Genomic DNA, 57671 nt, shown 5'->3' on the forward strand with positions numbered 1-57671 from the left:
CTCGGAAAAAGACGCAAAAGCCCCAGAATGGGCCGATTTCTCGTCGCCATTCTGATTTCATTACTGCTTTTTACGCGCGCCAGGCATTTACCATTTGCTTCCCGTCCCGCACTATAAGTGACGGGCGTTGGAGATTTTGTGACCTTTTGAAGTGCGGTAATCGGTATGCCCTTGTTTCGTATAGTATTTTATTCCCCAATCGTAGCGGCAGCGCTGCTTGGATTGACGGGCTGTGGCGGCGGCGGAGGTGGAAGCCAAACCCCCTTTACCCCTGCCCCGGTCGCGACACCGGCCCCGACGCCCGCGCCCGAGCCTGAACCCACCCCAGCGCCAACCGAATTCGACACCGCAGAATATAACCGCCAGCCCAGTCTCGCCCAGATTTCCGCGCTAGACGCCTATGAGGCAGGTGCGACCGGCAACAATATTGTGGTGACGGTGATTGATTCAGGGATCGACCTCGACAATCCGGAATTTGAAAACCGCCTTCACCCGCAAAGTGCAGACCTTGTAATTGCGAGCGTGGTGGGAACCGATAACGCCCGCGACGGCGGCCCGAACCTTCAGGATAGTGACGACCACGGCACGCCAGTGGCGGGTATTGTGGCAGCCAACAAAGACGATTCCGGTATTCATGGGGTCGCGCCTTTTGCCACCTTGCTGATTTATCGCGCGGACGATGACGGCGAAGAGGATATTTTATATGGCAGCGCGATCCGCGAAGGCGTCAATCGCTCGGCCAATTTAGGCGTCGACGTAATCAATATGTCCTTCGGGTCGGATGAAGACGGCGCGCGAGGTGATTTCCGGCAATATCTAACCACTGCCAAGAATGCAGACATTGTCACAGTTCTCGCCGCTGGGAATGATAGTGATGCCAACCCCGATCTTTCAGCATTAGGGGCGCTCGATGTTCCCGGTGCGCCTGCGGCGATCGTTGCGGGTTCTGTTGATCGGTTTAACAATATTTCGTCTTTTTCAGATCGCGCTGGCGATGCTGCAGAAATTTATCTTGTCGCGCCCGGCGAACTCATCCGTGGTGTGACGATTGAAGGAACACCGGGTAGCACGCGCGCGTTCTCAGGAACCAGTGCCGCCACGCCACATATCGCAGGGGCCGCTGCATTATTACGCTCGCTCTGGCCGAATCTTTCCGCAACAGAGGTCGTCGATATATTGCTGACCAGCGCTACTGACCTGGGCTTGCCGGGTACGGACGCAATCTATGGTCGCGGACTTCTCAATTTAGAGGCTGCTGTTCAACCCATCGGCGGCGCTTCCACATCTAGTGTAGACGGCACGTCTGTCGATGCCGACGATATCGGCGGTGAACTGTCCGATGCATTCGGCACAAGCTTTGCGGGGTTAAGCGAAATCATCGTTTTTGATGCCTATAACCGTGATTTCAGAACACCATTGGGCGGTACAATTCGCCAATCCCTCCCAACGGCATTCAATGTTGAAAACAGCTTCAGTCCGTTCAACGACCATCGATTTGCATCGCGGCGGTTGAATGATCGAGTTTCGATGCACCTTCAAATGAGTGCACGAGATCGCAGCGCGCGCTCCTTCATGAACAATCAGATTGCCTTCGCCCATGATCGCGGTTCGAAGAACGGTCTGATCGAAGAAACCCTATCTGTTGCAACAATTGCCAATGTCACTGACACGCTTTCATTTTTTGTTGCGCAGGGCTTTAGCGGCAAAGCTGCCGATGAAATGACTCTCTCAACACGACAAACACCATTCCTGAGTCGCGCCGCTTTCACTGATTCATTCCTTCCCAAATCAGACAGCGCGTTAACGTCGCAAATGCGCTTAGCGCTTTCCAAGCGGCTGTCGCTCGACATCACCACAAGCGTTGGCGACGACGCACTATACGAAGCGACGGACGAGTTTTTTGACATAGACCCAACTGAAACCACCCCCACCATTACGGTAGCGCGGGCAGGGCTGAGTTATTCCAGCCCAAAAGCCACGTTGCGCATCGAACAAGGTCTGCGCTTTGAAGAAGGGGCCGTGCTCGGCGCAGATTTTACCGGCAATAACGAGGCTACGACGATTTATTCTGCAATTGATGGACGCTGGCGGATGTCGCCCCTTTGGCAATTGCATGGACGCGTTTCGGTTGGCCTGACCAAGTCTGACGCCACCTTGTTCGATCAGTTTACGAATGACCAGCTGTCGCTTGTCACGACCCAGGCGTCATTCGCCATTTCACGGGACAAGGTTTTTGGCGCGAATGATATCCTGTGGATAGGCATCAGCCAGCCAATGCAGGTCGAGGCAGGCGGCGTTGACTTATTGCTACCGACCGCTTTCGATCAGGCATCGCAGGTTTTGACCTTCACGCCAACGCGCGCTTCGCTAGCGGCAGATAGTCGAAGACTGGATTTTGAAGCAAGCTATCGCCTTTTGTCCTCGGAATTTGGCGCGATCGACCTGAACCTTATTCACCAGACCTTCGGCGCATTCGATTTACCGGACCAGACAACGGCGCTTGTGCGTAGCAAATTTTCCTTCTAGCGCCGCTAAAATACCCAGAACCGATTGATCAGATAGCTGACAATCGGCACTACTATCGCCGCGAGAATCAATTTGATTTGTCCGTCGATATCGACATAGCGCAATAGAAACAACAGCAAGGCACTGGCTGCGTAACCGGATACAGCCGCGATCGCGAATTTCGGAATCACCCGGATCATCGCTTGCTGGCTTTTGAACGTATAAAAATAGTGTCCCAGAAAGGAGACACAAAACGCGGTTAAAAAGGCGATCAAGTTAGCGATCTGAGCGGCAAATGAAAAAAAGCCCGCAAGGCTCAGGCTCACTGCCATATGCACAATGGTTGCTCCGCCGCCCACAATTGAGAAACGGACCAGTCGAAAGGCTTCTGTTCGGATATCAACGTCTCTCATAATTCAAGCCTGACATGCACCCGAAACCGAAAATTGCACCGATCGGAATATTCAGCGTTCTTCCTTTTCCAGTTCAAGACCGATGGCCTCGCGCACCAAATAAAGCGGGCGACGTTTCACTTCCATAAAAACGCGGCCGACATATTCGCCTAGAATTCCCAAGCCCAGCATATTCAAGCCGCTGAAGAACAGAATAAGCGTAATCGTTGAGGCGTAACCCGGAACATCATTCCCGAAAATCAATGTCCGAACGACGATAAATGATCCGTAGGCCGGTGCGATCACCGAAACCGCAAAGCCGATATAGGTCCAAATCCGAAGAGGAAGCGTGGTAAAGGAAAATATCCCCTCAAGTGCAAAATTCCATAACTTCCAGAATTTCCATTTCGTCGTACCAGCAGCGCGTTTAGGGCGCGCATAGGTGACTTCCGCTTGTTTAAAGCCCAGCCACGCAAAGATGCCCTTCATAAATCGGGTGCGTTCAGGCATCGCCCGCAAAGCTTCGATCACTTTGCGATCCATCAAACGGAAATCACCGGCATTATCGGGAATTCCGGTATCACTGAGGCGGCCCGCAACCCGATAAAACAGTTCTGCCGATTTTCGTTTGAACCACCCGTCATTGTCCCGATCTGACCGAACGGCAATCACCATATCCGCGCCGTCACGCCACTTTTGGACCATCTCTGTGATCAGTTCGGGCGGGTCTTGCAGATCCGCGTCAATCGGCACAACCGCATCCCCGGTCGCAAAATCAAGTCCTGCGGTCAGCGCCAATTCCTTGCCGAAATTTCGGCTTAGATCGACGATCTTAATTGCGGGATCATTATTGCGCGCAGCAATCAGCTTGGGCAGCGTCATGTCGGAACTGCCATCATTGACGCAAATGATTTCGTAATTATCCGTCAGCGAACGAAGAACCGGGGTGATCGCCTCGAAGAAGACGTCAATGACCTCTTCTTCGTTATACATCGGGACAACAACACTAATCATTGGGTTCTGAGCCATTGTCATTCCAGTTTTTTCTGATCCTGTCGCGAGACCTCAGGATCATGTTTTAGGCTTATCCTTGTGGAACGCCAATGCCTCTTTTATTTCGCCAAAGAACGCTGGTTTTCCCTGATGCAAGACTAAACCTTTATTGCACATCCGCTCCATCAACCCATCATTATGGCTGGCAAAAGCAAAAATCCCGGTTTTGTCGATTAGGCCGGTCAGCCGTGTTCGCGCTTTTTTCTGGAAATAGTCGTCACCGGCTGAGAGCCACTCATCCAAGATCAAAATTTCCGGGCTAAAGGCTGTCGCAATGGAAAAAGCGAGTCGCAGGCGCATGCCCGCCGAATAGGACCGGATTGGCAAGTCGAGATAATCACCAAGTTCCGAAAAGCTGGCGATATCGTCGAATTTCGCGTCGATTTCATCTTCGGAGAGGCCCATAAATCGCGCGCGACTACGGATATTTTCATATCCCGTGGAATAGGAATCCAGCCCAAGCTGAATTGACATGAGCGCAGAAATCCGTCCCTCGACCCTGATGCGCCCCGATGTCGGAGGTAAAATGCCCGCCAACACGCGCAACAAAGTTGATTTGCCTGCGCCATTATGGCCGATCAGCCCTAATCGATCACCATTCGCTAGCGATAGGCTAATATCGTCGAGCGCCGTGACACCAACGCGCCCGTGCTGCTTGCCGATCACGCCGCCCATCGCCAATGACCGTACAGCACCAACAAGACCCGCAGATTTCGCCTGCGGAATTAGATAGTGCACACCAACATTTTTGAGTTCAATTGAGGCCATGGGGTGTGGCTAACTCCAGTAACAAAGACGACGCGCAAAATATCCGAAAGTCACAACGCCAAATATCGTCGCCAGTGCAGAAAACCCGCTCGCCCAGATGACGCTCGTCATCACGCCGTCCAATCCCAACAATGGCCCACGTACAACATTCAGAAAGTGCGCCAACGGATTATAGTTCACGATAAACTGATATTCGCCCAGCCGTGAGGCCTGCCAGAAAACGGGCGTCACGAAAAACGCGAATGTAAGCCCCGCACTTGTGAGCTGTCCGATATCGCGAAAGCGCGTTCCAATGGTACCCAGTCCCAACGCGAACCAAAACCCTGTCCAAAAAACAAGCAAAAGCCCAAAAGTCGCAAGAGCAACATCACCGAGCGAGGGACGTAACCCTACGGCCAGGACGACCGCAGCGATCACGATCAATTTGTAGCAAAATCCAAGCGCGGCGATCCCGATTGCGCGAACGACAAATAAACTCTTCGGGATTGGCGATTGATTAAACGTCCCGGCAGCAGCCAGGAATACTGACGCGCCGTCGTTGATAATCGTAGAGATTAATCCCCAGACGACGATCCCGACAGCAACGTAAGGAAAATATTCCGTCAAATTTGCGCCGAATATCTGACCATAGAGCACCGCAAGACCACTGATGGTTATTCCGGTCGTCGCCGTCACCCAGAGCCCACCAAGGACGGTACCGTGATAGCGCGTAAAAAATCCTGTACGGATTAATGACCAAATGAGTTTAGGCCGCGCGAATGCCCGCTTAAGGTCCTCAAATGCATAGTCAAAACGACTACTCGACGCATCAAAATAGTAAATTGGCGTTTTTTCAGACGAAGCTGAATTCGATTCTGGCTCTGTTACGACACTATTCATTGATGGTGCAATTCATAAGTATAGGAAGATCGACCTAAATAGATAAAGAACGCCCCCGCAGCAGCAACACCTAATTGAAACGCCAGTTGGTGCCTACGCTCTAATTTCTGCGCTTTAAGCATTGGGAAACAAAAGCGTTTAGGGCTGATAAGGTTTCCACTTGCTGATGTCGAATCCATCCTTATACACACTAAGGTCGTACTCCTGGATGGTTTTGTGGCTTAAGAAAATGATATCTGCCTGAACAAAACGACCATTATAATAGCAAATATCGACAATATCGAAGATCTGGAATCCTGCTTTCTGCACCGCCTGAATCCGCTCAAGCATATTTGTGATGCCGACTTCGAGTATAACGACACTACAATCGGCAAGCGTTTTTTCGGCACCAGCGATAACTTGTAACTCAGCGCCGTCGATATCGACCTTTAACAGGAACGGTTTTTCGAGCGTCCGCTCTGCCACGATTGTATCGATCTTACGCATCGGGACAATTCGCTTGTCCGGTGTCGCTTCATCACTCATGCGCGCATGAGTAATCTTCTGGGTATCGCGAACGGTTGCGACCTCCATCGCGATTTCCCCGTCGCTATCGGAAACGGCCACATTGAGAAGTTCGTATTTTACCGCCGCAGAAGAATAATTCTTATTGATCGTGTCGTTCCATTCTTCGATGGGCTCCATGAGGAGCTGAAACTTGTCGCGATAATGCGACATTAGCTCCCCGGTGCATGTCAGAACGCCGACATCAAGAACTGTCTCGACGGGGACTCCCATATGTTTCAGCTGTTGCAATGCCGATGCCTTGGTCGGAACACGCCGGGATGGAGCGGGACCTTTGACGATGACCGGCTTTGGAGCCTTTGGCGGCTGGGTAGCGCTGGGTGCGTCGGCGGTTTTGGTTGACGGAGATGGTTTCGCCGGCTGCGACGGCATTAGCTCAGTCTTCATTCGTTTCAGGAAATCGCGCACAAAACTCTCCAAATTTCATTTCCGGCCCGCAACAAATTGATAGCGGGGATTTGCCCTCTAGCATTTGTCCGTCAAAAAGCACAATGCGAGCGTCAGAAAAGCGCGCGGGTGGACCTTTTGATCACTTTCGAATATTGATTCTGCTAGCATCAAGCGCTGATATAGTACAGGAATTAGCCACACATTTTCCCGTCAAATTAACCTCTTAGGACTGGTACATGCGCCTGGTAATTGGCCTCGCACAGAGCGAAACACAAAATGAAATTGCGTTTAGATTCACCTCGGCATCAGGGAATGCGCCAATTTCCGTGCATGATCTCGCCCCGGGAGGGCTGCCCACAGAGGGGAGATCGCTTGATACCAAGCTGGTCGTCAACGCGCAGGAGCGCTTTGAAAAATACGGCGATGACGCGATTTCTGTACTTGGCGGCCAATGTTGGCCGCTCTTTGACACGCTTCTCGACGATTCAAATGTTAGGGGGCTGATTCTTTTTGAAAGCGCGCTGTTTTTTGTGGCGCGCGCCATCGATCGGGGAGATCGCCCGGTGGAAGCGATCACGGCATGGAGCGAACTATCCGCCCCGGCTCTCGACGTCTTTCGGCATCACCGAAGCAAATCGGTGTTGATCGATATTGATTGCGCCCATCGCGATGCTGACCATTTCAAATTTGCCAGCAAAGACTATTTTGATATCGATGCTGACATTGCGCCATCCCGGGAACTCACCCCGCCCAACGCCTTGTCCCTGCTTTTGGCCGAAAAGCTAATTTCGGAATCATCAACCGTTGCGGAGATGGCTGCCGAATTCGACGTATCGGCCCTTCGCTTTCCGAGCAAATCCACCCCAATTGGAAATGCCGCCTATTTTGAATTCAATAAATTTCGTGGGCGATTGAACGAACTCCAACAATCACTTGATGCATCGAACGGCGAAATCGAAAAGCTGGCGCACAAAGCGGAAGAAAACAACCTTCTTCGGTCGCAACTTTTCGCGGTCCAAACCGAGCTGGAAAAGAAATATAAATCGACGGTCCTATCGGGTTCTGACGCGAACAAAATTAAAAAGCTGAATAAAGAAATCGCCCTTCTGAAAAATGACATTGCTAAAATTCGATCAAGCACGTCATGGCGGCTGACAGCACCCGTTCGGTGGGTACGCAAATCAATTGGCGGCTCAAACAAAATTACCGAAACGCTTCGCACCAAACGACAAGCCGCCTTGATCCGGCGCTCGCCCCTATTCGATCAGGCTTGGTACATTTCTAAATATGATGATGTCGCAAAGATGCGCGCAGATGCCGCCGAACATTATGTCCGTCACGGTTTCTCAGAGGGACGCTCCCCGGGCCCGAAATTCGATGGCGCGGCTTATTTAAGGGCGAACCCCGACATTGCCGCGACGGGTCAAAACCCACTTCTTCACTATTTGCGACACGGAAAAGCTGAGGGGCGTCCGCTGAAACCAGCGACCGGAAAATCGCGGTAAATAATTCAATTACGACTGCAAAAGGAACAGTCCATTGTCCGATTATACGGAAACGAAATTTGATACGATTGTGCATCTCGGTGCGGGACGCGGCGCGCAAGACGACCACGCGAACGCTACGGCGCGGCGTACTATTCTCGTCGAAGCCAATCCCGAAACTGCTGAATATCTCTCCGCGAAAAACAAGGACAATCCCAAAGTTACGGTTCACACAATGGCGATCGCCGGGAAAGCCGGCGAGCGGGTTCTGAATGTGTTTAACTTTCAGCGTGCGAATAGTTTAAACACACCATCCGGTTTGAAAAAGCTATTCCCCAATATCGAAATCATAAAATCGCTATCCTTGAACGCTGTCAGCGCGAGCGATTTTATTTCGGGGTTATCGCTGACCGAAAAAGAACGTCATTTGCTGATTGTTGATACGCCCGGAATTGAGCATGAAATTCTAAACGCTCTTGGCGAGGCGGATTTGCTGAGAAAATTCGCCGTCATCAAAGTCATGAGCACGAAAAATGCGCTCTACGAAAACAGTAAAACCGCGAAAGACCATATTGCCTATCTAACCGAGCGCGGCTTTGCCGTTTCGGTGAACAGTCGCGACCCTGACTTCCCCGCCATCGAGGCAAAATTATCGCAGCATTTTGTCGAACTCACACAGACTCGCAAAGCGCTAGAGGATGCCAAGGCCGAAATCGCACGGTTGGAGAAAATTGCGCAGGAAGCCCAATTCCGTAGTGAAAAGGTTGATCAGGAAATATTAAAAACTGAAGCGCAAATCGACCTTATCAAAGACCTCCTTTCTCGCAACAAAGCCTCCTGACATGTCTGAAGGTCACGATCTCACACAGTCAGAAAGCGTTGCGGAATTGTTTGCCAAAGCCGACTGGCGCGCAATTACGGCGCTCTCTGATGACCAACTTTCGGATGACCCAAGCGGAGCCCTTGCCTTTGCTTTTGCTGCCTGCGCCCATCAGCAATTGGGCGCTGCTGAAAGTGCGTCGAATTATGTGAAGCGCGCCCATTCCCTTGGATGCAGCATACCCGCAATCATCCGCATATTGATTGCTGGCGTGTATCAGACATTAGGGCGCTTATTATTACTTCGCGGATCGTTGGACGCCGCTAAAGACTACTTTGACAGAGCTCAACAAACGGTGGCCCTAAGAAATTCGGGTGGGCTATCGATCCATGAGATTGTCGTTCGTGAACAAATTTTTCTCGGACTGCTTCCCGATGCGGCCAATCGGATTAGCACTGAAACATGGCGATTGAAAGAAGTTCAATCGGCGAAAGAAATCGATGACCGCGTATCGATGCTACGTACCGAATTGGCAGTTTTGAACGAAGAATTATCACACGCGCTCAGACGGAACCAACTGTATAGATCGAAATCAAACGACGGTGAAAAAGATCAGAGCCTTGAAAGCAAGTCGATGTCCCAACTGGGACAAGACCTTTGGGCGCTCAAGATGTGTGGTAACAAACAAAATGGTTTTTTTGTCGAGTTCGGTGCAACTGACGGCATTGCGCTAAGTAATAGCTACCTGCTCGAAAAAGAGTTTAATTGGCAAGGCGTTCTGGCAGAGCCCAATCCGAAATTCCTTGAAGAGTTGCGGAAGAACCGCGACACAATCGTAACGGACGAATGCATTAGCGGAAAAACTGGCGAGAGCGTTGAGTTCATATTTGCCGACGTATTTGGCGGTATGGCGCGGCATGCAGACGAAGATAAGCATGGCGAACACCGCCGCGCATTTAAAGATTCCGGAAACACTACGACCCTAACGACTATCTCCCTGGATGACTTTCTAAAAAAATATAACGCACCCAAACAGATCGACTATATCAGTGTCGATACCGAAGGCAGCGAATTTGAGATCTTGAAAGAGTTTCCCTTCGACCAATGGGACGTTCGGTGCTGGACCGTCGAGCACAACTACGCGCCCATACGCGAAAAGCTATATGATCTTTTCTCCGCTCACGGATATACCCGCGTTGAAGCACAGTGGGATGATTGGTATTACCGCTAGAATGTGATGATCAAATAATGCAACAAGCGCCTGTTCCAAAAATATTTGTCGTTACCCCTAGTTTCAATGCTGCTGAAACTATTCAACGAACCTTGATGAGCGTTGCAACGCAATCCGGTAATATCGAGATCTATCACCATGTCTCTGACGGTGGCTCCGTCGATGATACGACCGAAAAGCTCCGTGCGTGGCAAGACCTTGCCAATTCTAGTGCCTTCCCGATTGTTGCGCGGAACTATAAGTTTTCATTTTCTTCTGAAAATGATGACGGCATGTATGACGCCATCACCAAAGGGTTTGATCAGTTCTCAATCAATTCAAATGATTGGATGTGCTGGATAAACGCTGACGATGTTTTCTTACCGGGGGCCTTTGCCTTAATCGGACAAATAGAGGTCAGCCCATCGGCGAAAGATATTACGTGGCTAACCGGGACCGCGGCGCTCGCGGCAGACGACATTTCGATGCTGCATACCAACCGCCCGGTCGGTTCGGTTATTGCTAAAAACGGACTTTGTGACGGTATTCATTGGGAGTTCATCCAATCCGAGGGAACATTCTTCCGCAACGCGTTATGGCGGAAAATTGATCCCGATGCAGATTTCCGCAGCTTTCGATTTGCCGGTGATTGGAATTTATGGCGAAAATTCGCCCAGCAAAATGAACTTTACCAAACTACCCACCCCTTAGCTGTTTTCTCTATTCGGTCTGGCCAATTAAGCAGTGCCAATCGCGACGAGTATGAGAGCGAAATCGATTCTCATCTATCGCTTGCGAAGCGACAATCGAATTTTGATGCCCTCAAAAAGGCCGAACTAAACGGTAAGCAAATCAAAGTTGCGGCACGGCCAAGCCGGATAAAGATTGATGACCGTACGCTGAAAAATCACTACGCCTATCGCGAAATTGAAATGGCTAAAGGCCAGAGCGAAGGCGGACACGGGCCGATCATTGCGTTTGATGATAAATGGCAGTTTCCGGCAATTACCGAAAAACATGCCTATGAAAAAATCCGGGAATGGATGCCGAAGAACGCGACGATAACCTATTTCGCTTTCCCTTGGGCGACCTTGATCGACAAAGCGAACAACAATGCTGACGACGCACCGGCGATTGAGAACGAAGCCCTGAAGCTCGCCAAAAAAATATCGCCGCCGGGTCGCACGGTCGTAACGGTTTGCCAGCATATTTTGATGAAAGACTTTCTCGATATATTCAAGAAATGCGGCATTACCGACATTTTCTGGACCCACGAAACAAAGGACGGATTACCGGAAAAAACCCGAAACGGCATTAATATACATCCCTTCCCGCTCTATCCTGTTCAAGTCGGCGACAATGAAGCATCAGAACGCGAGCGTGACTTTCTGTTCTCATTTATTGGTGCGAAATCCAATCAATGGTATCTGACCGACACGCGGCTTCATATTATTGATATGTTATCGGATGATCCGCGCGGCCTGGTGATTGGACGCGAGGATTGGCACTACAATAAGATTGTCTACAGCCATCAGGTAAAGTCCGAACATGCGGACCCGACTGGGCTGATCGACCTTGACCACAGCGAACTTTTTAAAGCCACACTGAACCGCAGTATTTTTTCTCTCTGCCCGTCAGGGTCGGGGCCAAATTCGATCCGCCTCTGGGAGTCAATCGCTTCCGGTGCCATCCCCGTTATCATGGCAGACACCTATCTGCCGCCCGGCAACATGGATCTTTGGAAAGAGGCCGCGATTGTTGTCGAGGAAACACCCGAAGCTATTGCGGCGCTTCCTGATCAACTCGCAGCGCTTTCAAAAGACGAGCATTTTATCGCCAATAAAAGAAAAGCAATGCGGCAGCTCCTGCTTTTGTACGGCGCTGATACATTTGTCTATGACGTTCAGGATTGCGTTTTAAAACACGAACAAAAGGTGGCATCGAAACGATATATTTCGGAACTACCGCTCGACTTAAAAAACCTGAACGAATGTGGCCGCCTCGGTTTTGAAAAAGGTGACAATGCCAGCAAACGCCTATTCCTTAGAGCGATTTCGACACGCGCGATGATCGACCCGGAAGCATTTACGCAAATGCTCTCGCGCTCGGAAACATTGCAAAGATATGTCAATCGTGCAGTGGCACAGGACGCCAATGATGCGCACCTGAAACATGTTGCCTCAGTTTTAAAAACCACCAGCATTCAAAGAACGAACCATCTCCCGGATAAAAAATCGCGGATAATTTTGCGCGGCAAACACGCTAATCGCACACCCCTTTCTTATCCGGCATATCAAAATCTATTCGAGCCATATATCGAGTTTGTCGATGAAATGACCGAGGGCAGTACACTCGTTACCGGCTTCGATATCGATTTCCGTGACGAGAAAATTGCGTCGCTCGCAATAGAAACACAATCAACGCCGATAATTATCTCCGAAGAACCGTTATGGGATACGGTCTGGGCAAGCGCCTATGATCAAGACATTGCGAATATCAATGCAAACGGACGAAATATCGAATATCGCGCCCTCAATCACATCACGTCCTCGATATTCGCCTTCGATAAAATTCCTTATTTTATCACCACTGAAGATCATTATTTTCTTCGATATTCCAATCTGTTTCAGAAAAATGCAGCCTTAAGTACTGACGAAATTCTGGACATTTGGAAGAACGCATCATGGAAGGCAGCCTTTTTTGCCGAGCGACGCGAAGACGACCGCTATGATTTTTCCTATCCGGAATCAGATTTATACGGACTATCTGGATATCGCACGCGTATTGCCGATGGGTTTGACGATGCTTTGCGCTGCGGCAAAGGCTGGAATGAAGCGGGGCCGCGCCAGGCATTACCCGACTGGCATCTCGACAAGCTGGCTTCGCTCAATCGGAATTGTTTGATTATCTCGGGTCTCGAGAATACGCATCAGCACCACTATATCACCGAGAAAATTTTTGATGCCTATGCCTGTCTTGGCATTCCGCTCTATTATGCCAGCGAGAACCACAAGGTACATAAGCTTGTCTCCGATGACACATTTATCAATTTATATGGCCTGAGCGCCGACGAGGCGATTTCAACGATCCGGGCATTTGAACCGGATCATGCCTTTGCTGAGCGGTACCTTGAAACGCAAAAGCGCCTAAGCAAATTGTTCGGCGACCCCCGAAACTTAATCAGGGAACGGATTCGCGTAGTCAATGAAACCGTTTCGGAATTGAAAAAATTGCAGGCTTAGCGATTTTTCATATCTTCGCGGTGCGCAAGTTGCGCGGCGCGCGTCGAAGAAACCCGAAGATAGATAGCGCGTACGAGATTTGCGACAGGGGTAGGTAGCTCGATTGTGCCGTCGCGTTTTATCTCATCGAGATATTCCTGTTGAAGCGTGATCGAACGATTTTCACCATGTCGCCGAAAACCACCCAACACGGTCGGGATTGTTTCCAGCTTGGCGTGAGCGGCAAATAATTTCCAAAGGATATAGTCGCCCGCGAGCTTCGCATCGGAAAATTTTTGCCGCTCCGCATCGGACAGTTTTTCAAATAAGCTGCGTTTAAAGAAGATACTTTCTTGCTGGATGAACCCTAAGAGGCCGCTGTGAAACCAGCCATCGCGGATCAGTTTTTGGGGCCGCCACCCCTCTGGCCGTAAAAAGCGCAGACTATCCGCCTCGTCCCAACAGGCCGGGAACCCAATCACCCAGACAACATCGTCTGCCTGTTCAGAAACCGTTTTTAATGCCCAACCGGTGTATAAATCATCGGCATTCAACCATGACAGCCACTTACCGCGGGCCGCGCGAAACCCTTCGAGAATTGACGCATATTGGCCCAAGCCCGGGTGCTCGATAATCCGTATGCGGGAATCGCGCTCTGCCGCGGCGTGCGCGATCGCCAGCGTGCCGTCAGTCGAGCCGCCATCAACAATCAGATATTCAAAATTCTCGAAGGATTGTTGACGAACGGAGGCGATGGTTTTTTCCAAAAACCGCTCACCATTTAAGACAGGCGTGACAACCGTAAAGGAACACGCATCGCGACGGTCGTCAGCTTCGGTGTAAGCATGATTGGATGCGCCGGTCATCATATCCTCTTCACTACCAAGGCATCACACAGGCCCCGATATAATGATTAGCCAATCAACATAGGATTAGCCGCTCGATCCCTTCTACACGCGTGTCGTCAGAAAAAAAAAGCCTCCGGCGCGGAACGCCAGAGGCTTTCATCAATAGATTTTGTTACCGCTTAGGCAGCAACAGCAGCTTTCTTTTTGCGTTTCGCGAAGAAACCACCAGCCAGCGCTGTACCGAAAAGCCATACGGCACCCGGCAGCGGGTTAACGATGACGTCGTCATTTGAAACAACATTCACAGCGTCGAAGTTAACTTGACCAACGGTGCCAGAGAAGAAAATGCCCAGCTCCTGACCAACATAACCGACAAGCGCTGTTGCCAGTACTGAAAACTCCTGCAGCCCCCAGAGGCCGTCGCCAGAAGACACAAGCGCTGTTGAAGCGATGATGTTTGAAGGATCACCGGCATAAAAACCGAAGACGCCGCCAAATGACAGATCGTTACGATCACCAATCAATGCGGACAGTGTGTAAGAGACATCCGTGCCGATGGTGATGCCCAAGTCCTGCGACAAGGTCGCGCCGGCGTTCGCAAAACCAATTTGGCTATCGACGCCCGCTGGCGATGAAGAAAAGAATGTGCCGAAATTCGGTGCCCATACACCGGCTGCGCCATCAGATTCCCATCCAGCGGCTGCATTTTCCCAAGAACCGTAAAAGGCGTGACTTCCTGGCGAAACCATCGCGGCTTCGAAATCCCCATTGTCAACGGCGACGGGCGCAGCATGGGCGATGCCGAATAGGGCACCAGCGGCTGCGATTAAACTCAATACTTTCATGGTCACACTTCCCAAAACTATTACCTGTCCGGCGAAAACATTTATACGCGGCTACAGTTCCCCAAAGCAATGTTCGTACCGCTGGTTTTTCTAAATAAACCGTTAATGTGGCACCTTTTTGTCAGTTTCGACAATCAGAGCGTGAATCGGCAAAAAACCCCGCAACTATGGGCTTTTTTGAACATTTGTACCTCATACGCCATCCGTCAAAAAATGCTCTCGACTTGCCAACAGGTGACCGCCTGTACCGTTCCGAGAAACAGTATTTTTTATCGCCCCGTCCCAATGTGACACCCCCTTCACTTGAACAGGCCAAGCGGCCCGGGATATAGGGCTTCTAATCACTCTTGCCACGAGCCCTCGGGGGCTCTTTTTTTAGTTCTAATCCGGATGCCAGACATGACCAGTTCGCCAAAACCAAACAAATCGGCCCTTATCACCGGGGTTACCGGCCAAGACGGAGCCTATCTGGCGCGGCTGCTGCTGGAAAAAGGATATGAAGTGCACGGTGTTAAGCGGCGCTCATCCTCGTTCAATACTGGCCGGATCGACGATATCTACTCCGATCCCCATGAAGGAAAAACTAATTTCCACTTACATTATGGGGACTTAACAGATTCCACGAACCTCATTCGCTTGATCCAGGAAACTCAGCCCGACGAGATTTACAATCTCGGCGCGCAAAGCCACGTTCAGGTCAGCTTCGAGACCCCGGAATATACCGCAAACTCGGACGCACTTGGGGTTCTTCGTCTTCTCGAAGGGATCCGGATTTTGAAGCTGGAGGATAAAGTCCGCTTCTATCAGGCATCGACATCAGAGCTATATGGGCTGGTTCAGGAAGTGCCTCAGCGCGAGACCACGCCCTTCTACCCGCGCTCACCTTATGCCGCGGCCAAGCTTTATGGATACTGGATCACCGTCAATTACCGCGAGGCCTATGGCATCCATGCGTCGAACGGCATTTTGTTTAACCATGAAAGCCCGCTTCGCGGCGAGACATTCGTTACCCGGAAGATTACGCGCGCGGTCACCGCAATTAAACGGAACGAACAAAGCTGTCTCTATCTCGGGAATCTTGATGCCCAGCGCGACTGGGGCCACGCCCGTGACTATGTCGAGGGCATGTGGATGATCCTCCAGCAGGAAACGCCTGACGATTATGTTCTCGGTACTGGCGAAATGCATTCGGTTCGCGAATTTACGGAACTCGCCTTCAAGGAAGTTGGCATCACCATCGAATGGCGCGGTGAAGGCGTCGAAGAAGAAGGTGTCGATACAGAAACCGGGCGGGTATTGGTTCGTATCGATCCCCGTTATTTCCGCCCAGCAGAGGTCGAAGAACTTTTGGCTGATCCGTCCAAAGCACACGAAAAATTGGGCTGGCAGCACAAAACGAAATTCCGCGAGCTGGTTTCAGAAATGGTCCGTGAAGATATGAACGACCCTAGCTTTCAAGTTCGCGGCGAGGAAAGTTAATGGCTGAGACCTATTCTCTTGACGGCAAACGCGTATTCGTTGCCGGCCATCGCGGCATGGTTGGCGCTGCAATTGTCAAGCGTTTGAAAAGCGAAAACTGCGCGGAAATCTTGACCGCCGGGCGCGCTGAACTGAACTTGATTAATCAGTCAGACGTTGATCGCTGGATGAACGATCAAAAACCCGATGCAGTTATTGTCGCTGCCGCTAAGGTCGGCGGCATCTTCGCCAATGATGCGTATCCTGCGGATTTTCTCTATGACAACCTCATGATTGAGGCCAACCTCATTCATGCGGCATACAAAACCAATGTCGAGAAATTGTTGTTCCTTGGGTCATCCTGCATCTATCCGAAATTTGCGGATCAACCCATCACCGAAGACGCATTACTAACCGGTGCGCTCGAGCCAACAAATGAATGGTACGCAATCGCCAAAATCGCCGGGATCAAGCTATGCCAAGCCTATCGACGGCAACATGACCTTGATTTCATTTCGGCAATGCCAACCAATCTTTACGGCCCGAATGATAATTTCGATCTGAAAAATTCTCATGTTATCCCCGCGCTAATCCGCAAAGCCCTCGCGGCGAAGGACGCAGGCGAAACCGGCATCGAAGTATGGGGTACAGGTACACCGCGACGCGAGTTCTTGCATGTCCATGATTGCGCCGATGCGCTGGTGTTTTTGCTAAAGAATTATTCCGGCCACGAACATGTTAATGTCGGCTATGGCGAAGACATTCCGATCGGGGAAATTGCTTCGCTTATTTGCGATATCGTAGGACTGCCGGGGCCGTTGAAATTCGATACGTCAAAACCCGACGGCACACCGCGCAAACTCATGTCCGCAGACAAATTGCGCGCCATGGGGTGGAAACCGAGCATATCCTTGCGTGACGGCCTCGAAGGAACGATTGACTGGTTTTTGAAAAATCAGGACGCCGCGCGCCTGAGCTAGGCCCATTGACAATATCGGAACCGCAATGGCTTACCGGCCTTTGCGGAAACGCGAACAGAAACCGCGTCTGCGGCGGATACCGGGGCGTCCATCGTCAGCGTCGCAATATTTCCAGATGTTTCTTGCGTAAAGGTTCTGCCCGGTATTTCGATGTCGGCTAATTGAGCACCATCATTGAACGCGACCAAGATTTTTACTTTGGGTTCCGGGTCATAATGAACGAGTGATAAGTCCGCCCGGTCCGCAATCGTTCCGTCTGCTGCCAGGCCGTAAACGACCTTGCGCCCACGGGTCAGCAATCGCGTAATTGCATCTTGCAGACTATCGGGGCGAATGCGCGACAATAAGTTTTGAATGGCGAAGGATCGAAAAATACGCGACTGCTTTTCTTCTGGCGCATATTTTTTGATAATCCGCTGCAGTTCCTCTCGCCGACGCGCATTAAAGGAAGCGGTTTTGGTTTCATCGCCCCATAGCACCATCGACAATGGCGCATCGATGAAATCAAATTTTGCACCACTTTTATATATGCGGATGAACAGATCCCAATCCATCGTATAATGTAGCGAAAGATCAATTCCGCCCGCAGCCTCGTAGGACGTCCGCCGAAAAAAACAGGAGGGCTGGGAAATGATACCCCCCTCAAGCAAACGCGGCCCCGGCGGCTCCACCGCCCAATGATAGCCGGTCATACGCGCCTGTTCATCGAGGATGGTCGAATGACCGTAAACCACATCAAGCGCAGGATTGCTGGCGAGTTTCTCGCTGACCTTTTTCAAGGTATCGGGAAACAAGATGTCATCCGCATTCAGCCAACCCAAAAACGGCGCGCCACTATGGTCCCAGCCTTCTTTAATGGCGTCTGATTGACCGCCATCCGGGCCATGTCGGCGATAGGTCAACGCGGCCTTGTAATGATCTGCCACCGCACTAACGCGTGGATCATCAGATGCATCAAGAAGACAGATCTCTACCAAATCCCCCTGCTTCGCGAGGCTTTCGAGGCACCATGGAAGAAATGGGTGATAGGCACCAATCGGAACAGAGATTGAAAATTTCATTTTGCTCGGCTTTTTTCCGTCACATGTCGCGGTTCTATCGGGATCGTCTTACCCTGTCGACGGAGAAGCGCAATCGGCGACCAGAGCATCCGCCGCGCTACAAAAGCGCTGCTTTTCATAGCTGACCATTTTTTGCGGTCATCCCGGAACTGAGCAAGTTGCCCATAGCCATCCTTTATGGCGCGGCGATAGGCACTCCAGCTTCCGCTCATCGCGGCTTTCCCTGCAAGCAATAGATCACCCAACAGCCGCAAAGGCATCGTCATCCGATAAAGCGTTGTTGGCGTGTTTTTGTAATATAGCCAAATCCGATTGCGGTGCCCGTGATAGACGGAAAAATCACTATTACGCCCGGTAACGCCGGAGCCTTCATGGCGGACAATCGCATCATGTAATTGAATGGTCTCACCGCCGCTCAATAGCAATCGATAGCCAAGATCGACGTCCTCGCCATAACAGAAAAACCGCTCATCAAAACCGCCTAATGCTTCGAAAATGTCACGGCGGTAAAATGCGGCGGCGGCACATGCGGCAAAGATAGGGCTATCGGCTGGGCGCTTATCGCGATGCCAGTCAAAATACCCGCGATAGGCGATACCAAAGACCGAACAAACGTCGCCCGCGCCATCGAGGCGATCAGGCGCGGTATCATCAATCTGGGTCGAGCCGAATGCTTTCACTGCTGGAAACCGGCGTTGCCCCGCGACAAAGGCCGAAAGCCATCCGGGTTCGGCGTAGGCATCGGGGTTTAAAAAGGCGAGCCACCGACCGCGTGCGGACTTTGCTGCGAGATTATTCGCCGCTGCAAAGCCCAGATTACGCCCCGCATCGATAAGCGTAAATTCGACCTTGCGTTCGTTGGCGAGGGCAATCGAATTATCGGAAGAATCATTATCGACGATGATGATTTCGAAATTTCGAAAAACCTGCGCCGCCAAATGGTCGAGACACCGGGCCAAACGGTCACCGGCGTTGTAATTGACGATAATAATCGAAATCAGCGTTGATGCGTGACCGTCGTTCATATCACTTGTTTAATCGTGACTGCACATAGATCACAAGCAGCGAAATTATTTATCGCGCAGGGCTTTATTGCTCATGGCTGACATCGGCTTGACGATATAAGCGAGTACAGAGCGTTTGCCATTCAAGATCGCAACATCTGCGGCCATCCCGGAGACGATCTTCAGATCCCCTTGCCTTGATTTGAGTGCATCCGCTTTGGTCCGCACTTTGATCGAATAATAGCGGTCGCCGGATTTTTCATCCTCAATGGCATCAGGGCTGATGGTTTCGATTGTGCCGTCCAACGACCCATAGACCGAGGAATCATATGCGGTAATTGAAACGCGCGCATCCTGCCCGATATGGAGGAAGCCAATATCAGCGGGTTTGACCCTCGCCTCTACCAAAAGGGTATCTTCGCTCGGTACAAGTTCGACAATTGTCGCGCCGGGCTCGATCACGCCGCTAATCGTAGAGACCAACACGCGATTCACGACACCAGCAACAGGCGCACGAACCTCTGTCCGCGCAACTTTGTCCTGCAACGCAGGTAACTCACCCTTCAATTCTTCAAGCTCTGCCTTCGCTTTGGTCAGATCATCATACGCCGCTGCGGCAAAGGTCTTTTTAATCCGGTCAATTTCGCCTTCGGCCTCGGAAATCTCCAGCTTGAACCGACCAACCGCGATCTCCGCACGCTGAACTTCGCCGCGGGCCGCTGCTTCGCGTTGTCGCGCACGCAACAGTTCAACCTGTGGTTCAATACCGCGACTGACCAGCCGCTTCATGATGCTGTGTTCTTCGGTTGCGAGGTCGTAAGCTTCTTTGGCCGTGACCAATGCTACTTCAGCGTCGGCCAAGCTTTTGCGCCGCTGCTCCATTTTGCTCGTTTCAATATCAATCGAGGCCTGAAACTCTTGCTGACGGGCTTCGAATAACCGGCGTTCATTCAATACCGCTTGCGGAGACGCTTCAGCCAATCCTTGCGGGAAGGCAATTGGCGTCAGCGTTGATTCTGCCTCAAGGCGCGCGATCCGCGCGGCGAGGACATTGTGTCCCTCACGCCCTTGGGCAAAGGCCACATTCATCTGTGTAGGATCGAGACGAACTAATACCTCGCCAGCCTCAACATGATCGCCCGCTGAAACGAGAATTTCCTTCACGATTCCGCCTTCAAGCGACTGAAGCTCCTGTAACTGATTTGAAGTGACAACCCACCCAGCACCTCGCGTTACTCGGTCAAGCTTCGCCAGCGATGCCCAAACAAGCGTAAAAACCACCAAGCCAGCCAAAATATACAAAAGCCACTGCGCCGCACGCGCTGGCTCAATTGGCATGGTGTCGTCAATATCGAATTCGGTGTTGTGCTTATCCGTCATTATTTATGCCGCCCTGATACCGCGTACTGATGATGGCGGCGCAATACGTTTTTCCTTGAGATCGCGCGCAGACGACATCGCACGCAACACCGTATCCCGCGGACCATCCACGAGAATACGGCCGCGATCCAATACGATTACGCGATCAACAAGCTGCACCATCGACATACGGTGCGTCACGATTAATACGGTTTTATCTCTGGTCGCTTTGTGAAGCCGAGCGATCAAAGCTGCTTCTGCCTGCGAGTCCAATGCGCTAGACGGTTCATCAAGCAGCAAAATCGAAGGTTTTGGCGCTAACGCACGTGCAAGCGCAATGGCTTGCCGCTGTCCGCCAGACAAACCTTCGCCTCGTTCGGTCAATCGTTGATCATAACCGCCAGCAGTCGCGCCCACGAAATCATGAACGCCAGAAATCTTCGCGGCCTCAAGAATATCATCATCGGAAATCGTCTCGAGCCCTAAGGCAATGTTCTCACGCACGGACCCCGAGAATAGACACACATCTTGCAAAACTGCGCCGATATTCGCGCGAAGATCAGATGGCCGCAATTGACGAATATCCGTATCGTCAACAAGAACCGATCCTTCCGTTGGCTGATAAACACCAGTAATCTGACGAACGATCGTACTTTTCCCGGAGCCGTTACGGCCGAGAATAGCAACGCGCTCACCCGGCTCGATCGTAAACGAGACATCATCAAGCGCCCGCGTTGTCTCGCCGGGATATGAAAATGCGACATCGCGAAACTCAATCTTGCCGCTTAACTTTGGTCGCGCCAGATATTCTCGCGCGGGGTCGGTTTCACTTTGCGCAGTCATCAAATCATCCAGTGACTTATATGAGGCCATTGCTCCGTTCACACGGCTTAGCAATGAGGCGACCTGCGCAAGCGGGCCCATGGCACGTCCGGTCAGGATAACACAAGCAATCAATGCCCCGGTTGTGATTTCATTCGCGCTGACCAGAAAAACGCCGATCACAACAACGCCAACCTGGCTCGCTTGTTGCGCAAATCCCGACGCATTGACCGCAAACTGGTTTAAGAAACGCCCGACCGCAGAAATTTTTGCATGCCGGCTAACGCCGCCGCGCCAGCGAGACCGCATCATGCTGCTCGCCTGCACCGATTTAACAGTTTCCAGTCCACCCAAAGTTTCAATCAGGACTGCGTTTTTCTGGTGGCCCTCGCTCATCGCCTGTTGCGTTCGGCGCAAGATCAACGGTTGGATCAACACACCCGACCCTAAGGCCAAAATGACGCCTATTAGCGGTACAAATGCGATGGGCCCGCCTATTAAAGCGACCGCGCCGATAAAGAAAAAGATGAAGGGTAAATCGACAATGGCAACCAGTGTTGCGGACGAGAAAAAGTCGCGCAGATTTTCAAATTCCTTGACCAACCCCGCAATGGCACCCGTCGAGCCTTTTCGTGCCTCAAGGCGCATCGCCATTAGATTGTCAAAGACGCTGACGCCAACCGTCGCGTCGAGCCGTTGTCCAGCAACATCTATGAAATAGCCGCGAAGTGATTTCAAAATGAAATCAAAAATATGCGCAACCATCACTCCGATCGTAAGGGCGATCAACGATTCAATTGCCTGATTGGGTAATACCCGATCATATACCGTCATTATAAAGAATGATGAGACGAGCCCGAGCAGGTTTACCACGGTCGCCGCAAGAACGGTTTGTCCATAAATCTTGGTGTTCTTCCGTAAAGGGCCGAACAGCCAATGGTCCGTTGTCGAAAATCCATTCATGAATGAACGCTTATCCATTTACGCCACCAAAGCGAGCATCGTTATATTCATTTTCCGGTGAAAAAAGCCGAAGCAGATCGCCAGTATGCTCCATCAGGGCATATCCTGCGATATCGCGGCTCGACAACCCGATCAGATAGGCAACGCCCGCGTCAAAGTAATCATTCTCCGCCTGCAGAACATCAATCAGATCACCCCGCGATAGCTTATAGCGCTCCAATACGAGGTCTCTTGTTTCATCATGTGCGACCAACGCATCTGCCAATGATGCGAGCCGCGCATCTGCGCCCAGTAAACGCTCAAATGCCACCGCTGCGTCCCGCGCCACTTCTTTACGAACCTGTTCTTCATTGAATTTTTCTTTGCGCGCCCGTGATCGCGCAATCGCAATTTCCGCTGCGCGACTACCGCCACCGAAAATATTGTAATTGATATTCAATCCAGCGCGGACGTCGAAATCGTCACCGCCTTCAAAGATGTCATATTTTACAGCGTCAACCGAAAGGCGAACTTCTGGCAGACGTGCGCTCTTGGCGACCTTAAAATCGGCCTGACGCGCATCCACCCGCGCTTGTGCGACGGAAATTTCCGGGTTTTCTTCAAGCGCCGTTGCGACTGTTTCATTTCGCGAAGTGACATCCGGCGTCGCCATCCCAGGTCGCTTTAATTGGGGCGGCACTTCGCCAAAAAATTCTTCGTAATTAATATCCGCGAATCTCTTGCTCTCGCGGATTTCCGCGAGCCGCGCCTTCGCCGCCGAAAGACGCGCAAAGGCCCGGGTCACATCCGCTTTCGACCCTGCGCCCAACCGTTCGCGCTCTTTTACATCTTCTAGAATTTGTTCGTTGCGCTGAATAAAAGCCTGTGTGAAAGCGACAAGCGCCTGATGCGCAGCAACGTCGTGGTAAGCCGTCAATGCCGAAAGCGCGAGATTATTAATCTGTGTGCTCATGGCGTAGCGATATTCACGATCGAGGGCGCGCGCACCGCGAATCCGTTGAATAGTCGCGCCGCCATCAAAAATGAGCTGAGACGCGGATATACCCGCCGTATATTGTTCACGCGGGCGAAGGGATTCGACAACATTATCAGTGCCAGCGGCAAATTCCCGAGTTAAAGAATAATCACCGCGTAACTGCGCGGATAATTGCGGATATAAAGCGGACTTGGCTTGCCGGCGTAGGGCATCAGACTCGCCCAGGTCAGACGAACTTGCATGGAATGATGGATGCCGCCCGACTGCGCGCCGGATTGCGGCGGTAAAATCATTGGCTGAATGCTGGTCGGTTATCAAATAACTTGCGGGACCAAGAGCCTGTTCTAACTTTGAGGTCGAATATCTCGCGGAATATTTTTTGGCGCTGTTCGTATCGGCGTCGTCTGAAATTGGTGCAACGACATCACCGGGATAAACCGACCCGACATCGCTCGGCCCATCTTGAATAGCGAATGCCGTACCGGGAGCCACAATTGCGATCAAATTGATTAGAAAGATCTTCTGAAGACTGATCATCAACCGTACCCATCCACTACTACGCCACGCAGCCTTCCGCCACGCACTCTTGTTAAGGTTAACCAAAACCTTAATAGAGTGAGATCACTGACAAAGGCTTAACTAGAGAGAAGTCGCCCGGCTTTCAGCCTATGGAGAAAGATGAAACATTCTTAAAAACTTCCGTCGGAAGCTTTAATTAGTTTTTAATAAATTACGCGCGATCGCCATTAACGATACGAAGCAACGCGGCCTCGAACTCGTCTGTCGCAGTTTCCCAGTCGCGGCGGCGTGCAGTCTCCAGACAGGATTGAGACATTTTCGACCATTCGGCGGCAGGTAAATCAAGTATTTTGCGCGTCGCCTTCACAGCGGACGCGGCATCATGGGAAATGATCGCGCCATTCGCATCTGTCACCAATTGCGGCGCGGCCCCCGCAGGTGTCGCGACGACGGGCGTGCCGCTTGCCATCGCCTCTAGGATAGGGAGGCCGTATCCCTCGCTATCGCTCGTGAAAAGCCAGACGTCACAAGCGCGGTAAATTTTTGCGATATCTTCCGGATCTGGCTTGGTGGTAAACTCTACCCAGTCCGGCATTTTGTCTTCGGGGCGCGGCGTATGACTGCCAAATGAAATCACCCGGAGATCGGGGTATACTTCCCTCAGCCTACGGCAGGTCTCGATTGCGAGCGGCGAATTTTTGAGCGTCATGACCGAGTACAGAAACCCGACCGTTGGCCGTTCGTTTTTCGCGCGCTCATGCTCAGGCGAAAACATATCGGTGTCGATTGTATTTTCGACAAGAATTGCGCGTTCATGATTATATAAATCGCGCATCTGCGTGCGCAGCCATTCGGAAACCACGATTTTCCGGTAGGGCTTTCGATAAACCGCATGAACGCGCTCCACCGGCATATAGGGAAATGCCTCATGCCCCTGCACAAAATGGGCTTTGGTTATATCAGGCGCAAGATCCTCAAGCCATTCGGCGGTTTCCCACCATGTCGCCAGAACAATATCTGCGTCCGGGAAATCGCCCGCGTCCAGCGTTCCCTTTCCCTCAACGATTTTTATTTCAACGTCATCATTACGCAGAAATGGCGGTGTTTTTACCGGCTGTGGTTTCCATTTCGGCCGAAATAAATTTCGTATTTTGCCTTTGAGCGTTTTGGGCTTCGGTGGTGCGCCTTCGGGAGCAATGAGCGTTACTTTATGGCCTCGACGCTGAAGCCGGTCTGCATAGCCCGCAATAACCCGAAAACCGCCAGTTTCGGTAATGGAACCTGCGGCCTGTACGAAAACAATCTTCAGCTTGTCTTTCATAAAATCTTAAGCTCGGATCATGTGGTAAGCATCAAAACGACCGCAAGGAGGAGCGCCGATAGAATCATCCGCCCCTCTATCATTGGATCTAATTTCATTAACTTTTTCCCGAGGCTCCAAACGCTCGGTAATGTAACCAATGCAATAGACGCATAGAGAATAATTGCCGCTTTCTCGCCGATATAGGTCATGGTCAGGGGTAGCGTAATCACCATCGCAATGCCGCCAATCACCGTAACAGCCGTAAAGCCTTTACTGTTCCCTGCCGCCAGTGCGGCGGTGCTGATCAAACGATAGGGAAGAAATAAAAGCGTTGGCGCGAGCAATTTCACATAATAGCCAACACCACTGAATGCATCAGGATAGATGATCGCAAAGATCGGTTCGGCGAGGAAATAGGCACCAATCGCCATCGCCACTGCCGCGGCATCCAACAGCAGCCGAATTTTTTTATAAAGGGTTTCAAATCCATCAGGATCTTCGCGCAGCACTTCGCTAAAAGCGGGAAAAAACACTCGTCCGATAACAGATTGAAAAACTGTAACCGCCGCCATGACCCAAATCGCGGCAATCGCATAAAGGCTGAATGACTGAGCATTCATCATCCAGCCGAAAATTAGCTGATCGCCCCGGTTTAAAATAAACCCAAAGAAAGAAGCGATAATCAGCCATTTTCCGAAATTGAAAATCTCTTTGAAATGCTCGCGATCAAGCATCCACGCCATACGCGGCCCGGCAAAAATAAAGTGCGAGAGGATTGTCGCGAATAACGCGCCGGATAATGTCCCAATGACCAGCGCCCAAATGCCAAAGCCCGCAACAGCAAGGGCAATTGTGACCACCATCGAAAACAGCTGCTGCGCTAGCTCCAGGCCAACAACGCGATTCATTTGAAGCCGACGCTCCGCCAGAGATCGGTTCGTCGAACCAAGCCCCGAAATCGGTAGTTGAACGCCCATGGCAACCATCAACCAGGGCAAAACCGGGTCCGCGAAAATGCTTTCATCATTCACATATCCGCCCAGCGTCAGGAAATAGACGCCAATGGCGGCAAAGATAATGATCGCCCAAACCAGCAAATTCCGCAGGATCTGGGTTGTCCATGCCGTTCGGATGAAGGCGGCTTTTTCGCTATTCGGGCTTCGGATCACGCTTGATCCGATGCCAATATCCGTCAACATCACTGCCCAGATGTTAATTGATAGCGCGACCGCCATCAGGCCGAAAACCTCTGGCATCAACAGACGGGTCAGGATCAAATTGGAAATCAGGCGCAAAACCTGGCTCACGCCAAATCCACTCATGATTGCCCCGCCGCTTGTCAGTATGCGCCGCCGCAACGAATGGACGGGCGAAACTGATGCTGTGGGTTGATCGCTGGTCATTTTATTAACTTTATTTTTCGACATCTGCCGCCTGATCACCGCACCTACGACAATTAAGTTTACAAATCTATGATTTAGTGGGCTGTGGGATTTCGGATGGCACATCCATTGCCAAGCGATGTTAACATGAATACGACCTTATCAAGGGCCCGCGACACGAGCTAAACAGTTACCTATGTCAACGCATTTCAAAGCCTTCATCGTCGTTTTCGTGATCTCCGTAATCGGCTTTGTCTTTTTTCGTAAACCCTATGCGTCTGCGATCGGCGCGCGGCAATTCGATAAATGGCGCAATTTGTGGCTGGCGGTAACCGCGTGCCTGTTCCTCGTGCCCAGTTTCTGGCCCTATATTATACTATCGGCGCTGGTCGTCTTTTTCATGACCAAGACGGACCCGTTGAAACCTGCGCTTTTTATGCTGCTGCTGTTTGTATCGCCGAATATTGGCGACGCGATCCCGGGCTTTGCGGGGATCAACAAATTTATCATGGTGACGCCACAAGCGGTTTTCACGCTGGTTCTTTTAATCCCCGCAATGATCGCCGCGCCGAAGATGAAAAAACTCGCGCAGGGCGGCGGCATGGCAGATCTTTGTTTTGTCTTGTTTCTGGCGCTTCAATTGGTGCTGTGCATGCGTGGACCAACGGTCACGCATATTATCCGTACGATGATCGAACAATTTCTGGTCATCGCGCCATTTTATTTCGTCTTTAGTCGAGCGCCAAAATCGCTCTCTGACATCCGCATAATTTCGGCGGCCTATACAGCACCGATACTGATCCTATCCGCCCTCTCGATTCTCGAACTCATCCGCACCTGGCATTTCTATACGAGCGTCGGCTATAACTGGTTTGGCGCGATGCCATTTACCTACACAATGCGCGATGGGTTTTTGCGGGCTTCCGGTTCGGTCATCGATCCCATTGTTTGGGGCTATATCGCGATGACCGGTATTGGCGTGGGGCTCGCTTTTTTCACCGAGAATTTTTCGAAATTCTATCGATATGCGGGCTTTGGATTATTAATCGCGGGGCTTCTCGTATCGCTGTCGCGGGGACCGTGGGTCGGGGCAGCGGCAATGATGATCACTTATGTATTGATCAGCCCCCAAGCCATGAGCCGCGCTGTTCATCTCGGTGGCCTAGGCCTTGTCGGCTTTCTGGTCGCGTTGGTGACGCCTTTTGGCCAGAAAATTATCGACCTGCTTCCCTTTATCGGTAGCTCTGCCGGGGATACGATTTCATACCGGCAACAACTTTTGAAAGCTGCCCGGGAGGTGATGGCGGAAAATCCGATTTTCGGCTCATCCGATTATCTTGACCATCCGAAACTACAGGCGCTCAGGCAAGGTCAGGGCATCATTGATATCGTCAACAGCTACTTGGAAGTCGGTCTGAAAAGCGGGTTTGTAGGGATGGGCCTATTTATCGGTGTATTCCTGTTTGCCCTGCTCGGCTTGCGGCGCGCGATGAAATCAGCCTTGAGCTATAATCCGACGCTTGCGCTTTATTGCCGGGCCTATTTCGCAGTTATTGTCGGAACCATGATCACCATCTTCACCACCAGTAGCGTGCTGCACACACCGATTGTCTATTGGTGCATGCTGGGGATCGCCGTCGCCCTTGTGCGGATCGAACGCCATTGCCGCGACAATCAACACGCCATGCCAGACGGTAATGAAGACGAGCAACCGGCCCTCGAAACGCCAGCGCAGTTTAACTGGAAATAGCAACTGCACCCCACGGTGGGAGCGCCGCCGACGAAATGCTAAACTTGTGTTTTGAGTTTAGTTTAGCCCGAGGTGCATTGAATGGCGTCCCTACCCCCCTCAGAGACGTTGATCTTGGAGATCGACGACGGATGGCTGCAGATCCGGTTCAATCGCCCGGAGGCCCGCAACGCCCTTTCCGATGAAATGGCGAGCGACCTCATGGGCGTGTTGCAGCGCGTTGCCGAGGATAGATCTGTACGCGGCATAACGCTTCGGGGCGAAGGCAATATATTTTGCGCGGGCGGCGATTTGAAAGGTTTTCAAAAAAGCCTCGCTGGCACGTTCACCCAAGACGAAGCTGAGGCCATGAGCCGTAGCGCCGGTGCATTATTCGCGCGCATCAACAGCATGCCGCAGGTGGTCGTCGCCATCGTCGAAGGTGCGGCGATTGCTGGCGGGCTCGGCATGGCATGTTGCGCCGACTTTGTTATTGCCAAAGAGGACGCGAAATTCTCGCTGACCGAAACAATGCTTGGCATCTCGCCAGCGCAGATTGCGCCCTATGTCATACAGCGCACCGGCCAAATGACGGCACGCCGGATGATGCTTACCGGTGCAAAATTCACTGCCAAAGAAGCGCACGCGCTGGGTATTGTCGATATCGTTGCACCCTCTACTGAAGGCCTCGCTAAGGCGGCCGATGAGATTAAGGCGAGTGTCCGGCGTTGCGCGCCCGGTGCCAATGCAGTCACAAAAGAAATCGCCTTGGCGAGCGGTCACCTTAACCGAGACGAGATGATTGCGTTCGCAGCAAAAGGCTTCGCCAAATGCATGTTAAGCGATGAAGGGCGCGAGGGCATTCTCTCCTTTGTAGAGAAGAGAAAACCTAGCTGGGCAAAATCCGATTAGGGCGATTTAAATGCAACATCCGGCCGATGATTTTTTGATCGAATGCGACGTGCTTGACGATCTTTTAAAGCGTCAAAATGCGGAAGATTTAATGCGCGAAACGCAATTCAAAAATTGGACAATCGAAGACATTATCGCGCATTTGCATATGTGGAATCATGCCGCTCTTTTGACCCTAGAATCGCGCGAAAAATTCCAATCCTTCCTGATGGAAATACTTCCAGTATTAGGCAAAGAAGGCCATATCGGCGCGCAGCGTCATTGGCTCAAAACGCACCTAGGTAACGCGCGTGGTCAGGCCCTCCTCAATGAGTGGTCTGCGCTATATCCGCAACTCGCCGCCGCCTATAAGCAGGCTGACCCAGAAAACCGCGTCGCATGGGTTGGGCCAGAGATGAGCACAACCGCAAAAATAATCGCAAGGCAGATGGAATGTTGGGCCCATGGCCAGGCCATTTTCGATCTTCTTGGTGCGGATCGCCCGGAATCCGACCGTATTCGCAATATCTGCCATCTCGGCGTCACGACCTATAGCTGGACATTCCGCAACCGACAGACCGACCCCCCGCAACCAAAGCCCCATGTCCATTTGACTGCCCCCGCTGGTGCAGCGTGGGAATGGAATGACGTGCAAGCCGACAACTTTGTCCGCGGCAGCGCGGTCGAATTTGCCCAGATTGTCACGCAAACCCGCAATATTGCGGATACAAACCTAGAGACCTTTGGCGATGCAGCCAAGCAATGGATGACGATCGCGCAATGCTTTGCCGGCCTGCCCGAAGACCCGCCCGCCAAGGGCACTCGGTATAAGGATATTCAATAGCTTACACTTCTAACGATTACGCACACCAACTATACGTTCTCCTACGACGGGCTTGCGTTCTTCATTAAGCACCCATAATCTCTGCGTCGGTCTGCGACAGGGGTGCCAGTCGTAAGCACGGGGGGAGCTATGAAACGTTTACTGTCTTTTCCGACTGCGGCTTGTGTGTCCGTTGCGCTAATTTGCGCTGCGTGCACCAAAGCGGAGGAACAACCCGCCACTGCGGAATCGGAAAATGTTCTCGGATACAAAACCGGAAATCCAAATGAATGGCCGGCGGAACTTGATGCGGTCATAGCTGCACCGGGGAATCACAAAATTCTGCTGGAAAATGAATCCGTTCGAGTGCTTGAGGTCTCTTTAGCACCCAACGAAGTTGAACCCTTACATTCGCATCGCTGGCCCAGCGTCCTTTATATTCAGGAGGCGGGTCATTTTGTTGATTCCGATGCGGATGGAAATGTCATTTTTGATACGCGCGCGTTGGATGTACCGCTTACCTTTCCATTGACGATGTGGAAGGAACCGGAAGCGCCGCATTCTGTCACCAATTTGAGCGACGACACTCCTATCCGATTAGTCCGGGTCGAAATTAAAAACTAACACACTTTGCTTCGCCACCGCGCCTTGTGTTTGGGCAACTCAACAGGCGGGCGTTCATCCTATTGAGCAAAAACACGCCGCAGAGAATCAAGGCACGGGGAATGAAATGACCGCTAAAAATAAGATTGACCGGGTCAACGGTTGGCTGACCCTCGGGGCGAATTTAGGTGTTGTGCTAGGCCTGTTCATTTTGATCATCGAGGTTCAGCAAAATGCTGCTTTGACTCGTGCGGCACTAGAGGCTGATAAAAACAATCAACTTGCCAATATTGAATTAAGTCTAGCCTCACCGGAAACAGCTGCGGCATGGACAAAATCCGTACGCGCACCTGAAGCCATGACTGATACTGAAATTAGGATCGTCGAGTCACATATGGTGGCGGTAATGTTGCAATGGGATAATCTTTTTCAAATGGAAGCCAACGGATTGACGACAATGGCCCGAGTGGAAAGCCATATTCGGAATACTGCACCATTTTATTTTGGGAGCAGATTTGGCAAGAACTGGTGGAAAAGGCAAATGCTTGGATGGGAGGGTACACCGATGTTTGATGTTGCCGATCCAATTATCTTGAACGTCGATTCCGAGTTCATCGTCACTTACCTAGACCAAAACCGACTACGTACGCCGGAAACAATGGGTAAGGAATAATAATGCTTCTCCGCCGCATCACCGAACACGTCAAAGCGCAAAACTGGACCGCCGTCGCGCTAGACTTCTTCATTGTGGTTGTCGGCGTTTTTATCGGTATTCAGGTCGCGAACTGGAATGATGACCGGCAACGCACGGCCAATGAAAGGCTTTATCTTGAACGGCTGTATGCTGAAGTCATGATACTGAGAGAAGAGCGGGGATTCTATGATCGAATTCGCGCGTCCAATGCGGCGTTGCTGGTCGAAGCGGTTAGTTTTATTGAAGATGAAACTGCAACTGCGGCTCTTTCGCCGGCACATTGTTACGCGATTGCGGACATGTCCTATCTCACCGCGCCGCCCACCGGTTTACCCACCGCAACTGAATTGTTGTCGGCGGGTCAGTTGAACATCATTCGCGCTCCAAAAGTCCGCGCCGGCATCCTCGATTTTTATCAGGAAGCGGACCGGGCCAGTGATCTGATTGCGGAAATTTCCCGGAACAGTGTCAACCTCTCCCGTCTCTATCCTGATTATTTCACGATCCGGCTCGTTGCAGACACCAGCCATAACGATGGGTTTGACCGTGCTGTTCAGTGCGATGAACACGCGATGCGCGAGAACCACACTTTCAGGAACCAACTTCACGACATGACTTTCGCCTATCAAATTTACAACGGACGAGGGGTTCAGAAAGTCTCCAAGTCTTTGCACGATCTGCATAGTGAGCTTGAAATAGTGCTTTCGAAGGCAAAAAACTGAGCTCGCCCCATGATCCTCCGCCGCATCACCGAACACGTCAAAGCGCAAAACTGGACGGCGGTCGCGCTCGATTTTTTTATCGTCGTTGCCGGCGTTTTCATCGGTATTCAGGTCGCGAACTGGAATGACGCACAGCAGAGCAAAGCACAAGTGGCTGATTTAATGACGCGGATGGTATCTGACGCGACCACAATGCGCAGAGAAATGGCACGTTATAAAGAGTTTCATCAAGCGATTTACGAGAACGCATTTCAATGCACCCTTGCACTAAAGGACAAAAAGACCTGCATAGCGACGGAAACAGGTAGTATAGCACACATTCAATCTGCGAATGTGCGGACTGGCATTCAAACGATTACGGATGAAATGGAATTTATTGATCGCCAATGGCAACGATATGTAAGCATGAAACAAAACGCCTTAGCCATTCGGGTCAATCCTGAATCCAGCAAATATGTATACGCAGCAATTGCGGCATTGACGAATGAGACTGAGGCCAAAAATTAATCCAGCCCACATCATCGAACGAATTCAGTTTTAGTTGCGTATGGAAAAACACAGATGCCCGGGGATCAATGAACGGGCAATTACGATAGGGGACTTTCATGAAGACGTTTATTCTATGCGCGGGCATGCTTGCCTTAGCGGCCTGTTCGAATTCCGGTGACACCGCTTCGAACAGAACTGCCACAACTGAGCAAACAGCAAACCTTCAGGAAACGCTGCTTCCTGATTATCTCGCGCGCATTAATGCCAACGACCTCGATACGGTGATGGAGGGCTTCACTGATGATGTCGTATTTCAAGCACCCAATGCGCCGGAAGTGATTGGCAAGGCCGCATTGCGCGAATGGATCGGTGGTTATCTCGCCGCTTTCGACACGCAATGGGTCAAAACCTCCCAAGACATGATCGTCAGCGGTGATTATGCGATTGAACGCTATAGCTATCAGTCGACGGACACCATGAAAGCAACAGGCTCGGTGCACACCGACATCGGCAAAGGCGTTATCATCTATCACAAGGAAGCTGACGGCGTATGGCGCGTTGCCCACGACGCCTGGAGCTCGGATTTACCGCTGACACCGCCTGGCGAATAGGCGAGCGGGACGTTCTACCGCGCTAGCTAGGCGGGCCAATGCCGCAATGTAAAAAGGTAATGGTACCGCCTGGTGGTCTCGAACCACCGACCTCTAGATCCACAATCTAGCGCTCTAACCAACTGAGCTAAGGCGGCTTATGAAGGCGCGGAACCTACGCGCGGCCCCCCGCTATTTCAAGCGGGGAGGCGTCAGTTTTCATAAAGTTTCAGCCAGAAAATGCAAATCCCTTAGGAACCGGCACCCAATAAGGCGATTTCCCGCTTGAGTTGGGCAATCCGCGTTGCATCATTTGGGTGTGTCGCCAAAAATTCAGGCGGTGAACCGCTTTTTTGTGCGGACATTTTTTCCCAAAACCGTACGGCTTCATTGGGGTTATAGCCCGCGCGGTGCATATAGCGGAGGCCATATTTATCCGCTTCCAGCTCGTGCTGACGCGAGAACGGCAAAATCACCCCATATTGCGCGCCGAGGCCGAGCGCCTGAAGGGCGACCTGAGAGCCTTGACCACTTCCCAAAGCGACCTGCGCGACACTTAGGCCCGCTTGCGCCGCGGCGGTCCGGCCATAGCGCTGACCTGAATGGTTGAATTTCACATGAGCAACTTCGTGGCCCATAACGGTGGCGATTTGCGCATCATTTTCCATGATATCGAGGATGCCGGTATAAAAGCCGATCTTTCCGCCCGGCAGCGCAAACGCGTTCAAATCATCGGACTCGAAAACCGCAACTTCCCACCCGGCGGGGCTATCCCCTGCGGCCGCGATGATCTTTGGCATCACCCGATTCACCCGCGAAACATAACGCGGATCATTGGTGGTTTTCTGTTGCGCCTTCAAATCGGTCCATGCGGATGCCGCGAGCTGTGCCATCTGCTCGCTGTTCGGGGTGAAGGCCTGCGAGACGGTCTCGCAGCCGGGCGTCAAAACAACGATGCTCCCAGCCGCGGCCGCTTGAACAAAGCGCCGGCGGGACATGGTCACCTTGTGATCGAGAACCTGAAATTTGTCGCTCATCGGAATCCCCTCTGCGTTAACTCTTGAGTAATCATAGGCCACCAGCCGCCCCGGCACAAATTCGATTTGCACCGCGAAAGTTCCAAAAATCGCGAAAAATTCCTACGGCTCCAGCTCGCAATCCCAGTACAGGAAGTCCTGCCAACTTTCATGAAGATAATGCGGCGGAAAAGCCCGGCCCCGTTCATTAAGCTCATACATGGTTGGCCGAACCGGCTCGCGCGCAGGGAACATTTTCGCCTCTCGCGGGGTGCGGCCGCCCTTGCGAATATTGCAGCTACTACAAGCGGCTACGATATTCTCCCATGTGGTTCGCCCGCCTTGGGACCGCGGCACGACGTGGTCGAAGGTCAGGGCATCGCGCTCAGTCGACAGGCAATATTGGCACGCAAAACTATCGCGCAAGAACACATTGAACCGCGTAAAGGCCGGCGCGCGAGTATGGCTGACAAAGGTCTTCAGCGACACAACCGAAGGCAACCGCATCTCGAAATTCTGGCTGTGCACACGCGTATCATATTGTGCAACCACATCCACACGATCAAGAAACACCGCTTTGAGCGCGTCCTGCCATGACCATAATGACAAAGGAAAATAACTGAGCGGCCGAAAGTCCGCATTCAGAACAAGTGCCGGACAGGCATCAGGGGAGCGTTGCGCAACGGACATTAGCAACGCCCCTTTGCGGTCAGATCACAGAAACAAGAATGCCAACTCAATACTCTGAAAGCGGGAACTCCCCTGCTGTCGCATTAGAATAAACCAAACTTGTACAGAACATCTATAGCTGATTCTGCATGACAGAAGTTTGACGATTTAGGCGATATTTTCGCAACACTCGTCTAAATCGGTGTGCGCCCGCGAATATGAGCGTAATAGGTCCATAAAATATGGGCGGCGACACCACGATAAGGTGCCCATTTCTGGGCTCGGGTATCAAATTGTTTCATATCGGGCCGCGGGCCACGCTGCCGTGCCGCATTATAAGCGCCCAACAAGGCGACGTCACCTCGGGGCCAAATATCAACCCGCCCCTGACAAAACAGAAGGTAAATTGCGGCGGTCCATGGCCCTATGCCTTTGATACTTTGTAGCGTTTTGGCGGCGGTCTCGTCATCCATCGATGATAACGCCTGATCGTTTATTACACCGCTTTGCCAGACCTCGGCGAGCGCCATCACATATCGCGCCTTGGGCGTGGAAAGCCCGAACTCGCGCAACCCATCCTGGCCCAACTCAAGGGCAGCATCAGCGCGCCGACAATCCATGCCGTCCTGACAGCGCGCCCAGATCGCCTGAGCACTCGGCACAGAGACTTGCTGCTCTACGATGATCCGAAACAGCGCCTCAAACCCGCCGGGCCGGCGGCGAATATGCGGTGCGCCGATCGCGTCTAAAGCGCGCGCAAGCGTTTTGTCCTTGCGCGCCAAAACGGTACAAGCCGCACTCGTGTCGCCAAATACATCGAGCGACGCCGGTTGAGAATTATTCGGGCTGAGCCTCGCCAATTTTATCCTGTGTTTTGGTTTCAAAATCGCTGGCGTCATGACGCTCGTGCAATTGGGTCGCGGGGTCACCAAAGGTCCGGTTTACCATTCGGCCACGTTTCACCGCCGGACGCTCAGCCAGTTCCTCTGCCCAGCGCACAAGGTTCTTATATTCCGTGACCTGAAGAAATTCACCGGCATCATAAAGCTTGCCATGCGCCATCCAGCCATACCAAGGGTAGATCGCAATATCCGCAATCGTATAGTCGTCGCCGATCATATATCGCCGATTAGCGAGGTTTTTATCGAGCACATCAAGCTGACGCTTCACTTCCATAGAAAAGCGATTGATCGGATATTCAAATTTCTTTGGCGCATACGCATAAAAATGACCAAACCCGCCACCGAGATAAGGCGCGCTCCCCATCTGCCAAAACAGCCAGGACAACATCTCAGGGCGCAATGACGGATCGCTGGGCAAGAAAGCATCAAACTTCTCTGCGAGGTGCAATAGAATAGCGCCCGATTCGAAAACCCGTATCGGCTTTTCGCCCGTTTTATCAATCAGTGCAGGGATTTTTGAATTCGGGTTAATCTCGACAAAACCGCTACCGAATTGATCGCCATCACCGATGCGGATCAAATGCGCGTCATATTCAGCGCCCGCCTCTCCCTTTTCGAGAAGCTCTTCGAACATGGTGGTGACTTTAACGCCGTTCGGGGTTCCGAGCGAATAAAGCTGAAACGGATGCCGACCCTCGGGCAATTTCTTTTCATGGGTCGCGCCAGAAATCGGACGATTAATATTGGCGAATTGACCGCCACTTTCAGAATCCCAAGTCCAGACTTTCGGCGGCGTATAGCTATTCGACATCGGTTTCTCCTGTTTATTCGATGTCCCGGTGATTTAAGATGGCGATGCCCAATTCAAATTCGCATTTGCGTGAAGAGGGCAGATTTTGCCGCAGATCAGAACTTTTTCTCTTCCAACAGGGCCTTCGCGTCGCCGCCAAGATCTTCGAGGAAGTGTTTAGCGGTCGCCTCGCCCATTGTAATTCCGCTTTTTGCGATCTTTACCATCGGGTCGAGATAAGTCGTCTCATCATCTTTGAGATTTCCGATGCGTCCACGACGGCGCAGTCCAGCGCGCGAAATATCGAGAATTTCCAGCGCGACATCCTGAACGGTTCTGCCGTCGATTTCTGCCTTAAAGCCATATTGCGCAGCATCCAGCCTGAGCTGTTCGCGCATTTCCGTCGTCCAGTTTTTCGCAACATCCCACGCCGCGGACAGCGCGTCCTCATCATATAACAGCCCGACCCAGAATGCGGGGAGCGCGCAAATTCCGGCCCAAGGCACCCCATCGGCACCGCGCATTTCCAAAAAGCGCTTGAGCCGGACTTCAGGAAACGCCGTAGACAGATGATCTTCCCAATCTTCCATTGTTGGAATTTCACCGGGAAGAATGGGCAACTCACCTTTCAGGAAATCGCGGAAGGAGAGACCGGCAGCGTCGATAAATTTTCCATTGCGCCGAACAAAATACATCGGAACATCGAGCATATAATCGACATAACGCTCATAGCCAAAACCATCCTCGAATACGAAGTTTAATAGGCCAGTCCTATCGGGGTCGGTATCGGTCCAAATATGCGCGCGATAAGACGCGTAACCGGATGACTTACCTTCATAGAGGCCGGAATTGGCAAAGAGCGCGGTCGCAATTGGCTGTAACGCCAGTGACGTGCGGAATTTTTGCGCCATGTCCGCCTCAGAGGCGTAATCAAGATTGACCTGAACCGTGCAGGTCCGGTGCATCATGTCGAGACCGAGATTGCCAACCGTCGGCATATAACGGCGCATAATGTCGTAGCGCGCCTTTGGCATTTTCGGAATTTCCGCACGGGTCGCCATTGGCGTAAATCCCATGCCAAGAAATGCGACGCCAAGCGGATCACAAACCTTTTTAACCGCATGAAGGTGGCGGTGAACTTCGTCACAGGTTTGATGAATATTTTCAAGCGGTGCGCCCGACAATTCAAACTGACCACCGGGCTCCAGCGAAACACTCGCCCCCGCGCCTTTCAGGCCGATCGGCAAACCATTTTCAGCGATAATCGCCCAGCCGGTTTCTTCACTCAGCTTTTCAAGGATTGCGCGAATACCATTTTCGCCTTCATAGGGAACATGCTTCAGGCTGGTACGGCAGAAAACAAATTTCTCGTGTTCAGTGCCGATGCGCCATTGATCCTTGGGCTTTTCCCCCTCGGCAATATAGTGCGCCAGTTGTTCTAGCGATTCGATACGCGGCGAGTCGCCGGTTGATTCCTTGGCGGTTGTCACTTTTCTCTCCAACTCTCAAGGCGCATTGCCCCATTTATGCCGCTCTAAAGGGCCAAGCGCCGTACGCCAAGCCTTGTTATGTTCACGCTCTCGCGACGTCAGCGCGTACGCCAATCACCGAGCGCCGCCTGCCATAGGGTCAGCGCGGCAATTGCCGCTGTATCTGCTCTTAAAATCCGCGGTCCTAGGGTCGCCGGAATCACGAAAGATTGTTCACGCAGGCTTTGCCGCTCCTCCGGCGTAAACCCGCCCTCCGGGCCAGTCAGCACACCCCATGATTCAGTTTTGCTATCCAATTGTGTTAGCGCTTCTAATATTGGTTGCGCCCGTCCCTTTTCGCCGCCCCATTCTTTTTCTGCCTCATCCCCCGCTTCATCGCAGAACAAAAGCTGGCGCTCCGTATCCCAATCCGAAATCAAGCTTGCCAGCTTGATGGGCTGATGAATGGTCGGGACATTCATGCGCTCACATTGTTCGGCGGCCTCGGTGGCGATGGATTGAAGCCGTTCAATATTAAGCTTTGGCGCATTGGTGCGCTCTGTGGTCACCGGCACGAAACCCGCGACACCAATCTCTGTTCCCTTTTGCAAAATCATTTCCAAGGGACCGCGCTTCACCGGCGCGAAATAAAGCGTCAGATCAGGCTCTGACTGCTGGGGCCGCAATTGAACATCCGCAACCGCAATACCGCCGCGCTTTTTCAATTCGCCAATACGCGCCGAAAACTCGCCATCGCGCCCATTGAATACGCGCAACGGATCACCCTCGGCGCGGCGCAGCACATTGCGCAGATAATGGACCTGTTCCGTCGTCAGCGGCAGCGCGCTTCCTGCGGTGATCGGCAAATCAATGTATAGGCGCGGAATCATGGGGAACCTTTAGAGAAATTTTAGCGATGGGAAAACGGCAAATGCGCACAGAAAATTTCATGTTCGTGCGCGTGGTGAACTTATTCCATATGACCTAACCTTTCCTTTTATGCGGGCCCGACTTCACACGTCATTACGGGCCACGACCCGCAATCCACCAACATACGCCAACCCTTCACCCGACCACTGGATCCCGGATCAAGTCCGGGATGACGTAGGAGACGTTTCCGCTCTCACCTCACGCGTCATTGCGGGCTCCGGCCCGCAATCCACCAACAAGCGCCAACCCTTCGCCGGACCGCTGGATACCCGATCACGTCCGGGATGACGGCGGAAACGTTTCCGACCTAACCTCACGCGTCATTGCGGGTCGGGGCCCGCAATCCACTAACATACGCCAACCCTCGCCGGGCCGCTGGATACCCGATCACGTCCGGGATGACGGCTTTATCACACAGGCGTTGAGCGCTAGAACCCCGGCATGACAAACTCAACGCCCTCAACCCCTGATGCTGCGCCCGGTAACTGGGTCGATCATACGCCTGCTCAAATCCGCCCTTATCTGCGGTTGATGCGCGCCGACCGCCCGATCGGGACATGGCTATTGCTGATCCCGTGCCTATGGGGCTTGGCCCTTGCGGCGGCGGCCGGCCATAATGGCAGCTCGTTATTCTGGTATCCGATCTTTTTCGCGATCGGTGCCTTTGTCATGCGCGGGGCCGGATGCGCCTATAACGATATTGTCGATCGCGATTTCGACGCCAAAGTCGAGCGCACGGCCCTGAGGCCCATTCCTTCGGGTCAGATCAGCGTCAAAAAAGCATGGGCATTCCTCGTCTTTCTTTGCCTGATCGGTCTCATCGTTCTTTTGCAATTCAACCAATTCACGATCTTGCTTGGGCTGGCGTCGCTATTATTGGTGGCCGCCTATCCATTCATGAAGCGCATTACCTATTGGCCGCAGGCATGGCTGGGCCTGACCTTTAACTGGGGCGCGTTGCTGGGCTTTGCCGCGGCGGCCGGCACGCTCGCGCCCGCTGCATTCGCGCTTTATGGTGCCGGCATCTTTTGGACCCTCTTTTACGATACGATCTACGCCCATCAGGACACGGATGATGACGCGCTGATCGGGGTGAAATCCACGGCCCTTCGACTGGGCGAAGCGACGCAAAAATGGCTTATCGGTTTCGCGACCATGACCATTGCGGGATTTATGCTCGCCGGTTTTTTGATCGCTGCGCATCCGCTTTATTACGCGGCGCTTATTCCCGCGATTGTGCACCTTACCTGGCAGATCCGAACGCTTGATATTCACGACAGTCACAATTGCTTGAGATTGTTTAAATCCAACCGCGATTGCGGTTTGTTACTGCTTCTTGCACCGATATGTGATCGGATAACGCATCTGATCTGAGTATTTCTAACGTAAAACAGGGGCGGCAGAAAAAAGCAAAGGATACGCCTCATGACCAGATTGACCCGTCGGCACATCGCACTAGGCTTATTGGGCACTGTGGCCGGATGCGGTATCCAGACAAAGGAAGAAGCCATGGCTAAATCACCTGATCCTTCGACGATTCCTGATTACGAAAAATGGCAACTCTCCAATGACGAATGGAAGAAACGTCTTTCTCCCGAGGCCTATGCGGTGCTGCGCAAAGAAGCGACCGAACGTCCGCGCACAAGCCCGCTGAATGACGAAAAGCGCGACGGTATTTACGCCTGCGCCGGCTGCGGGTTCGATTTATTCAATTCCGACACCAAATTTGAAAGCGGCACAGGCTGGCCATCGTTCTGGGATTACATACCCGGCGCGCTGGGCACCAAGACTGACCTCAAACTCATTATCCCGCGTACGGAATATCACTGCGCGCGCTGCGGCGGCCATCAGGGACATGTCTTTAAAGACGGCCCTGAACCAACCGGTTTGCGCTATTGCAATAATGGTGTCGCATTGACCTTTAAACCGGCGTAATTTTCGAATTTCTCTTTTCTGCCTCAAGCGCTTTGACCTTTTGATTGAGCGCTTCGATCAATACCGCATGGATTTCCGCCGTTTCAATCAAACGCTGGATCCATGCCCCCGCGGCCAGACCGGTTGCCGGATCATACTGCGCCTCGTCGGGCATGGCGGTCAGATGTCGTTTCTCTTTCCAATGACGGGCATAGCCATCAAGGGTTAAGGGGTCATAATTGCTACCGATCCGCGCCTTGAATTTTCGCATTGGTTCGTGCGTGCGGGTAATTTTCTCCGGCGGCGATAATTCTCTCTCAAGATCATGTTCCGGCGCGCGAATACGGTCCGGCACCAATGCGTCCCATTTCGCGGGGTCGATCTGTCCATCGAGGGCCTGATCGAAAACATAACAGCTCAAAAGCACATTATCGTCATAGACCGCTTCGGCATTAATCGTGCCCACACCGTGACTGTTCCCGGTGGGGCTTCCAATCACAACACCGCCATCGGATGCGATCCGCATACGTTCATTCAATCCCGACACGCCGGTGTGAAAACTGAGCGCCGCTGGCAAATCGCTACCGCTCACCGTGTCATCGACAATGCCGTTGATAAGCGCCGTTTGCCGAAAGGCACCATCCGCGTATCCGCGAAAGGAAAAACCACCCAGCCAATCGCCATCAACTAGATCAGCAGGTGATGCCTTACTCCCCCGCGCGCGCCGCTGGATCGAAAAGCCAGCGCTTGTTGGGCTGATGCCTGAATATTCAGACAACACAACCAGCGCAAAACCATCATCCTTTTCAAGGTGAAAATCCCCATCCGCCGGGTTCGTTCCTGCTTCGCCCAGAATATGAAACCGTGCGGTGGGCGTAATGCCCAGCCCCATCCGGACATTTTGCGTATCGATAACGACCGCGTTTTGCCATGACGATCCGTCAGCGGAGGTTTTCAAGTGAAAATTATCATCGCCCGTAAGACCAAATTCTGCGCGCCCCGACATAGCCGTTTGAAACAGGACCGAGGCCGTATCGCCAACGAGGTTTTTATTGATGATCGCCCGGCAATCACCACTGCCGGGGGTGATGTCATCATGACCAAACAAAACCGCATCTGATTTTACCGATAGGCGGTTGATGCTATCCGCCGTAGTATTCACCCCGAAAAGACCGGCAGTTTCCGCCGCGTCGCCCGAAAGCGTGGTCCAGCCGCTACCATCATAAACGACCAGCAGGTTTTCATCCGCCACCCATGCGCGCATGCCGGCGACCGGTGAAATCCGCTCCCACGCGCCATCCTGAAACGCGACCACATCGTCATCATCAAATGATGACCACACATCGCCCGTCGGTGTAGCGAGAATATAGATATCGCCATCGGATGGCATTTCTGGTTCGGCGGCAATCGTACGTGATCGGACGGTCATTTGCGTCAGCGCATCAAGCCGCCTGATCGTCTCGTTCACGGTGACATGTTTTTGTGCCTGATTTGGCTGAACATAAGAAAGCGCCAGGCGCGGGGACTGTTCCATTCATAAGGCTCCGTTAACGGCAATAAAATTCACTGCCGGGAACCATAAGCCCGCCCCGCCGTTGGTGGATAACTATGCACCGAATGCGGGATAGCGCACGATTTTCATCTTTTTTGATGTAGCGAAAAGCAGTCTTATCAACCTATTGGTTCGGGCCGCAGTTCAGTCTATGACGCCCGCAGTGAGTAAAAGGAGAATAACAATGCAAGATGCAAATGGCGGCGTTGCCGAAGAACCAGACAAGCTAAATGTAGCGGTCACATTTATTCATGGCATGGTGGAGAAAGCGGCGTCTTATCTACCGAGTGTCATTGGCGCGCTGGTGGTTTTGGTCATCGGGCTTTGGGTCGCAGGCCGCATAAAGAAATTGGTGAGCGCTGGTATTTCAAAATCGGGCCGCATCGATGAAACCTTGGCCGGGTTTCTTTCGAGCCTTGTTCATTATGGCCTGATCGCCCTTGTCCTTATCACGACTTTGGGCGTCTTTGGCGTTCCGACCACAAGCTTTGCCGCCGTCATCGGTGCCGCCGGTCTTGCGATTGGTTTGGCCTTGCAGGGTACGCTGGGGCATGTCGCGTCTGGTGTGATGATGCTTGGCTTCCGCCCATTTGATGTTGGTGATTTTGTCGACGCCGCTGGCGTTTCCGGCACGGTTAAAAAGATCGGCCTCTTCACCACCGAAATGTCCACGACCGATAATAAAAAGCTGATTATTCCGAACGGGATGATCTTTGATGATGTCATCACCAATTATGCGGGCTTTGACACACGCCGTGTCGATTTCCTGTTTGGGGTGTCATATGACGATGATCTCGACAAAGCGATTTCGCTCATCAAGGATGAGATCGAGAAAGACGGACGCGGCCTTTCGGAGCCTGAACCGGTGATCGCTGTCGATAGTCTTGGCGATAGCTCCGTGAATATTCTGGCCCGTGTCTGGGTCAATCGCGAAGACTATTTCCCGGTCAAATGGGCATTGTTGAAATCGGTGAAAGAGCGCTTTGATGCGGAAGGCGTATCGATCCCCTATCCTTGCCGTTCGATCTATATGGAAAAATCCGAATAGACGGGCTAAAAATTTAGACCCCACCAAGCGCGGCATGAAAATGCCGCGCTTTTTTGTATTATGGGAACGATTTCACAATGCGGAATCGAAACTGCAAATTTTTCAAAATCCATTTCCCATGCCGAAATTAAACTCAATAATTCCGTATACGGTTTGACTTTGATTTAATTTCGATCCGTTATCACTCTTCCCGACATTCACCGAATAGGTTTGCGGGGCAGCCGCACATTTATACGCATATGGGAGAGTTTAGTATGCATTCGTACTATCGACTGAAGATCGCGCTCGCGGCGACCGCATTAACGGCGCTAACCTTGCCGGCCTGCACGTCGCACAAGACACATCGCGTCGCCGCCGTTGGGCCACAGGGCGCTCAAGGCCCGCAGGGCGAACAGGGACCGCAAGGAAGTCAGGGCCCGCAGGGCGAGCAAGGCCCCCAAGGCGAGCAAGGCCCCGCCGGACCGCAAGGCGCGCAGGGCCCACAAGGCGAGCAAGGCTCCCAAGGAGAACAGGGCCCTCAAGGCGAACCGGGCAATGACGGCAATTTCAATCTCGGCAATGCGGGCGCATTAGCGACAGGCGGATTGGTTGGCCCGAATGGCGTTGCGGGTACAGGGCTTCTCGCCAATACCGGCAAGCCCGGCTCGGCCCCTGTCATTTTGTCAGGCGTACAGACCAAATCCGGCGAGACCGTCAATATCGTCGCTGACAAAGGAATGAAAGTTGCCAGATTGGTCGATAAAAAAACGCCGGGCAATTACGAAATTGCCGGCACAGTCGTCGGTGTTATCGACGCCACCGGTCAAACCCTTATTCAGTCAGGCAATGGCGAAACCTATCTGGTTGACGGCATTCTCGCGGCACCGGGCGCGCTGGTCACCGCATCGATTGGCGACGCCCACCCGATCGGCAGCCCGGAAGCCGAGCCGTTTTTAGGCGCAAGTATTTTGTCAACGGAGCAAGTTTCCGGTGACGTGCTGACCGTCGGCCTCGGGAGCGGCGGTGAACTCGTCAATATCGGGGTTGATGGCCTGCCGCACGGATCTGGCATTGCTCATGTCACGGATAAATTGACCGGTGTACTTGATCACACATCGCCCGCCGGCGGTATCGTTGCGATCAGCGCAGACGCCAATGGTGCCCTCAATATTTCCAGCAGCGTCACAGGCGAAAGCGGCAGCGACACCATCCTTGATGGCGATCTGAGCACGACGCTTGATGCTGTCATTGGCGATGAGAGCATGATCGCAGGAGAAACAGGCATTCTTGCCGACGCGCCGATCATCGGCGGTGATGGCGGCGTGATTGAGGACCTACCGATATTGGGCGATCACCTGAATGAAGGCGATCACAGTTTGAGCGGCGCAGTGGGAGACACGGTGCAAGGTCTACTTCCAGGAGAAGAGAGCGATTGTAACCTTGTTGGCGGCCTACTTGGTGGTGGCTGCTAAGCGCCGCTCGCGGCCGGACAGTGTCGCCCTGCAGCTGTCCGGTCGCATTTTTATTTACGCGCGAAATCCTCACCACCATGAAAAAACTTCAATCCCACATTCTTTTGTTTGCCCTGTTGATCGGCTCGGCCATTGCCGCGCAAACACCCCTCACCGAAGAACGCCTGCGACCCGGTGAAATCCGCGATACGGAAGTGCCCGAAGCTGTTAATGAACCATCATCGAATGTAACGGTCAGCATAGAGCCCAAAGACCTACCGCCCATCTTGATACGCGGCATAAAATTCGAAGGCACATCAGTGCCTGCAAATGTTGCCGATGCGGCTCGGCCCTTTATTGCCAGAACAATTACCAAAGACGCGCTTAATGAACTCGCAGCGGCGCTTACGGCCGCCTATGAGCAATCACCGATAGCACTGTTCACAATCGTCATACCGGATCAGGCTTTTGAAAATGGCGTCGTCCGGGTTCTTGTGGCCGAAGGTCATATCGAGAATTTTTCGTTTAGCGGCGAGACAGAAAACCGCAATCATTATCTGATTACAGCTTATGCGGAGCGTTTGACCGCAGAAACGCCGCTCAGCCGCGCAACATTGGAGCGATCACTTTCGCTCATGAGCGATATTCCGGGCGTCGCCGTAAAGCCGACGCTATCCTATGGTAGCGCCCCCGGCGCAGTGCGGCTTGATCTTGCGCTTGATTATAAAAAGCCAACGGTGTCATTCGGGTTTAACAACCGTACTTCACGGCTCATCCGCGATGGTCAGTTTACGGCGCAAGCCAAAGCCTATCGCCTGTTGCGGGACGGCGATGTCACGAGTCTGAACCTGGCCGCGGCAGCGAATTTCAAAGACTCGCGCTATGCGGGGATCAGCCATTCAACGCCCATCGGCGCAAATGGCGTTCGCCTTGATGCGAGCGCCGCGATTTTGCAATCCCGGCCGAAAGACAGCGTCATCAGCGGCGATGCCCAGCTTTATTCCGGCGGCGTTACCGTTCCGGTTATCCGGTCCTATAAACGCAATTTAAGTGTCCGGGCTTCGCTGGATGCAGTCAATAGCGACAATGCCGCTTTCGGATCACTCATCGCCACCGAACGAACACGCGCGGCGCGATTGGCGGCAACGCTTTCACTGTTGAGCAAAAAACGCATTGCAAAGCTGAGCGCCACCGCGAGCCAAGGCATCGACATGATGGGCGCAGAAGTCTCGCCCATCATTGGCGATAAAACCTATACTAAACTATCAGGGGATATTTACGTCCTGCAAAAAATCGGCAGCGAAGGCCGGTTGACCTTTACCGGCGGCGGACAATGGACCGATGATAATCTTCCGGCCAATGAGCGTTTTTCAATTGGCGGCGCGCGTTATGGCCGCGCCTTCTCCGCCGGCCTCATCAACGCCGATCGCGGATTTGGGCTATTGCTTGAACCGGCCTGGCGGCCATTCAACGGGGATTTCGGCAAGTCCGAATTATACGCATTCATTGATTATGCGCATGCGGATGTTTTTGCACGGAGCGCAACGGCGGATCAGTCATATGATCTCGGCTCTGTTGGGGGCGGTATCCGCGCCGCCTACAAAGATAAAGGGTTCATAGAGCTTGAACTCGCCCATCCCTATGACCAGCCTGTCCCCGGTTTTGATCAGGACTGGCGGTTCTCGGTCAATTGGCGGCTTGATATCCGCCCCTGATACACCCTTCCATTGAACCCCTCTCCGATCGCACCTATTATCACAGGGCGGGGCATTTTTTGCGTTAGGGGTAGGATCATGGCCGATAAGAATTTTCTCGACCGGGTAAAAGGCGGCAGCGGAACAAAAACCTTCCTTCAGCTGGTCGTCGTCAGCATCATCGTCGGCGCAATTTTTACGGTTTTAGGGATTAGCCCGCGCGATTTCTGGCGCGGCATATTTGATAACGTCCAACGGCTGGTCGCGATGTTGGGCGAGAATGTCGGCGAAGTCGCGCTGACCTTATTCACCTATCTGATTATTGGCGCGGCCGTCGTCGTCCCGATCTGGCTGATTACCCGCCTGATCTCGCGCAAATAACTATTCCGCCGGGAATGGCAGGCGCGCGATTTCTTCGCCCTTGGCGAGATCGTAAACCACGACCACAAAACCATCCGGCCCGTCGACCCGTACCGCCAGACGATCACCATCAAGCGCAATCGCGCCATGGCCACCCACAGGCGCAGCCGGATAGGCCATCTGGCTTTCTTCCGCGGGCTCGGTCCACGGAATGAGGTTTTCTTCCTGCTCGGCCAGCTTTTCTTCTTCGGATTTGCCGAACATGACGATAATCGCCACCAAAAACGCCAAAAAGAAAAGCGGCATGGTCAGGATAATGATCCAGAGATTGCGCGCGCCAATCCGTTCGGCAATTGATGCGAAGCCTGATGTAGACTGGTCATCACCCGTATTATCTGAGGTCGATGGCTCGTTTGCGCCCGTATTATTCACGCTAAATCAGTCCTTATTTCGCTTTGGCTCTGGCCGTCTCGGCCACACAAGGGTAAACCGCCCCTGCTTATGACCGCAGAAAACGAAACCCTCAAGTCCGATATGCCCCTCACCGATGATGAGGACGGCACCTTTGTGTTCGACATCACCGAAGATGACGCTGGCACGCGCGTCGATAAATGGCTCAGCCAGAATATCAAAGAGCTGACACGCTCTCGCCTGAAGGCCCTGATCGACGAAGGTGCGTTAAGCCGCAATGGCGAAACGTTCAAAGACGCATCCTATAAGCTGCGGGCGGGCGAGCACTATCGGCTGGTTCTGCCGCCGGTCGCCGATCCGGAACCCGAGGCAGAGCCCATCGCGCTGGATGTGGTCTTTGAAGACGAGCACCTCATCGTGATTAACAAACCGGCGGGGCTTGTGGTCCATCCGGGCGCAGGCAATTGGACCGGCACGCTGGTCAATGCGTTGATCCATCATTGCGGCGATAGTCTTTCGGGTATTGGCGGGGTCGCGCGCCCCGGTATCGTTCACCGTATCGATAAAGACACCTCGGGTCTGTTGGTGGTTGCGAAATCCGACGCGGCGCATCAGAAATTGGCCAAGGCCTTTGAAAAGCACAATATCGAACGCCTTTACGAGGCAGTCGCCATTGGCGCACCGCGTCCCGGCTTTGGCACGATCGACCTGCCGATGGCGCGCAATACCAATGACCGCAAAAAAATGGCGACCGTTCGTGACGAGGACCATCCAAATGCGCGCCGGGCGGTAACCCATTACAAAGTTGTCGAGGTCTTTGGCCGCAACCGGGCAAAGCTGAAAGGCGACGCCCTTGCCTCTCGGGTCGAATGCACGCTTGAAACCGGGCGGACCCATCAAATCCGCTTGCACCTTTCAACGATTGGTCACCCGCTGGTGGGCGATCAAACCTATGGCCGTGGGCCCGGCCTTTCAGGCCTCAAGCCCGGTGAAGAGGTTGCGGATCTCGCGATTGAAACGGTTAAAAATTTCCGCCGGCAAGCGCTTCATGCGCGGGTGCTGGGGTTTGACCACCCAATAACGGGCGATAGCATGCGGTTTGAACAGGAACCGCCGCAGGACTTCAACAATCTTATTGACGTCCTACGCGGCCTTTAACCGCTATGCTGTGTTCGGCTAGGGTATTCAACCAATTGCCAGTGAGAATCGCATGAGCCAGTCCCCCTTCGCCAGTTCCGCCGACCGACGCGCAGCCATTCGGGCCAATGCGGAATCTATGGGCATTACGGATGAATATATCTCGCTCCTGGTTGATCGCTTTTATGAGCGTATTCGCAATGAACCGGAGATCGGCCCGATTTTTGATGCGGCAATGGGGGATTCGTGGGATTCGCACCTGGCAACGATGAAAGATTTCTGGGCATCGGTTGCCTTTAATGCCGGGCGCTATCGTGGACGTCCTGTGCCCGCCCACGCGAAACACAAAACCATCCGCCCGCATCATTTTGATATCTGGCTTGGCCTTTTCAAACAGACACTGGAAGAGACCGCACCGACGCCGGCAGTCGTGCCGTATTTTTATGAACGCGCCGTGCGGATCGGCCAGAGCTTGAAGCTCGCCCTGTTTGGCGCACCGGAGCTTAAGGGCGCACTGCGTGCGGATAACGACGATTGAGCGATCACAAATTCGTGGTTGACGGTGAACGCAAGTTCATTGGATTTTCGCCCTAATTTCGTCGAATATTTATTCTAACTTTTGAGAATATCCACGGTTGGCGGGAAAATTTTGGATCACCTATGGGAATCGCGATTTGCGACCCTATATGCCCCATACAGCGCCCGGGAGAGGCGTTTTCTTTTGGGGACTTCAGAAAAAGCCCGTTTTGACCGAACTTTATGCGCCTATTTGCATTTAGCAAAGGCGTTCTGAAGAAAGAGACTGCGCTATGAGTAAAGCACTGACCACGACGGCTACATCCCTCACACCAGAGGGGAGTCTTTCGCGTTATCTCGCGGAGATCCGCAAATTCCCCATGCTCGACAAGGATGAGGAATATATGTTGGCAAAGCGCTTTGCGGAGCATGAAGACCCCGAAGCGGCCCAACGCCTTATTACGAGCCATCTGCGGCTCGTGGCGAAAATCGCCATGGGCTATCGCGGCTATGGCCTGCCGATTGGCGAAGTCATTTCCGAAGGGAATGTCGGTCTGATGCAGGCGGTCAAGAAATTTGACGCCGATAAGGGTTTCCGCCTCGCCACCTATGCGATGTGGTGGATCCGCGCGTCCATTCAGGAATATGTCCTGCGGTCATGGAGCCTTGTAAAAATCGGCACCACCGCCGCGCAGAAAAAACTGTTCTTCAATTTGCGCAAAATCAAAGGCCAGATCGAAGCGGTTGATGATGGCGATCTGCACCCGGATCAAGTGGAGCATATTGCAACAAAGCTCGGCGTGACCGAAGACGAAGTGATTTCCATGAACCGCCGGATGTCCGGTGGTGAAGCGTCTCTAAACGCACCGATGTCAAAAGACACCGATGGCGGCGGCGAGTGGCAAGACTGGCTGGTTGATGACAATGCGGTCAATCCGGAAGCCAAACTGGTCGGCGAAGATGAATATGAAATGCGCATGGGTCTTTTGGAGACGGCGCTTGCAACGCTCAATGAGCGCGAGCAACATATTCTTACCGAACGGCGCCTGAAAGATAATCCGGCAACCCTCGAAGAGCTGAGCCAGGTTTACAATGTCAGTCGCGAGCGCGTTCGCCAGATCGAAGTCCGCGCCTTTGAAAAATTGCAAAAAGCCATGACCCGCATGGATCGCGAGTCGCGGCAACAAGCTGCTGAAAACGCAGCGGCCTTATAAAATAAGAGATCAAACGAGATCAAAAAGCCGGCCCATCGCGGTCGGCTTTTTTTCGTTAGTCCTGCGCGGCGAACGCCAGTTGAACGGACACGTCATTTACATTCAATGAGCGTTATTGTCCGTTCGTATCGAAACTATTTCCGAAAGACCCGAGCAGTTTTATAACCACGGCGCAAGAATTTTGTCGGTCAGGCGTGCCAACCTTTCTCGTTTAGCGGTGTCGCCTACTTCTGCGTGGTGGGGGCGCTGTTCATCTTCGGCAATAATTACGCCAGTGACGCCTGCAAAAGCCGAGGATGCGACCTGCCGCACGATCCGGTCCGCGCCAACTTCTGTTGGCGACGCCATGATCCGCATCAAGCCCTGCATCACCCGCTCAATCCCACGCAGATTCCGCAATAGATTCGAACGGATATAACCTGGATGCTGCAAGTTTACGGTGACCCCAAAACTTTTGAGATCATGCGCCAAGTCTACGGAAAACATCTCAAGTGCGAGCTTGGAGCCAGCGTAGCTGTCTTTCTGGCCGAGCGTTGGGTCCGTCTCCATCATGTCTAGGTCAAGCCGGTCGAGATAGGCCGTATCGGTTGTCAGATTAACGATCCGCGCGGGCGCTGAGGCGCGCAGCCGACCCAGCAGCAGCCGGGTCAGCAGAACCGGCGCAAGATAATTCACCGCCCAATTCGTCGCAAAACCATCTTGGCTGAGCCGATCCGTCATTGCGTTGACACCAGCACAATTGACCAACGCATCAATCTGTGGCTGCGTCGCTAAAATGCGGTCGCCAGACGCCTTTACGCTTTGTAGGGAGGAAAGGTCGCAACGCTCAAAGGTGGCCGTTCCGCGACCATCGCTTGCGGCCAAGTCTTTGACAATGGACTCGCCTTTAGCCGTATCGCGTCCGAGCAAAACAAGAGACGCGCCCATTTCATAGAGCATACTGACGGCAACACGTCCTATCCCGTCAGTTCCCCCGGTGAATACAATCGTCTTACCCGAAAGGTCGCGATCAGCTTTCGGCATCGCATGACGCGGATCGGGCTTCCGGCGCTGCGGCGTAAAGAGTTTCAGGAGCAGGCGTATCTTTTCATTCATCAGGGGCATCTCTTAACTTTTGGACATTTTTTGTTCGTTTGTATATTTGACATTAAGCGTCTAAATGTCAATAAGGCAGCTATGACAAAAACCGAAAAAGACATCCTCGAAGCGGCTGTGCAGGTATTCTCGCGCTATGGCGTAAAGCGGACCAGCATGGGTGACCTCGCCCAAGAAGCCGGCGTCAGTCGCCAGACGCTCTATAATACCTTCAAGAACAAAGATGACGTGCTTAAGGGATTGATCCGCAACTATACCGACGAAGCCCTGCGTGACATCGAAGCGGGACTAAAGAGCGCTCAGGACATCGGCGAGCAACTCGATATCCTCTTTGACAAAATGGTGGTTGCGGGATTCGATCTGGTTAAGGAAATGCCCAATGCGCAAGATCTTATCGACGGGTTCAATGCTGCGGGCATGGAAGAGCTGGATGCGTCCGCGGAGAAATTTCGCCGCGTCATAGAGCGCATGTTCATGCCACATGAATCGGCTTTAGCGCGTACTGACCTCACCGCCCCCGATCTCTCAGATTTTGTTCAGAGATCAGCCAAGGCCGCAGGCAGAACAGCCCGCGATAAAGACCATCTTATGCGGCAGTTGAAAACCCTGAAGCAACTTTGCTTGTCGGCTCTGCGTTCATAAAACGCGATATAGCCGTATCCTGACAATTCTGAATCATCACTGCAAAAATAAGGTTCGCAACTCTTATTCAATCCAGTGCGGGCGAAAACCGACCCATCGCGGTCGGCTTTTTTGTTAGTCCTGCGCGGCGAACACCCCTGACGAAGAAACGCCGGCGGCCGATACAGCCTTGTTTTTATGACTTTTTACTTCCGGCAGCGGGAATTCGCTTCGAACCCGGTCGGCCCCTTCGGAGACCACGTAATCGCCAACGTTTAAGTCACCTTCGACCAGGACTTTTTCGTCCGTCCGCTGAAGGATAGCGATATTGACTTTTTGCGCCTTTCCGTCGAGGCCACGACGCCACACAAATGGCCCGGCGCGGTCCCATTGAATGGCGAGGCCGGGAACCGAGACGGCCTCTTGGCCTTGGCTCGTTGTCGAGACGGAAAAGATCGTGCCGGGGATCAATGACCCATCTTCATTTTCAAATGTCGCTTCAATTTTCAGCGTCCGCGATTGCGCATCAACCCGGCTATCAATCGCCGAAACCCGCCCCTCATGTTCGGAGGCGCCTGCCGCTGCGAGCCGCGCAGTAACCCCCTGACCAACCTTTACGAGGTTTGACGCTTCTTGCGGGATCGCAAATTCGACAATGATCGAGGATGTATCATCAAGCGTTGTCACCGGATCACCGGCACGAACATAATCACCCGCCTCGATCGTCGTCAGGCCGATGACACCATCAAAGGGCGCTTTGATGGTCCGCTGCGACAATGCAAATTCCGCCGCACGCAGGTCCGCTTCAATCGCCTTGTAATTATTAAATGCCGTTTCTGCTTCTAGCGCTGACGCGGCTTCGGTTTCTTTCAGCGACGCATACCGTTCGGCATTGGCTTTCGCGATTGGATATTGCGCGCGGGCGCGTTCAATCGCGATGCGCTGTTGCGCATCATCCAGCTTGAGCAGGATATCGCCTTTCGAGACATGCTTGCCCGGCGCAATATTCACCTGGGTGACGATGCCCGTCGCTTCGGAGGTCAGCGCAACGCTTTTTACGGCGCGCCCCTCGCCGATAATGTCGAGGGTCTTGCCGACCGTTGCCGCTTCCGCAGCCACCAGCGTTACCGCCGGCATGAAACCACCGCGTGAGCCGCCAGGCCCGCGTCCGCCAGTATCATTCGACGTCGCAGGGGCTTGCGATGACAAGACGAAACCGGTCACAGCTGCGCCAAAAATGACACCGATAGCGGCACCAGCAACTAGCGACCCTGACAATTTCATTACGTGCTTCTCCACCCTTGATGGCTGAACCGCAAAAAGCGGGCTTTCACCCTTATACGTATGAAACCGGTAGTTCCGTCGTCATTCGGGCAAATTTTCTTTGTATTGCTGTCAAATCAATACTCCGCTGTCATTACTGAAATATTATGACCGTGGTCCAGTCTATCTGCGCCTTTTTCTGTCTTTTATGGCGTTTCAGCGTAGTATTTTGGCACTCAGGAGGAGAAACCGATGACTGAATACACCCCATCGCGCCGCGAATTACTTGCCGCTGGCTCAATATTGGCCGCCGCATCAATCTTGCCCGCGGGCGCAGAAGAGATCGCCGCCGCCAAGGATTTATCGGGCAAATCAGTCCTGATCACGGGTACCAGTTCGGGTTTTGGCCGCCTCACGGCGCTTCATCTTGCGCGCCTCGGGGCTACGGTCATTGCCTCAATGCGGAATTTCGACAATGGCAATCGGCCCGAGGCGGCTTCGCTCCTCAAAATTGCACGGGACGAAAAGCTCGACCTCTCGGCGGTCGAAATTGACGTTCTCGACGAGGCCTCAATTGCAAGTGGCGTCACCGCGGCGGAAGACATCGCCGGCGGGGCCATCGACGTCTTGGTCAATAATGCGGGGATCGGATTGGCCGGCCCTGTGGAAATCAACGATATGGAAGCAACGCAGCTCATTTTCGAGACCAATTTGTTTGGCTATCTTCGCATGGCGCGCGCGGCCTTGCCGAAAATGCGTGCACGGAAATCTGGTCAGATATTTAACGTCTCTTCTCAACTGGGCCGGATCATCATTCCCAATCTCGGCATGTATTGCGCAACCAAGTTTGGCGTTGAGGCAATGTTTGAATCCCTCGCCTATGAACTTGCGCCCTTCGGTATCGATGTGACGATCATTCAGCCCGGCGGCTATCCGACCAAAATTTGGGAAAGCGGTCAGCGCAATGTCGATGCGCTTTTGACGCGTGTGAGCGACGAGCGGAAAAAAGCTTATGAAGGCCATATCAACATGGCCAGCGGCATGATGAGCGGCGGCGGTAGCACCGATCCGAATGATGTCCCCCGCGCGATTGCGGAAATCATGGGCATGCCCGCAGGGCAACGACCTTTGCGCAGGCCGGTCCACCCGAATACGCAGGCAACGGATGCGGCGAATGCCGCCATGGCGCAAATTCAAGCCAGCGTTCTCAGCAGCGGCCACTATAAGCGATGGCATGATGCTGTAACGGATTAGGACCGCAAGTTTCCGATGACTCGATAGCGCGACCACTTTCCTATGCGGCGATTGCGCCAAGACGGCATTCAACATGACCGCAGGCGGTTGCGTGCATATTATCTGGGCACGCGCATGGTCTGCCTACGGAACGCTGGCGCACGCGCGACACATTCTGAAAAATGTTTGCTTCGACGCAACCAATACGAGCGGTAACGACAGTAATATCACTTCACCGTTTCTAAGGCACCAAACTTCCTAATTCTCTTTCCATTTCAGTATTGCTTGGGTAAAGGACGCGTTTACCGTCGCTTTTGCGATTAAGTGAGCAGACATGACGAGCAATTTGGAGAACACACCGGAAGCGATTGAAAAATCCGCTTCACCGTGGCGCAAGGAATTTTTTGCGCTGATGACCATCGGCCTTCCGATGGCAGCGACGCAGCTCGTCCAATTTTCTATTAATATCATTGATGTGGTCATGATTGGCCGCCTTGGCCCGACGCATCTTGCGGCTGGCGGGTTGGGCCTGGTGCTGTTCTATGTCCTGTTCGTTGCGGGTATGGGGCCTGCGGTTGCAACCTCGCCAATGGTCTCTCAGGCATTGGGGGCGAATAGCGATGATGTCCGCGATGCGCGGCGCTCGGTCCGGATGGGGCTTTGGGTCGTCGGTATCGCTGCGCCGGTGTGTTCGATTATTTATTTCTTCGCTGAAGAATTTGCCTTGATGCTGGGGCAACCGGCGGATGTCGCCCGGCTTGCGGAGCCTTATGTGCTGGCGCTCGTTCCCGGCCTGCCTTTTGCGCTGGGCGTAATCGTTTTGCGAAATTTCCTCGCAGCGATCGAGCGGGCCCGCGCGCCGCTTTATGTCATCATCGCAACCACCGCGATCAACGCACTTCTCAACTATCTGTTGATTTACGGCAATTGGGGCTTCCCGCGTTTGGAACTGGTGGGCGCGGGGATCGCATCGTCGTTATCGCACGCAATCGGGTTTTTCGCCCTTGTGGCCTATATCAATTGGGAAGCCCGGGCGAAGCGGTTCGATCTGTTCAAGCGGTTTTTCAAACCGGATTGGCCCCGCTTTTTCGAAGTCGCGCGTCTTGGCTGGCCGATCTCGATCACGATTGGCTTTGAGGCCATGTTGTTTAACGCCGCGCTGTTCCTGATGGGCCGTATCGGCGTGAATGAAATGGCCGCCTATCAGGTCGCGCTGAACGTCGCGGCAACGGCCTTTATGATGCCGCTCGGGCTTTCACAGGCCGGTGCGGTTCGGGTTGGCTTGATGGCAGGGGCGAAAAATCTTCCGGGCGTCCGGCGGGCATCGGTGATGTCTATCCTCGCCTGTATTGGCGCGATCATGCTTTTCGCGATACCGGTCATGTTGTTCCCGAACCAGATTGCGGGCTTTTATCTTGAAGCTGATGACGCATCGAACGCAATCGTTCTCGGGCTTGTGGTTTCGTTCCTGCCGATCGCAGCAGCGTTTGCATTGTTCGACGCAATTCAGGTTGCGGCCGGGCAAGCGCTACGCGGCCTTAAAGATGTACGTGTACCGATGATTCTGACCGGTATCAGCTATTGGGTAATCGGATTTCCGATTGCTGCATGGCTCGGCCTGAGTACGCCATTTGGTGCCGTTGGCGTCTGGTGGGGATTGCTAGCCAGCTTGTTCGCCGCCTCGGTCACTTTGGGCGGGCGGCTTTGGTGGATCACGCGCGACGACGCCTAGTGGCGGCGTTGCCGTTGCTCCACCGCCATGCGCGATAGTTTCAGCCCTAAACCGGTGGCTTCGCGAAGCGCCTTGATCGCGGCGATTTTTCGTTTCGCCACGAGCATATGATCGATTTCCCGCCATTGGTCATCGCTAATATTCGCAATAGCCGTTTTGATGTCTTCTTGTTCTTCCATGACGCGGTGCGCGCGCTCGGCGGCGCTTTCCGCCTTGGTTGCCTGGCCAATCCGGAAGGAGACAAAGGCTACAAAAGCCAGAACAAGCCAAATCCCAAAGGGCTCGAATGCTTCCATGGGTATCACCATTGGTAATGTCGCAAGGTCTAAGCTCGCAAGAAATCCCAAAAGTTTCGTGAATCCCGATTAACCCATAAGGGATTTTTAACACTCGAGAAGGGATAGTTACACTCTTCAGTATTCACTTGCTCATGCAGGACACGCAATTTCATGGTTAACGCAGCGACCGCCACGAATTTTCAAGACAAGATAGAAGCCGCATTTGAAGAGAAATTTTCGCAAGAAGCGCAAGCCAAAGACGCCATTGCTGCATTGTCATTGGCGCTTTCCGGGATCCCCGAAAGCGAATTCCTGACCGAATATGCACTGGCCGTCAGCAAGGTTCTGGATGCAGATTATTTCGCTGTTGCGCGGCTTAATCCTTATTCAAACCTCGTGAGAACACTGCGCTTTGTCGCGCATGGTGAATTGGGCGAAAACGTTATTTACAGCCTCGACGGCACGCCATGCGCGCGTGCAGTAGACGGGAAATGCTGCATCATCACCGAAAATGTTGCGCAGCTCTTTCCGCGTGACCAATTCCTCGTCGAGAAAAATATCTCTTCCTATGCAGGTGTCGCCCTCACCGGAAAAGACGGCACCCCGATTGGCGTTGTTGTCGCCATGACCAAGCATAAACAACAGCGCGATATCGTCGTCCGGCAGGTGTTGGAATTTTTCAAAGCCCGTATCGAAGACCACATAGAACAGGCAGAAAAATTTGAACGTATTGACTGGGCAATAACCCAATCAACCAACGGGATTTGGGATTGGGACGTGGTTACCGGCACAACCGTTATTTCCGACGGGATCGAAACCTTATTGGGGTTCTCAAAGAACAAAGGTCCTTACGACCTCGCGGCGATTGAAAAGACGATCCACAAGGATGACGTCGAACGCTTCAAAACCGCATTAAGAGCCCATCTTTGCTCGAAAGAACCATTCGATCTGAAAATCCGCATGAAGCATGCCGATGGCAGCTATCACTGGGTGCTTTCGCGCGGCGAAGCCATTCGGGATCAGGACGACAAACCGATCAGAATGGTCGGT

54 protein-coding genes and 1 tRNA gene (2 of these 55 only partly in view) are annotated in these 57671 nt (G+C 52.8%); 29 read left to right on the forward strand and 26 right to left on the reverse strand.

The window, feature by feature from the left end; translation table 11 throughout:
* Both rfbC and ABFZ83_RS10685 read left to right on the forward strand, forming a co-directional pair.
* On the forward strand, positions 1-55 hold the final stretch of the coding sequence (rfbC, locus tag ABFZ83_RS10680; RefSeq protein WP_411816540.1) for a dTDP-4-dehydrorhamnose 3,5-epimerase. The gene continues 497 nt to the left of window position 1, outside the view; the window shows 55 of its 552 coding nt (coding positions 498-552); the start codon falls outside the window, past its left edge; the stop codon is at positions 53-55.
* Positions 56-165: 110 nt separating this feature from the next.
* Positions 166-2526 carry a S8 family peptidase gene (locus ABFZ83_RS10685; protein WP_411816541.1) on the forward strand — a complete coding sequence of 787 codons (2361 nt, stop codon included), beginning with the start codon at positions 166-168 and terminating at the stop codon, positions 2524-2526.
* A 5-nt stretch (positions 2527-2531) separates the two neighbouring features.
* Here the strand turns inward: ABFZ83_RS10685 and ABFZ83_RS10690 are convergent, their stop codons facing one another.
* From ABFZ83_RS10690 to ABFZ83_RS10710, 5 genes are all read right to left on the reverse strand, one after another.
* Entirely contained in the window at positions 2532-2918 is a 387-nt protein-coding gene (locus ABFZ83_RS10690) for a GtrA family protein (RefSeq protein ID WP_411816542.1), read from the reverse strand.
* A gap of 51 nt (positions 2919-2969) precedes the next feature.
* Positions 2970-3926: a glycosyltransferase family 2 protein gene (locus tag ABFZ83_RS10695; RefSeq protein WP_411816543.1), complete on the reverse strand. Its 957-nt coding sequence runs from the start codon at positions 3924-3926 to the stop codon at positions 2970-2972.
* A gap of 42 nt (positions 3927-3968) precedes the next feature.
* Positions 3969-4718 carry an ABC transporter ATP-binding protein gene (locus tag ABFZ83_RS10700; protein WP_411816544.1) on the reverse strand — a complete coding sequence of 250 codons (750 nt, stop codon included), beginning with the start codon at positions 4716-4718 and terminating at the stop codon, positions 3969-3971.
* Positions 4719-4727: 9 nt separating this feature from the next.
* The gene (locus tag ABFZ83_RS10705; RefSeq protein WP_411816545.1) at positions 4728-5597 is read right to left on the reverse strand and encodes an ABC transporter permease; all 870 of its coding nucleotides are present in this window, start codon (positions 5595-5597) and stop codon (positions 4728-4730) included.
* Positions 5598-5735: 138 nt separating this feature from the next.
* Positions 5736-6533 carry an FkbM family methyltransferase gene (locus ABFZ83_RS10710; protein ID WP_411816546.1) on the reverse strand — a complete coding sequence of 266 codons (798 nt, stop codon included), beginning with the start codon at positions 6531-6533 and terminating at the stop codon, positions 5736-5738.
* A gap of 254 nt (positions 6534-6787) precedes the next feature.
* Between ABFZ83_RS10710 and ABFZ83_RS10715 the strand changes: the two genes are divergently transcribed.
* From ABFZ83_RS10715 to ABFZ83_RS10730, 4 genes are read left to right on the forward strand one after another with little or no spacing between them, the layout of a single operon-like run.
* Positions 6788-8056 carry a hypothetical protein gene (locus ABFZ83_RS10715; RefSeq protein ID WP_411816547.1) on the forward strand — a complete coding sequence of 423 codons (1269 nt, stop codon included), beginning with the start codon at positions 6788-6790 and terminating at the stop codon, positions 8054-8056.
* Between the two features lie 34 nt (positions 8057-8090).
* The gene (locus ABFZ83_RS10720) at positions 8091-8876 is read left to right on the forward strand and encodes an FkbM family methyltransferase (RefSeq protein WP_411816548.1); all 786 of its coding nucleotides are present in this window, start codon (positions 8091-8093) and stop codon (positions 8874-8876) included.
* A gap of 1 nt (position 8877) precedes the next feature.
* Positions 8878-10086, forward strand: a complete 1209-nt coding sequence (locus tag ABFZ83_RS10725; protein WP_411816549.1) for an FkbM family methyltransferase — start codon at positions 8878-8880, stop codon at positions 10084-10086.
* 17 nt (positions 10087-10103) lie between these two features.
* Positions 10104-13307 (forward strand): exostosin family protein, encoded by a 3204-nt coding sequence (locus tag ABFZ83_RS10730; protein ID WP_411816550.1) that lies wholly within the window; start codon positions 10104-10106, stop codon positions 13305-13307.
* Here ABFZ83_RS10730 and ABFZ83_RS10735 read toward each other — a convergent pair.
* Entirely contained in the window at positions 13304-14155 is an 852-nt protein-coding gene (locus ABFZ83_RS10735; RefSeq protein ID WP_411816551.1) for a glycosyltransferase, read from the reverse strand. The two genes, ABFZ83_RS10730 and ABFZ83_RS10735, sit on opposite strands and share 4 nt — an antisense overlap.
* 158 nt (positions 14156-14313) lie before the next feature.
* A complete protein-coding gene (locus ABFZ83_RS10740) occupies positions 14314-14979 on the reverse strand; it encodes a hypothetical protein (RefSeq protein WP_411816552.1) in 666 nt (221 codons plus the stop codon).
* A 399-nt stretch (positions 14980-15378) separates the two neighbouring features.
* Between ABFZ83_RS10740 and gmd the strand changes: the two genes are divergently transcribed.
* A complete protein-coding gene (gene gmd, locus ABFZ83_RS10745) occupies positions 15379-16458 on the forward strand; it encodes a GDP-mannose 4,6-dehydratase (RefSeq protein ID WP_411816553.1) in 1080 nt (359 codons plus the stop codon).
* On the forward strand, positions 16458-17417 hold the full coding sequence (gene fcl / locus ABFZ83_RS10750) for a GDP-L-fucose synthase (protein WP_411816554.1): 960 nt from the start codon (positions 16458-16460) through the stop codon (positions 17415-17417). Before gmd ends, fcl begins: the two co-directional genes overlap by 1 nt.
* On the opposite strand, the gene ABFZ83_RS10755 is transcribed toward fcl, so the two are convergent.
* The 7 genes from ABFZ83_RS10755 to ABFZ83_RS10785 all read right to left on the reverse strand — a co-directional run bounded on the left by ABFZ83_RS10755 (position 17414) and on the right by ABFZ83_RS10785 (position 26827).
* Entirely contained in the window at positions 17414-18478 is a 1065-nt protein-coding gene (locus ABFZ83_RS10755) for a glycosyltransferase (RefSeq protein ID WP_411816555.1), read from the reverse strand. The genes fcl and ABFZ83_RS10755 overlap by 4 nt on opposite strands.
* Entirely contained in the window at positions 18475-19503 is a 1029-nt protein-coding gene (locus tag ABFZ83_RS10760) for a glycosyltransferase family 2 protein (RefSeq protein WP_411816556.1), read from the reverse strand. Before ABFZ83_RS10760 ends, ABFZ83_RS10755 begins: the two co-directional genes overlap by 4 nt.
* 45 nt (positions 19504-19548) lie before the next feature.
* The gene (locus ABFZ83_RS10765) at positions 19549-20862 is read right to left on the reverse strand and encodes an HlyD family type I secretion periplasmic adaptor subunit (protein ID WP_411816557.1); all 1314 of its coding nucleotides are present in this window, start codon (positions 20860-20862) and stop codon (positions 19549-19551) included.
* 3 nt (positions 20863-20865) lie between these two features.
* A complete protein-coding gene (locus ABFZ83_RS10770) occupies positions 20866-22644 on the reverse strand; it encodes a type I secretion system permease/ATPase (protein WP_411816558.1) in 1779 nt (592 codons plus the stop codon).
* Positions 22637-24139 (reverse strand): TolC family protein, encoded by a 1503-nt coding sequence (locus ABFZ83_RS10775; RefSeq protein ID WP_411816559.1) that lies wholly within the window; start codon positions 24137-24139, stop codon positions 22637-22639. Before ABFZ83_RS10775 ends, ABFZ83_RS10770 begins: the two co-directional genes overlap by 8 nt.
* Before the next feature lie 193 nt (positions 24140-24332).
* Positions 24333-25442 (reverse strand): glycosyltransferase family 4 protein, encoded by a 1110-nt coding sequence (locus ABFZ83_RS10780; RefSeq protein ID WP_411816560.1) that lies wholly within the window; start codon positions 25440-25442, stop codon positions 24333-24335.
* A gap of 17 nt (positions 25443-25459) precedes the next feature.
* A complete protein-coding gene (locus ABFZ83_RS10785; RefSeq protein WP_411816561.1) occupies positions 25460-26827 on the reverse strand; it encodes an oligosaccharide flippase family protein in 1368 nt (455 codons plus the stop codon).
* A gap of 175 nt (positions 26828-27002) precedes the next feature.
* Between ABFZ83_RS10785 and ABFZ83_RS10790 the strand changes: the two genes are divergently transcribed.
* The 8 genes from ABFZ83_RS10790 (at position 27003) to ABFZ83_RS10825 (ending at position 33368) form a co-directional block, all read left to right on the forward strand.
* Positions 27003-28556, forward strand: a complete 1554-nt coding sequence (locus ABFZ83_RS10790) for an O-antigen ligase family protein (RefSeq protein ID WP_411816562.1) — start codon at positions 27003-27005, stop codon at positions 28554-28556.
* Positions 28557-28637: 81 nt separating this feature from the next.
* Complete coding sequence (locus ABFZ83_RS10795) at positions 28638-29447, forward strand: enoyl-CoA hydratase/isomerase family protein (protein ID WP_411816563.1); 810 nt, start codon at positions 28638-28640, stop codon at positions 29445-29447.
* A gap of 10 nt (positions 29448-29457) precedes the next feature.
* A complete protein-coding gene (locus ABFZ83_RS10800; protein WP_411816564.1) occupies positions 29458-30270 on the forward strand; it encodes a TIGR03084 family metal-binding protein in 813 nt (270 codons plus the stop codon).
* Between the two features lie 129 nt (positions 30271-30399).
* Positions 30400-30873 carry a hypothetical protein gene (locus ABFZ83_RS10805; protein WP_411816565.1) on the forward strand — a complete coding sequence of 158 codons (474 nt, stop codon included), beginning with the start codon at positions 30400-30402 and terminating at the stop codon, positions 30871-30873.
* A gap of 106 nt (positions 30874-30979) precedes the next feature.
* Complete coding sequence (locus ABFZ83_RS10810; RefSeq protein ID WP_411816566.1) at positions 30980-31525, forward strand: hypothetical protein; 546 nt, start codon at positions 30980-30982, stop codon at positions 31523-31525.
* A 2-nt stretch (positions 31526-31527) separates the two neighbouring features.
* Positions 31528-32268, forward strand: a complete 741-nt coding sequence (locus ABFZ83_RS10815) for a hypothetical protein (RefSeq protein ID WP_411816567.1) — start codon at positions 31528-31530, stop codon at positions 32266-32268.
* A gap of 9 nt (positions 32269-32277) precedes the next feature.
* Complete coding sequence (locus ABFZ83_RS10820) at positions 32278-32775, forward strand: hypothetical protein (RefSeq protein WP_411816568.1); 498 nt, start codon at positions 32278-32280, stop codon at positions 32773-32775.
* A gap of 98 nt (positions 32776-32873) precedes the next feature.
* The gene (locus ABFZ83_RS10825) at positions 32874-33368 is read left to right on the forward strand and encodes a YybH family protein (RefSeq protein ID WP_411816569.1); all 495 of its coding nucleotides are present in this window, start codon (positions 32874-32876) and stop codon (positions 33366-33368) included.
* A 60-nt stretch (positions 33369-33428) separates the two neighbouring features.
* Here the strand turns inward: ABFZ83_RS10825 and ABFZ83_RS10830 are convergent.
* The 7 genes from ABFZ83_RS10830 to ABFZ83_RS10860 form a co-directional block, all read right to left on the reverse strand.
* A tRNA-His gene (locus ABFZ83_RS10830) sits at positions 33429-33505 on the reverse strand.
* Positions 33506-33598: 93 nt separating this feature from the next.
* The gene (locus tag ABFZ83_RS10835) at positions 33599-34384 is read right to left on the reverse strand and encodes a M48 family metallopeptidase (RefSeq protein WP_411816570.1); all 786 of its coding nucleotides are present in this window, start codon (positions 34382-34384) and stop codon (positions 33599-33601) included.
* A 102-nt stretch (positions 34385-34486) separates the two neighbouring features.
* Positions 34487-35053: an HNH endonuclease gene (locus ABFZ83_RS10840; protein ID WP_411816571.1), complete on the reverse strand. Its 567-nt coding sequence runs from the start codon at positions 35051-35053 to the stop codon at positions 34487-34489.
* Between the two features lie 173 nt (positions 35054-35226).
* On the reverse strand, positions 35227-35892 hold the full coding sequence (locus tag ABFZ83_RS10845) for a DNA-3-methyladenine glycosylase family protein (protein WP_411816572.1): 666 nt from the start codon (positions 35890-35892) through the stop codon (positions 35227-35229).
* Positions 35870-36745: a glutathione-dependent disulfide-bond oxidoreductase gene (gene yghU / locus ABFZ83_RS10850; RefSeq protein WP_411816573.1), complete on the reverse strand. Its 876-nt coding sequence runs from the start codon at positions 36743-36745 to the stop codon at positions 35870-35872. The genes ABFZ83_RS10845 and yghU overlap by 23 nt, the downstream gene beginning before the upstream one ends.
* A 95-nt stretch (positions 36746-36840) precedes the next feature.
* The gene (locus ABFZ83_RS10855; RefSeq protein WP_411816574.1) at positions 36841-38214 is read right to left on the reverse strand and encodes a glutamate--cysteine ligase; all 1374 of its coding nucleotides are present in this window, start codon (positions 38212-38214) and stop codon (positions 36841-36843) included.
* Between the two features lie 98 nt (positions 38215-38312).
* A complete protein-coding gene (locus tag ABFZ83_RS10860) occupies positions 38313-39083 on the reverse strand; it encodes a 16S rRNA (uracil(1498)-N(3))-methyltransferase (RefSeq protein WP_411816575.1) in 771 nt (256 codons plus the stop codon).
* Positions 39084-39564: 481 nt separating this feature from the next.
* On the opposite strand from ABFZ83_RS10860, the gene ubiA reads away from it, so the two are divergent.
* Complete coding sequence (gene ubiA, locus ABFZ83_RS10865) at positions 39565-40497, forward strand: 4-hydroxybenzoate octaprenyltransferase (protein ID WP_411816576.1); 933 nt, start codon at positions 39565-39567, stop codon at positions 40495-40497.
* A gap of 135 nt (positions 40498-40632) precedes the next feature.
* Positions 40633-41058, forward strand: coding sequence for a peptide-methionine (R)-S-oxide reductase MsrB (msrB, locus tag ABFZ83_RS10870; RefSeq protein ID WP_411818825.1), 426 nt, complete (start codon positions 40633-40635; stop codon positions 41056-41058).
* On the opposite strand, the gene ABFZ83_RS10875 is transcribed toward msrB, so the two are convergent.
* Positions 41045-42571 carry a DUF2793 domain-containing protein gene (locus tag ABFZ83_RS10875; RefSeq protein WP_411816577.1) on the reverse strand — a complete coding sequence of 509 codons (1527 nt, stop codon included), beginning with the start codon at positions 42569-42571 and terminating at the stop codon, positions 41045-41047. The two genes, msrB and ABFZ83_RS10875, sit on opposite strands and share 14 nt — an antisense overlap.
* A 202-nt stretch (positions 42572-42773) precedes the next feature.
* Between ABFZ83_RS10875 and ABFZ83_RS10880 the strand changes: the two genes are divergently transcribed.
* From ABFZ83_RS10880 to ABFZ83_RS10895, 4 genes are all read left to right on the forward strand, one after another.
* On the forward strand, positions 42774-43637 hold the full coding sequence (locus tag ABFZ83_RS10880; protein ID WP_411816578.1) for a mechanosensitive ion channel family protein: 864 nt from the start codon (positions 42774-42776) through the stop codon (positions 43635-43637).
* Between the two features lie 254 nt (positions 43638-43891).
* Positions 43892-45088, forward strand: coding sequence for a hypothetical protein (locus ABFZ83_RS10885; RefSeq protein WP_411816579.1), 1197 nt, complete (start codon positions 43892-43894; stop codon positions 45086-45088).
* Positions 45089-45165: 77 nt separating this feature from the next.
* Positions 45166-46782, forward strand: coding sequence for a ShlB/FhaC/HecB family hemolysin secretion/activation protein (locus ABFZ83_RS10890; RefSeq protein ID WP_411816580.1), 1617 nt, complete (start codon positions 45166-45168; stop codon positions 46780-46782).
* Positions 46783-46860: 78 nt separating this feature from the next.
* A complete protein-coding gene (locus ABFZ83_RS10895; protein ID WP_411816581.1) occupies positions 46861-47142 on the forward strand; it encodes a DUF6460 domain-containing protein in 282 nt (93 codons plus the stop codon).
* Here ABFZ83_RS10895 and ABFZ83_RS10900 read toward each other — a convergent pair whose 3' ends face one another.
* Entirely contained in the window at positions 47143-47553 is a 411-nt protein-coding gene (locus tag ABFZ83_RS10900; protein WP_411816582.1) for a hypothetical protein, read from the reverse strand.
* Positions 47554-47655: 102 nt separating this feature from the next.
* Between ABFZ83_RS10900 and ABFZ83_RS10905 the strand changes: the two genes are divergently transcribed.
* From ABFZ83_RS10905 to rpoH, 3 genes are all read left to right on the forward strand, one after another.
* Positions 47656-48690 carry an RluA family pseudouridine synthase gene (locus ABFZ83_RS10905; protein ID WP_411818826.1) on the forward strand — a complete coding sequence of 345 codons (1035 nt, stop codon included), beginning with the start codon at positions 47656-47658 and terminating at the stop codon, positions 48688-48690.
* Positions 48691-48742: 52 nt separating this feature from the next.
* The gene (locus ABFZ83_RS10910) at positions 48743-49207 is read left to right on the forward strand and encodes a group III truncated hemoglobin (protein WP_411816583.1); all 465 of its coding nucleotides are present in this window, start codon (positions 48743-48745) and stop codon (positions 49205-49207) included.
* A gap of 271 nt (positions 49208-49478) precedes the next feature.
* Positions 49479-50399, forward strand: a complete 921-nt coding sequence (gene rpoH / locus ABFZ83_RS10915; RefSeq protein ID WP_411816584.1) for an RNA polymerase sigma factor RpoH — start codon at positions 49479-49481, stop codon at positions 50397-50399.
* Between the two features lie 159 nt (positions 50400-50558).
* On the opposite strand, the gene ABFZ83_RS10920 is transcribed toward rpoH, so the two are convergent.
* Positions 50559-51494, reverse strand: a complete 936-nt coding sequence (locus tag ABFZ83_RS10920; protein ID WP_411816585.1) for an SDR family NAD(P)-dependent oxidoreductase — start codon at positions 51492-51494, stop codon at positions 50559-50561.
* Between the two features lie 81 nt (positions 51495-51575).
* On the opposite strand from ABFZ83_RS10920, the gene ABFZ83_RS10925 reads away from it, so the two are divergent.
* Positions 51576-52136 (forward strand): TetR/AcrR family transcriptional regulator, encoded by a 561-nt coding sequence (locus tag ABFZ83_RS10925; RefSeq protein ID WP_411816586.1) that lies wholly within the window; start codon positions 51576-51578, stop codon positions 52134-52136.
* A gap of 114 nt (positions 52137-52250) precedes the next feature.
* Here the strand turns inward: ABFZ83_RS10925 and ABFZ83_RS10930 are convergent, their stop codons facing one another.
* Positions 52251-53399 (reverse strand): efflux RND transporter periplasmic adaptor subunit, encoded by a 1149-nt coding sequence (locus ABFZ83_RS10930; protein ID WP_411816587.1) that lies wholly within the window; start codon positions 53397-53399, stop codon positions 52251-52253.
* Between the two features lie 231 nt (positions 53400-53630).
* Here ABFZ83_RS10930 and ABFZ83_RS10935 point away from each other — a divergent pair, with 231 nt between their 5' ends.
* Both ABFZ83_RS10935 and ABFZ83_RS10940 read left to right on the forward strand, forming a co-directional pair.
* Positions 53631-54632: an SDR family oxidoreductase gene (locus ABFZ83_RS10935; RefSeq protein ID WP_411816588.1), complete on the forward strand. Its 1002-nt coding sequence runs from the start codon at positions 53631-53633 to the stop codon at positions 54630-54632.
* A gap of 313 nt (positions 54633-54945) precedes the next feature.
* Positions 54946-56343 carry an MATE family efflux transporter gene (locus ABFZ83_RS10940; RefSeq protein WP_411816589.1) on the forward strand — a complete coding sequence of 466 codons (1398 nt, stop codon included), beginning with the start codon at positions 54946-54948 and terminating at the stop codon, positions 56341-56343.
* On the opposite strand, the gene ABFZ83_RS10945 is transcribed toward ABFZ83_RS10940, so the two are convergent.
* On the reverse strand, positions 56340-56639 hold the full coding sequence (locus ABFZ83_RS10945; RefSeq protein ID WP_411816590.1) for a hypothetical protein: 300 nt from the start codon (positions 56637-56639) through the stop codon (positions 56340-56342). The genes ABFZ83_RS10940 and ABFZ83_RS10945 overlap by 4 nt on opposite strands.
* Before the next feature lie 153 nt (positions 56640-56792).
* Here ABFZ83_RS10945 and ABFZ83_RS10950 point away from each other — a divergent pair, with 153 nt between their 5' ends.
* A protein-coding gene (locus tag ABFZ83_RS10950) for a PAS domain-containing protein (protein WP_411816591.1) crosses the window boundary here: on the forward strand, positions 56793-57671 show its 5' portion. 36 nt of this gene lie beyond the right edge of the window; only the first 879 of its 915 coding nucleotides appear in the window; it begins with the start codon at positions 56793-56795; its stop codon lies off the right edge, out of view.

The organism is Hyphococcus formosus (assembly GCF_046736345.1).
GTDB lineage: Bacteria > Pseudomonadota > Alphaproteobacteria > Caulobacterales > Parvularculaceae > Hyphococcus > Hyphococcus formosus.

Bases quoted from the DNA above. Each gene is read 5' to 3' on its own strand.
- msrB (WP_411818825.1), top strand. From the start codon at position 40,633: ATGGCTAAATCACCTGATCCTTCGACGATTCCTGATTACGAAAAATGG.
- ABFZ83_RS10825 (WP_411816569.1), top strand. From the start codon at position 32,874: ATGAAGACGTTTATTCTATGCGCGGGCATGCTTGCCTTAGCGGCCTGT.
- ABFZ83_RS10800 (WP_411816564.1), top strand. From the start codon at position 29,458: ATGCAACATCCGGCCGATGATTTTTTGATCGAATGCGACGTGCTTGAC.
- ABFZ83_RS10920 (WP_411816585.1), bottom strand. From the start codon at position 51,494: ATGAATGAAAAGATACGCCTGCTCCTGAAACTCTTTACGCCGCAGCGC.
- ABFZ83_RS10875 (WP_411816577.1), bottom strand. From the start codon at position 42,571: ATGGAACAGTCCCCGCGCCTGGCGCTTTCTTATGTTCAGCCAAATCAG.
- ABFZ83_RS10685 (WP_411816541.1), top strand. From the start codon at position 166: ATGCCCTTGTTTCGTATAGTATTTTATTCCCCAATCGTAGCGGCAGCG.
- ABFZ83_RS10820 (WP_411816568.1), top strand. From the start codon at position 32,278: ATGATCCTCCGCCGCATCACCGAACACGTCAAAGCGCAAAACTGGACG.
- ABFZ83_RS10725 (WP_411816549.1), top strand. From the start codon at position 8,878: ATGTCTGAAGGTCACGATCTCACACAGTCAGAAAGCGTTGCGGAATTG.
- ABFZ83_RS10895 (WP_411816581.1), top strand. From the start codon at position 46,861: ATGGCCGATAAGAATTTTCTCGACCGGGTAAAAGGCGGCAGCGGAACA.
- ABFZ83_RS10710 (WP_411816546.1), bottom strand. From the start codon at position 6,533: ATGCCGTCGCAGCCGGCGAAACCATCTCCGTCAACCAAAACCGCCGAC.
- ABFZ83_RS10815 (WP_411816567.1), top strand. From the start codon at position 31,528: ATGCTTCTCCGCCGCATCACCGAACACGTCAAAGCGCAAAACTGGACC.
- ABFZ83_RS10700 (WP_411816544.1), bottom strand. From the start codon at position 4,718: ATGGCCTCAATTGAACTCAAAAATGTTGGTGTGCACTATCTAATTCCG.
- ABFZ83_RS10935 (WP_411816588.1), top strand. From the start codon at position 53,631: ATGACTGAATACACCCCATCGCGCCGCGAATTACTTGCCGCTGGCTCA.
- ABFZ83_RS10795 (WP_411816563.1), top strand. From the start codon at position 28,638: ATGGCGTCCCTACCCCCCTCAGAGACGTTGATCTTGGAGATCGACGAC.
- ABFZ83_RS10735 (WP_411816551.1), bottom strand. From the start codon at position 14,155: ATGATGACCGGCGCATCCAATCATGCTTACACCGAAGCTGACGACCGT.
- ABFZ83_RS10775 (WP_411816559.1), bottom strand. From the start codon at position 24,139: ATGATCAGTCTTCAGAAGATCTTTCTAATCAATTTGATCGCAATTGTG.
- ABFZ83_RS10925 (WP_411816586.1), top strand. From the start codon at position 51,576: ATGACAAAAACCGAAAAAGACATCCTCGAAGCGGCTGTGCAGGTATTC.
- ABFZ83_RS10835 (WP_411816570.1), bottom strand. From the start codon at position 34,384: ATGAGCGACAAATTTCAGGTTCTCGATCACAAGGTGACCATGTCCCGC.
- rpoH (WP_411816584.1), top strand. From the start codon at position 49,479: ATGAGTAAAGCACTGACCACGACGGCTACATCCCTCACACCAGAGGGG.
- fcl (WP_411816554.1), top strand. From the start codon at position 16,458: ATGGCTGAGACCTATTCTCTTGACGGCAAACGCGTATTCGTTGCCGGC.
- yghU (WP_411816573.1), bottom strand. From the start codon at position 36,745: ATGTCGAATAGCTATACGCCGCCGAAAGTCTGGACTTGGGATTCTGAA.
- ABFZ83_RS10760 (WP_411816556.1), bottom strand. From the start codon at position 19,503: ATGAACGACGGTCACGCATCAACGCTGATTTCGATTATTATCGTCAAT.
- ABFZ83_RS10780 (WP_411816560.1), bottom strand. From the start codon at position 25,442: ATGAAAGACAAGCTGAAGATTGTTTTCGTACAGGCCGCAGGTTCCATT.
- ABFZ83_RS10705 (WP_411816545.1), bottom strand. From the start codon at position 5,597: ATGAATAGTGTCGTAACAGAGCCAGAATCGAATTCAGCTTCGTCTGAA.
- ABFZ83_RS10755 (WP_411816555.1), bottom strand. From the start codon at position 18,478: ATGAAATTTTCAATCTCTGTTCCGATTGGTGCCTATCACCCATTTCTT.
- ABFZ83_RS10770 (WP_411816558.1), bottom strand. From the start codon at position 22,644: ATGGATAAGCGTTCATTCATGAATGGATTTTCGACAACGGACCATTGG.
- ABFZ83_RS10940 (WP_411816589.1), top strand. From the start codon at position 54,946: ATGACGAGCAATTTGGAGAACACACCGGAAGCGATTGAAAAATCCGCT.
- ABFZ83_RS10730 (WP_411816550.1), top strand. From the start codon at position 10,104: ATGCAACAAGCGCCTGTTCCAAAAATATTTGTCGTTACCCCTAGTTTC.
- ABFZ83_RS10890 (WP_411816580.1), top strand. From the start codon at position 45,166: ATGAAAAAACTTCAATCCCACATTCTTTTGTTTGCCCTGTTGATCGGC.
- ABFZ83_RS10930 (WP_411816587.1), bottom strand. From the start codon at position 53,399: ATGAAATTGTCAGGGTCGCTAGTTGCTGGTGCCGCTATCGGTGTCATT.
- ABFZ83_RS10880 (WP_411816578.1), top strand. From the start codon at position 42,774: ATGCAAGATGCAAATGGCGGCGTTGCCGAAGAACCAGACAAGCTAAAT.
- ABFZ83_RS10910 (WP_411816583.1), top strand. From the start codon at position 48,743: ATGAGCCAGTCCCCCTTCGCCAGTTCCGCCGACCGACGCGCAGCCATT.
- ABFZ83_RS10790 (WP_411816562.1), top strand. From the start codon at position 27,003: ATGTCAACGCATTTCAAAGCCTTCATCGTCGTTTTCGTGATCTCCGTA.
- ABFZ83_RS10810 (WP_411816566.1), top strand. From the start codon at position 30,980: ATGACCGCTAAAAATAAGATTGACCGGGTCAACGGTTGGCTGACCCTC.
- gmd (WP_411816553.1), top strand. From the start codon at position 15,379: ATGACCAGTTCGCCAAAACCAAACAAATCGGCCCTTATCACCGGGGTT.
- ABFZ83_RS10860 (WP_411816575.1), bottom strand. From the start codon at position 39,083: ATGATTCCGCGCCTATACATTGATTTGCCGATCACCGCAGGAAGCGCG.
- ABFZ83_RS10885 (WP_411816579.1), top strand. From the start codon at position 43,892: ATGCATTCGTACTATCGACTGAAGATCGCGCTCGCGGCGACCGCATTA.
- ABFZ83_RS10695 (WP_411816543.1), bottom strand. From the start codon at position 3,926: ATGGCTCAGAACCCAATGATTAGTGTTGTTGTCCCGATGTATAACGAA.
- ABFZ83_RS10905 (WP_411818826.1), top strand. From the start codon at position 47,656: ATGCCCCTCACCGATGATGAGGACGGCACCTTTGTGTTCGACATCACC.
- ABFZ83_RS10840 (WP_411816571.1), bottom strand. From the start codon at position 35,053: ATGTCCGTTGCGCAACGCTCCCCTGATGCCTGTCCGGCACTTGTTCTG.
- ABFZ83_RS10740 (WP_411816552.1), bottom strand. From the start codon at position 14,979: ATGAAAGTATTGAGTTTAATCGCAGCCGCTGGTGCCCTATTCGGCATC.
- ABFZ83_RS10690 (WP_411816542.1), bottom strand. From the start codon at position 2,918: ATGAGAGACGTTGATATCCGAACAGAAGCCTTTCGACTGGTCCGTTTC.
- ubiA (WP_411816576.1), top strand. From the start codon at position 39,565: ATGACAAACTCAACGCCCTCAACCCCTGATGCTGCGCCCGGTAACTGG.
- ABFZ83_RS10785 (WP_411816561.1), bottom strand. From the start codon at position 26,827: ATGACCAGCGATCAACCCACAGCATCAGTTTCGCCCGTCCATTCGTTG.
- ABFZ83_RS10715 (WP_411816547.1), top strand. From the start codon at position 6,788: ATGCGCCTGGTAATTGGCCTCGCACAGAGCGAAACACAAAATGAAATT.
- ABFZ83_RS10765 (WP_411816557.1), bottom strand. From the start codon at position 20,862: ATGACGGATAAGCACAACACCGAATTCGATATTGACGACACCATGCCA.
- ABFZ83_RS10805 (WP_411816565.1), top strand. From the start codon at position 30,400: ATGAAACGTTTACTGTCTTTTCCGACTGCGGCTTGTGTGTCCGTTGCG.
- ABFZ83_RS10945 (WP_411816590.1), bottom strand. From the start codon at position 56,639: ATGGAAGCATTCGAGCCCTTTGGGATTTGGCTTGTTCTGGCTTTTGTA.